This is a genomic window from Corynebacterium sp. c7Ub_26 (assembly GCF_053760365.1).
Map to the genome: position 1 here is coordinate 230,685 of NZ_JBSNBL010000002.1, position 57,671 is coordinate 288,355.

48 protein-coding genes (2 of these 48 cut by a window edge) are annotated in these 57,671 nt (G+C 58.3%); 23 read left to right on the top strand and 25 right to left on the bottom strand.

What is annotated here, in order from left to right; genetic code table 11:
• From ACWORE_RS04370 to ACWORE_RS04380, 3 genes are all read left to right on the top strand, one after another.
• On the top strand, nucleotides 1-324 hold the end of the coding sequence (locus ACWORE_RS04370) for a hypothetical protein (protein ID WP_455302827.1). The gene continues 567 nt to the left of window position 1, outside the view; only the last 324 of its 891 coding nucleotides appear in the window; its start codon lies beyond the left edge, outside the window; it ends in the stop codon at nucleotides 322-324.
• Between the two features lie 143 nt (nucleotides 325-467).
• Nucleotides 468-4,373 (top strand): ABC transporter ATP-binding protein, encoded by a 3,906-nt coding sequence (locus ACWORE_RS04375; RefSeq protein WP_455302829.1) that lies wholly within the window; start codon nucleotides 468-470, stop codon nucleotides 4,371-4,373.
• A gap of 132 nt (nucleotides 4,374-4,505) precedes the next feature.
• Nucleotides 4,506-8,408, top strand: coding sequence for a multifunctional oxoglutarate decarboxylase/oxoglutarate dehydrogenase thiamine pyrophosphate-binding subunit/dihydrolipoyllysine-residue succinyltransferase subunit (locus tag ACWORE_RS04380; protein ID WP_455303115.1), 3,903 nt, complete (start codon nucleotides 4,506-4,508; stop codon nucleotides 8,406-8,408).
• A gap of 130 nt (nucleotides 8,409-8,538) precedes the next feature.
• Here ACWORE_RS04380 and ACWORE_RS04385 read toward each other — a convergent pair whose 3' ends face one another.
• A complete protein-coding gene (locus ACWORE_RS04385) occupies nucleotides 8,539-9,318 on the bottom strand; it encodes a hypothetical protein (RefSeq protein ID WP_455302831.1) in 780 nt (259 codons plus the stop codon).
• 19 nt (nucleotides 9,319-9,337) lie between these two features.
• Entirely contained in the window at nucleotides 9,338-9,667 is a 330-nt protein-coding gene (locus ACWORE_RS04390; protein ID WP_012731301.1) for a hypothetical protein, read from the bottom strand.
• 133 nt (nucleotides 9,668-9,800) lie between these two features.
• Here ACWORE_RS04390 and corA point away from each other — a divergent pair, with 133 nt between their 5' ends.
• Nucleotides 9,801-10,973: a magnesium/cobalt transporter CorA gene (gene corA, locus ACWORE_RS04395; protein WP_455302833.1), complete on the top strand. Its 1,173-nt coding sequence runs from the start codon at nucleotides 9,801-9,803 to the stop codon at nucleotides 10,971-10,973.
• 7 nt (nucleotides 10,974-10,980) lie between these two features.
• On the opposite strand, the gene ACWORE_RS04400 is transcribed toward corA, so the two are convergent.
• A complete protein-coding gene (locus ACWORE_RS04400) occupies nucleotides 10,981-11,502 on the bottom strand; it encodes a general stress protein (protein ID WP_455302835.1) in 522 nt (173 codons plus the stop codon).
• 55 nt (nucleotides 11,503-11,557) lie between these two features.
• Here ACWORE_RS04400 and ACWORE_RS04405 point away from each other — a divergent pair, with 55 nt between their 5' ends.
• The 3 genes from ACWORE_RS04405 to ACWORE_RS04415 are packed head-to-tail and all read left to right on the top strand — an operon-like array spanning nucleotide 11,558 to nucleotide 14,776.
• Nucleotides 11,558-13,018, top strand: coding sequence for a magnesium transporter MgtE N-terminal domain-containing protein (locus tag ACWORE_RS04405; RefSeq protein ID WP_455302837.1), 1,461 nt, complete (start codon nucleotides 11,558-11,560; stop codon nucleotides 13,016-13,018).
• Nucleotides 13,019-13,039: 21 nt separating this feature from the next.
• Nucleotides 13,040-13,627, top strand: coding sequence for a DUF1003 domain-containing protein (locus ACWORE_RS04410; protein ID WP_012731297.1), 588 nt, complete (start codon nucleotides 13,040-13,042; stop codon nucleotides 13,625-13,627).
• A 12-nt stretch (nucleotides 13,628-13,639) separates the two neighbouring features.
• Entirely contained in the window at nucleotides 13,640-14,776 is a 1,137-nt protein-coding gene (locus ACWORE_RS04415) for an Mrp/NBP35 family ATP-binding protein (RefSeq protein WP_455302838.1), read from the top strand.
• Between the two features lie 19 nt (nucleotides 14,777-14,795).
• On the opposite strand, the gene ACWORE_RS04420 is transcribed toward ACWORE_RS04415, so the two are convergent.
• The 3 genes from ACWORE_RS04420 to sigE all read right to left on the bottom strand — a co-directional run bounded on the left by ACWORE_RS04420 (nucleotide 14,796) and on the right by sigE (nucleotide 16,859).
• A complete protein-coding gene (locus ACWORE_RS04420) occupies nucleotides 14,796-15,440 on the bottom strand; it encodes a twin-arginine translocase TatA/TatE family subunit (protein WP_455302840.1) in 645 nt (214 codons plus the stop codon).
• A 60-nt stretch (nucleotides 15,441-15,500) separates the two neighbouring features.
• A complete protein-coding gene (locus tag ACWORE_RS04425; RefSeq protein WP_455302842.1) occupies nucleotides 15,501-16,058 on the bottom strand; it encodes an anti-sigma factor family protein in 558 nt (185 codons plus the stop codon).
• A 117-nt stretch (nucleotides 16,059-16,175) separates the two neighbouring features.
• Nucleotides 16,176-16,859: an RNA polymerase sigma factor SigE gene (gene sigE, locus ACWORE_RS04430; protein WP_455302844.1), complete on the bottom strand. Its 684-nt coding sequence runs from the start codon at nucleotides 16,857-16,859 to the stop codon at nucleotides 16,176-16,178.
• A 216-nt stretch (nucleotides 16,860-17,075) separates the two neighbouring features.
• On the opposite strand from sigE, the gene ACWORE_RS04435 reads away from it, so the two are divergent.
• Nucleotides 17,076-17,732, top strand: coding sequence for an O-methyltransferase (locus tag ACWORE_RS04435; protein WP_455302845.1), 657 nt, complete (start codon nucleotides 17,076-17,078; stop codon nucleotides 17,730-17,732).
• A gap of 9 nt (nucleotides 17,733-17,741) precedes the next feature.
• On the opposite strand, the gene glgC is transcribed toward ACWORE_RS04435, so the two are convergent.
• Entirely contained in the window at nucleotides 17,742-18,977 is a 1,236-nt protein-coding gene (gene glgC, locus ACWORE_RS04440; protein WP_455302847.1) for a glucose-1-phosphate adenylyltransferase, read from the bottom strand.
• Nucleotides 18,978-19,088: 111 nt separating this feature from the next.
• Here glgC and glgA point away from each other — a divergent pair, with 111 nt between their 5' ends.
• Nucleotides 19,089-20,270, top strand: a complete 1,182-nt coding sequence (glgA, locus tag ACWORE_RS04445; protein WP_455302848.1) for a glycogen synthase — start codon at nucleotides 19,089-19,091, stop codon at nucleotides 20,268-20,270.
• 106 nt (nucleotides 20,271-20,376) lie between these two features.
• Here glgA and ACWORE_RS04450 read toward each other — a convergent pair whose 3' ends face one another.
• From ACWORE_RS04450 to dapE, 7 genes are all read right to left on the bottom strand, one after another.
• On the bottom strand, nucleotides 20,377-21,255 hold the full coding sequence (locus ACWORE_RS04450; protein ID WP_455302850.1) for a MarR family winged helix-turn-helix transcriptional regulator: 879 nt from the start codon (nucleotides 21,253-21,255) through the stop codon (nucleotides 20,377-20,379).
• 360 nt (nucleotides 21,256-21,615) lie between these two features.
• Nucleotides 21,616-22,488 carry a methyltransferase domain-containing protein gene (locus ACWORE_RS04455; protein WP_455302851.1) on the bottom strand — a complete coding sequence of 291 codons (873 nt, stop codon included), beginning with the start codon at nucleotides 22,486-22,488 and terminating at the stop codon, nucleotides 21,616-21,618.
• A 76-nt stretch (nucleotides 22,489-22,564) separates the two neighbouring features.
• A complete protein-coding gene (locus tag ACWORE_RS04460; protein WP_012731287.1) occupies nucleotides 22,565-22,732 on the bottom strand; it encodes a DUF3117 domain-containing protein in 168 nt (55 codons plus the stop codon).
• A 160-nt stretch (nucleotides 22,733-22,892) separates the two neighbouring features.
• Entirely contained in the window at nucleotides 22,893-23,462 is a 570-nt protein-coding gene (locus tag ACWORE_RS04465) for a DivIVA domain-containing protein (protein ID WP_455302853.1), read from the bottom strand.
• A 38-nt stretch (nucleotides 23,463-23,500) separates the two neighbouring features.
• Nucleotides 23,501-24,313, bottom strand: a complete 813-nt coding sequence (gene folP / locus ACWORE_RS04470; protein ID WP_455303116.1) for a dihydropteroate synthase — start codon at nucleotides 24,311-24,313, stop codon at nucleotides 23,501-23,503.
• A 124-nt stretch (nucleotides 24,314-24,437) separates the two neighbouring features.
• Complete coding sequence (locus ACWORE_RS04475; RefSeq protein WP_455303117.1) at nucleotides 24,438-25,385, bottom strand: LOG family protein; 948 nt, start codon at nucleotides 25,383-25,385, stop codon at nucleotides 24,438-24,440.
• Nucleotides 25,386-25,422: 37 nt separating this feature from the next.
• Nucleotides 25,423-26,556 (bottom strand): succinyl-diaminopimelate desuccinylase, encoded by a 1,134-nt coding sequence (gene dapE / locus ACWORE_RS04480; protein WP_455302855.1) that lies wholly within the window; start codon nucleotides 26,554-26,556, stop codon nucleotides 25,423-25,425.
• Between the two features lie 179 nt (nucleotides 26,557-26,735).
• On the opposite strand from dapE, the gene ACWORE_RS04485 reads away from it, so the two are divergent.
• The 3 genes from ACWORE_RS04485 to ACWORE_RS04495 all read left to right on the top strand — a co-directional run bounded on the left by ACWORE_RS04485 (nucleotide 26,736) and on the right by ACWORE_RS04495 (nucleotide 29,420).
• On the top strand, nucleotides 26,736-28,139 hold the full coding sequence (locus ACWORE_RS04485) for an amino acid permease (protein WP_455302857.1): 1,404 nt from the start codon (nucleotides 26,736-26,738) through the stop codon (nucleotides 28,137-28,139).
• 66 nt (nucleotides 28,140-28,205) lie between these two features.
• Nucleotides 28,206-29,195 (top strand): 2,3,4,5-tetrahydropyridine-2,6-dicarboxylate N-succinyltransferase, encoded by a 990-nt coding sequence (dapD, locus tag ACWORE_RS04490; RefSeq protein ID WP_455302859.1) that lies wholly within the window; start codon nucleotides 28,206-28,208, stop codon nucleotides 29,193-29,195.
• 24 nt (nucleotides 29,196-29,219) lie between these two features.
• On the top strand, nucleotides 29,220-29,420 hold the full coding sequence (locus tag ACWORE_RS04495) for a hypothetical protein (protein ID WP_296138359.1): 201 nt from the start codon (nucleotides 29,220-29,222) through the stop codon (nucleotides 29,418-29,420).
• 9 nt (nucleotides 29,421-29,429) lie between these two features.
• Here ACWORE_RS04495 and dapC read toward each other — a convergent pair whose 3' ends face one another.
• From dapC to typA, 6 genes are all read right to left on the bottom strand, one after another.
• The gene (dapC, locus tag ACWORE_RS04500) at nucleotides 29,430-30,578 is read right to left on the bottom strand and encodes a succinyldiaminopimelate transaminase (RefSeq protein ID WP_448235036.1); all 1,149 of its coding nucleotides are present in this window, start codon (nucleotides 30,576-30,578) and stop codon (nucleotides 29,430-29,432) included.
• Between the two features lie 120 nt (nucleotides 30,579-30,698).
• Nucleotides 30,699-31,016 carry a ferredoxin gene (gene fdxA, locus ACWORE_RS04505; protein ID WP_455302861.1) on the bottom strand — a complete coding sequence of 106 codons (318 nt, stop codon included), beginning with the start codon at nucleotides 31,014-31,016 and terminating at the stop codon, nucleotides 30,699-30,701.
• Nucleotides 31,017-31,260: 244 nt separating this feature from the next.
• On the bottom strand, nucleotides 31,261-31,773 hold the full coding sequence (locus ACWORE_RS04510) for a hypothetical protein (protein ID WP_455302863.1): 513 nt from the start codon (nucleotides 31,771-31,773) through the stop codon (nucleotides 31,261-31,263).
• A gap of 13 nt (nucleotides 31,774-31,786) precedes the next feature.
• Nucleotides 31,787-32,992, bottom strand: a complete 1,206-nt coding sequence (locus ACWORE_RS04515; RefSeq protein WP_455302864.1) for a PIG-L family deacetylase — start codon at nucleotides 32,990-32,992, stop codon at nucleotides 31,787-31,789.
• The gene (locus tag ACWORE_RS04520) at nucleotides 32,985-34,979 is read right to left on the bottom strand and encodes an ABC transporter family substrate-binding protein (RefSeq protein ID WP_455302866.1); all 1,995 of its coding nucleotides are present in this window, start codon (nucleotides 34,977-34,979) and stop codon (nucleotides 32,985-32,987) included. The genes ACWORE_RS04515 and ACWORE_RS04520 overlap by 8 nt, the downstream gene beginning before the upstream one ends.
• A gap of 69 nt (nucleotides 34,980-35,048) precedes the next feature.
• Nucleotides 35,049-36,971 carry a translational GTPase TypA gene (typA, locus tag ACWORE_RS04525; protein WP_455302868.1) on the bottom strand — a complete coding sequence of 641 codons (1,923 nt, stop codon included), beginning with the start codon at nucleotides 36,969-36,971 and terminating at the stop codon, nucleotides 35,049-35,051.
• A 223-nt stretch (nucleotides 36,972-37,194) separates the two neighbouring features.
• Between typA and bchH the strand changes: the two genes are divergently transcribed.
• The 4 genes from bchH to ACWORE_RS04545 are packed head-to-tail and all read left to right on the top strand — an operon-like array spanning nucleotide 37,195 to nucleotide 44,448.
• The gene (gene bchH / locus ACWORE_RS04530) at nucleotides 37,195-40,875 is read left to right on the top strand and encodes a magnesium chelatase subunit H (protein WP_455302870.1); all 3,681 of its coding nucleotides are present in this window, start codon (nucleotides 37,195-37,197) and stop codon (nucleotides 40,873-40,875) included.
• A gap of 20 nt (nucleotides 40,876-40,895) precedes the next feature.
• Nucleotides 40,896-41,831 carry an ATP-binding protein gene (locus ACWORE_RS04535; protein ID WP_406605795.1) on the top strand — a complete coding sequence of 312 codons (936 nt, stop codon included), beginning with the start codon at nucleotides 40,896-40,898 and terminating at the stop codon, nucleotides 41,829-41,831.
• Nucleotides 41,832-41,878: 47 nt separating this feature from the next.
• Complete coding sequence (locus tag ACWORE_RS04540; protein WP_455302872.1) at nucleotides 41,879-43,801, top strand: VWA domain-containing protein; 1,923 nt, start codon at nucleotides 41,879-41,881, stop codon at nucleotides 43,799-43,801.
• Nucleotides 43,802-43,839: 38 nt separating this feature from the next.
• The gene (locus tag ACWORE_RS04545) at nucleotides 43,840-44,448 is read left to right on the top strand and encodes a DUF402 domain-containing protein (protein ID WP_455302874.1); all 609 of its coding nucleotides are present in this window, start codon (nucleotides 43,840-43,842) and stop codon (nucleotides 44,446-44,448) included.
• Nucleotides 44,449-44,466: 18 nt separating this feature from the next.
• On the opposite strand, the gene phnE is transcribed toward ACWORE_RS04545, so the two are convergent.
• The 4 genes from phnE to ACWORE_RS04565 form a co-directional block, all read right to left on the bottom strand.
• Entirely contained in the window at nucleotides 44,467-45,396 is a 930-nt protein-coding gene (gene phnE, locus ACWORE_RS04550; protein ID WP_455302876.1) for a phosphonate ABC transporter, permease protein PhnE, read from the bottom strand.
• Nucleotides 45,393-46,337, bottom strand: coding sequence for a phosphonate ABC transporter ATP-binding protein (locus tag ACWORE_RS04555; protein WP_455302878.1), 945 nt, complete (start codon nucleotides 46,335-46,337; stop codon nucleotides 45,393-45,395). Before ACWORE_RS04555 ends, phnE begins: the two co-directional genes overlap by 4 nt.
• Nucleotides 46,338-46,406: 69 nt before the next feature.
• Nucleotides 46,407-47,384 carry a phosphate/phosphite/phosphonate ABC transporter substrate-binding protein gene (locus ACWORE_RS04560; protein ID WP_455302880.1) on the bottom strand — a complete coding sequence of 326 codons (978 nt, stop codon included), beginning with the start codon at nucleotides 47,382-47,384 and terminating at the stop codon, nucleotides 46,407-46,409.
• A gap of 71 nt (nucleotides 47,385-47,455) precedes the next feature.
• Nucleotides 47,456-48,676, bottom strand: coding sequence for a TIGR03364 family FAD-dependent oxidoreductase (locus ACWORE_RS04565; RefSeq protein WP_455302881.1), 1,221 nt, complete (start codon nucleotides 48,674-48,676; stop codon nucleotides 47,456-47,458).
• A 216-nt stretch (nucleotides 48,677-48,892) separates the two neighbouring features.
• On the opposite strand from ACWORE_RS04565, the gene ACWORE_RS04570 reads away from it, so the two are divergent.
• The gene (locus tag ACWORE_RS04570) at nucleotides 48,893-49,672 is read left to right on the top strand and encodes an HAD hydrolase-like protein (RefSeq protein WP_406605788.1); all 780 of its coding nucleotides are present in this window, start codon (nucleotides 48,893-48,895) and stop codon (nucleotides 49,670-49,672) included.
• Between the two features lie 73 nt (nucleotides 49,673-49,745).
• Here ACWORE_RS04570 and ACWORE_RS04575 read toward each other — a convergent pair whose 3' ends face one another.
• A complete protein-coding gene (locus ACWORE_RS04575; protein ID WP_455302883.1) occupies nucleotides 49,746-51,518 on the bottom strand; it encodes a formate--tetrahydrofolate ligase in 1,773 nt (590 codons plus the stop codon).
• A 44-nt stretch (nucleotides 51,519-51,562) separates the two neighbouring features.
• On the opposite strand from ACWORE_RS04575, the gene ACWORE_RS04580 reads away from it, so the two are divergent.
• From ACWORE_RS04580 to ACWORE_RS04605, 6 genes are all read left to right on the top strand, one after another.
• Entirely contained in the window at nucleotides 51,563-51,877 is a 315-nt protein-coding gene (locus ACWORE_RS04580; protein WP_455302885.1) for a DMT family transporter, read from the top strand.
• Between the two features lie 397 nt (nucleotides 51,878-52,274).
• Nucleotides 52,275-52,739, top strand: a complete 465-nt coding sequence (locus ACWORE_RS04585) for a phage terminase small subunit (protein WP_455302886.1) — start codon at nucleotides 52,275-52,277, stop codon at nucleotides 52,737-52,739.
• Nucleotides 52,740-52,742: 3 nt separating this feature from the next.
• Nucleotides 52,743-54,035, top strand: a complete 1,293-nt coding sequence (locus ACWORE_RS04590) for a hypothetical protein (protein ID WP_455302888.1) — start codon at nucleotides 52,743-52,745, stop codon at nucleotides 54,033-54,035.
• A 319-nt stretch (nucleotides 54,036-54,354) separates the two neighbouring features.
• Entirely contained in the window at nucleotides 54,355-55,800 is a 1,446-nt protein-coding gene (locus tag ACWORE_RS04595) for a phage portal protein (RefSeq protein ID WP_455302889.1), read from the top strand.
• Nucleotides 55,801-55,834: 34 nt separating this feature from the next.
• Nucleotides 55,835-56,203 carry a hypothetical protein gene (locus ACWORE_RS04600; protein ID WP_455302890.1) on the top strand — a complete coding sequence of 123 codons (369 nt, stop codon included), beginning with the start codon at nucleotides 55,835-55,837 and terminating at the stop codon, nucleotides 56,201-56,203.
• Nucleotides 56,181-57,671, top strand: partial view of a Gp37-like protein gene (locus ACWORE_RS04605; protein WP_455302892.1) — the 5' portion only. 48 nt of this gene lie beyond the right edge of the window; only the first 1,491 of its 1,539 coding nucleotides appear in the window; it begins with the start codon at nucleotides 56,181-56,183; its stop codon lies off the right edge, out of view. The genes ACWORE_RS04600 and ACWORE_RS04605 overlap by 23 nt, the downstream gene beginning before the upstream one ends.

Consider the following 57,671-nt stretch of genomic DNA (forward strand, 5'->3'; position numbering starts at 1 on the left):
GTTGGGCAGGTCAATAACCAGCTGGCCTCGATGGCGCTCAAGAGAATCCGCAGACGGGCTGCCACCAGCATGGTAGCCAAGTCTCTTCCGTTGGGTATCGGCGCGCTTATGGGCGGCACCCTCAACAGAAAAATCACATCGAAAGCCATCGAGCACGTCAGCGCAACGCTAGGCGACCCGCCGCTCGTGTGGCCCGACACTACCCGTGCCCTGGAGCAAGGTAACGCCGGAACATCCGACGCCGCCACGGCGTTAGAAAACGCATGGGAAAAGATGGCCCAGAGCGGCGACGACAAGAACAGCGACAAGAACAGCAGCGACTAACGAACAAACGCTAACAATCATTAGAAGCAAGGAAAACGACAACGACGAACACCAAGGACACCTCCACTGGCGACGTCGCCAGTGAGAAGACTGATGCCGAAGCCCCACGGAAGCATGATCTACGTGGACTTTTCCACGTATGCATGATTCACCCGTACTACACGTGGGGAGCGATGGCGGCCACATTGGCCGTCACCATCGCAGAAATCTTGATTCCGCTTGTCACCGCACGGGCCGTCGACACAGCGACGGAGCAAGCGCGCCCGACCGCCTTGTGGTCGTGGATAACCTCGTCGACCGGGTGGACGCCGCTCACCGCCGTGATTGTTGTCATGGTGGTCATCGCGCTCTTGAGATATGCGTTCCAGTTTTCCCGACGATACCTAGCTGGGCAGATGAGCCAGTGGGCACAGCACGAGCTCAGGATTCGTGTCCTTGGCAGCCTTGTTCGACTCGGCGGTAAGGATCAGGACGACATCCGCACAGGGCAAGTTGTCTCCCGTTCAATTTCCGACCTCAATATGGTCCAGGGGCTCCTCGCGATGTTTCCGCTCGCCGCAGGAAGCGTCGTCAAGTTCGCCATCATTCTCGTGGTCATGTTCACGCTGTCGTGGCAGATGTCGCTGGCCGCGGTGATTGTGACGCCAATCCTGGTCATCGTCGGTTTATGGAGTAAGCGCTCGATTTTCGCGTCGACCTGGACGGCCCAGCAGCAGGCCGCGAATGTCGCTACGCATGTTGAGCAAACCGTGACGGGCGTGCGGGTGGTTAAGGGATTCGCGCAAGAGGAGCGCGAGATCACCACTCTGGACAAACTTGGTCGGACGTTGTACGCGCTGCAAATGCGCGCTGCTCATCAACAGGCGAAATTCTTGCCGACGCTTGCTGAGCTGCCCAACCTCGCGTTGGTGGCCAATGTGGCAATCGGTGGTTGGCTGGCGTTGAACGGTCACATCACCATTGGTATTTTCCTTGCGTTTTCCACGTATTTAACGACGCTGACCGGCATTTGCCGCATGTTGTCCAATATGGCGATTTCGATGCAGATGGCCTTGTCGTCCGTGTCCCGCGTCTTCGATGTAGTCGACTTGGAGGCAGATTCTGATCCCGCTTCTCCCTCGCGTATTCCCGACGGGCCGCTGGGGATCTCCTTCGATAACGTGTCCTTCTCCCACCCGCAGACGGACGCTGAGATTCAGACGGGCATTGATAGTGAGCCGTCGGACAGTAACCCGGCGAACTCGTCGGACACGTCAAAGCCTGCGGGCGGCCGTATTCTCAACCACTTCTCCCTGGACATTGCCCCTGGCGAAACCACGGTGTTGGTCGGCCCGCCCGGCGCGGGTAAAAGCATGCTCGTCCAGCTAGTCGAGGGGTTTTATCCGGCCTCAGAGGGGACAATTCGATTAACAACCTCGGGGCGTCCCTCCCCTACTCACGACGACACTCGCGAGGATGGTGACGTCGGCACGCACGAATCCCGCGTCGGCCGATCTGGATCCGACCATGAGTCTGTTGATATCACGGATATCCGGAAATGCGATCTACGGCACTCGGTCTCCGCTGTCTTCGATGAGCCATTCCTGTATTCCCGGTCTGTGCGCGAGAACATTGCGCTGGCGAACCCGCGCGCGACGGATGAGGACATCATTTCCGCAGCTAAAGATGCCAGTGCCCATGACTTCATCATGGAGCTGGAGGACGGCTATGACACGGTCGCTGGAGAACGCGGACTGACGTTATCGGGTGGTCAACGGCAACGTATCGCGCTCGCACGTGCCCTGGTCTCTGGTGCGCGCGTGCTGATCTTGGACGACGCGACCTCGGCTATCGACGCCACGACCGAGGCCGCCATTATCGCGGCGTTGAAGGCGCGGAAAGGGTCCGTCACTCTCCTCCTTATCGCGCACCGCCATTCCACGCTCGCCCTGGCCGATCACATCGCCCTCGTCGAGGCCGGCACCGTCACCGCGTACGGGACTCTGGACGAACTCCAGGAATCAAGCCCGCACTTCTCCGAGCTCATGGCCTTGCCGCGCCACGACGCCGACGCATCTGTCCCCTTCGATGACGGCGATGAACCAGACTTGGCGACGCTGTGGTCCGCGGATCAAGACATGGATGAGCCCGGCGCGGCAGCCACCGCGGGGGACGACCTGTCTGCGGCGGGGGCCGCACTGGCAGGCAGTGGCCTAGGCGCTGGCTTGGGCCAAGGAAGCTCCACCGCCGGAATGCCCGCTACGCCAGAAGTACTGGCGATGGTGGAGAAGCTCTCCCCCGCTACCGAACAGCCCAAGATTGACGCGGAATCGTTCCGCAATGACTCAACGCCGTTCAGTTTGCGCGGACTACTCGGCACGGTGAAGTGGCTACTCGTAGCGGTCATTGCCACGTTATGCATCTTGGTCACGGCCGACGTGGTCTTCCCCACCCTCGTGCGTCATGCCATTGACTCCGGCGTCGGCAATAAAGATACGGGCGCTCTGGTCACCGCAACCGTGTTGGGGCTGATCATCGTGGTTGCGGCATGGATTGCCAGCACGATTAACACCATTTTGACGTCGCGGGCGGGTGAACGGCTGCTCTATGGGCTCCGTTTACGGTCCTTTGCTCATGTTCAGCGGCTTGGGCTCGATTACTTCGAGACGACTCAGTCCGGGCGGATCATGACCCGCATGACCACCGATATCGACTCTTTGTCAAAGTTCCTCCAGGAGGGTTTGGCCCAGGCCATCGTGTCGGGAGCTACCTTGATCGGTGTCAGCATCATGTTGCTGGTGACCGCCCCTCGCCTGGCGTTGGTGGCGCTGACGTCGTTGCCGGTTGTCATTGTGGCCACGGTGATCTTCCGACGGATTTCGTCGCGCTTGTATTCGGAGGCTCGCGGCCAAATTTCAACGGTGAATGCGGATTTTCAGGAGCTGGTTAATGGCATCCGCACCTCGCAGGTGTACAACCAGCAGGATTCCGATGTCGAGCGTTTTACACATAGTGCGCTGGAGTATCGGCGGTTGCGTATGCAGGCGCAAACAGTGGTCTCCATTTATTTCCCTGGCATTAATGCGCTTTCCGAATTGGCCTCCGCTGCCGTCGTGGGAGTAGGCGCGGTCATGGTGCTCAATGGCACGGTGACGGCCGGTGTGCTTGTGGCGTTCATGATCTACATGAACCTCCTTTTCGCCCCCATCCAGCAGTTATCTCAGGTTTTCGACATGTATCAGCAGGCCGAGGTCGGGTTGCGACGCATTAGTGAATTGTTGTCGCAGTCGACGTCGGTCCCCGACTCTGGGCGCGACACACATGTTCCGGAGGGCTCCTTGTCATTAGACGACGTCACCTTCGCATATTCGAACGGTGTGGACGTCCTTCACGAGGTGTCAGAGACTATCGACGAGGGCTCCACGGTGGCCGTCGTCGGGGCGACGGGTGCGGGTAAATCAACGATTGTGAAGCTCTTGGCCCGTTTTTATGATCCGACGGCTGGCGCGGTGCGGGCGGTGGATACCGATATCCGTGACGTCACCCTGGCGGCGTGGCGCGGGTCACTCGGATTCGTCCCGCAGGAATCACACCTTTTTGCGGGGACTATCGCGTCGAATATCGCCTATGGCAAACCTGAAGCAACGCCGAATGAGGTCATCCATGCAGCGCGATGCATCGGCGCCCTCCGCGCTATCGCCGCCATCCCCGGGGGCTTCCTCGCGCCGGTGGGTGAAGATGGGCGCGGGCTATCCTCCGGCCAGCGTCAGCTCATCGCACTCGCCCGCGCAGAACTGGTAAAACCGCAGCTCATGCTCCTTGACGAGGCGACGTCGACACTTGATCCGGCCACGGAAAAAACGATTCTTTCCGCCAGCACGCGGTTGATGTCGAATCGAACGAGCGTGATTGTGGCCCACCGTTTGGCTACCGCCGCACAGGCGGATCGCATTCTCGTGATGGATGGCGGCCGGATCGTCGAGACGGGGAATCACGATGAGCTTCTCGCCCGTGAGGGAATCTACGCTGACCTGTGGAAACATTCGGTCTCCGGAGAAAGCGACATCTAGTTGACACCAACGGGGGCACCCTCTTGTGCGGAAAAGGCCTCCAAAAGGGCCCCGTTTTGAGCGACAAAAGGCATAAGCGGTTACTCTGTAGAGAAGTGAGTCACAATCGACGAAATGAGGCGAGCACCCGCTGTGAACAGCGATAATTCCTTCGGCCAGAACCAGTGGCTGGTCGACGACATGTACCAGCAGTTCACGAAGGACCCGGAGTCAGTGGATAAGGAATGGCGCGAGTTCTTTGAGAAAAATGGCGCCCCCGAATCGTCGGCTGGCACCGAACCCTCCGGAGCTCACAAAGCTACCAATAGCAATACTGCTGCAAAGAAATCTGATACAGCTTCTTCCGCATCTGGCGAAGCAAAAACTATTAAGGGCAAGCGCGCTGAACACCAGGCCGCAGAGAAGAAGCCCTCTCAACAAAACGTGGCAGAGAAGACGGCTGACCGAACAAAGTCACACATTGAAGAGCCTTCTGCCCACGCCCGAAACACGAACCAAGCATCGGCACCTGCCGCGGCGAAGCCCGCCCGTCACGACGAACCGAAGGTTCATAAGCACGCACAAGTTCAGCGCGAATTACGGACCAAGAAAGAGGCACCTTCTCAGAAGCGTGACAACGTAGATATCCCTTCATCCTTGCCTGAGGCTGGGACGAAGAAGATTCGCGGCCCGCAGAAGGCCATTGCGAGGAATATGGACATCTCGCTGGAGATTCCGACGGCAACGTCGGTGCGCGATATGCCCGCGCGGCTCATGTTCGAAAACCGCGCCATGATTAATGAGCAGCTCAAGCGTACGCGTGGTGGGAAGATTTCCTTCACACACATTATTGGGTACGCGCTGGTCAAGGCTGTTTTAGCTCATCCGTCGATGAACAATCGCTACGAGGTTGTCGACGGCAAACCCACCATCGTCACGCCAGAGCACATCAACTTGGGCCTGGCCATCGACATGACAAATAAGGATGGCAGCCGCAACTTGGTTGTTGCCTCCATCCCGGCTGCGGAGACGCTCTCATTCTCCGAGTTTGTCGACGCCTACCAAGACATTGTCGTCCGTGCCCGCAACGGCAAGCTGACGATGAAAGATTTCCAAGGCGTCACCATTTCGCTGACGAACCCGGGTGGTATCGGTACCCGCCACTCGATTCCCCGGTTGACAAAGGGACAGGGAACGATCGTCGGCGTCGGATCCATGGATTACCCCGCGGAGTTCCAAGGTGCGTCAGAAGACCGCCTCGCGGAATTAGGCGTCGGCAAGCTAGTTACTATCACCTCGACTTATGACCACCGGATTATTCAGGGTGCGGAGTCCGGAGAATTCCTCCGTGAGCTGGGCCGTCTCCTGATTAACGACGAATTCTGGGATGACATCTTCAAGTCCCTGAAGATCCCGTATGTCCCTTTCCGGTGGGAGCAGGATCTGCCCAACATTGGGGTGGATAAAAATACCCGCGTGATGCAGCTGATTGAGGCGTACCGGTCGCGCGGTCACTTGATCGCGGACACCGACCCGTTGCAGTGGCACCAGCCGGGGCTTCCCATCCCCGACCACCGCGATCTTGATTTCGCCACGCATGGGCTGACCTTGTGGGATCTGGACCGACGCTTCCATGTCGGTGGCTTCGCTGGACAAGAGGTCATGACGCTTCGCGAAGTGCTCAGCACCCTGCGGTCTGCCTACACTCTGAAAGTCGGATACGAATACAACCACATTTTGGACCGCGACGAGCGCCTCTGGTTAGAAGAGCGCATTGAGGCCGGCCAACCCAAGCCGTCACGAGCTGAGCAAAAGTACATTTTGCAGAAGCTCAACGCTGCTGAGGCCTTTGAAAACTTCCTCCAGACGAAGTACGTCGGGCAGAAACGGTTCTCCCTCGAAGGTGCGGAGTCTCTCATTCCGCTCATGGATGCCGCCATTGATACGGCCGCTGCTCAGGGGCTCGACGAAGTTGTCATCGGTATGGCTCACCGCGGACGATTAAACGTCTTGGCGAATGTCGTCGGCAAGCCGTTCTCACAAATCTTCACCGAGTTCGAGGGCAATATCGACCCCGCCTCACCCGGTGGTTCCGGTGACGTGAAGTACCACTTGGGTGAAACCGGCCACTTCATCTCCATGTTTAATGACGGTGAAGTCGATGTCACCCTCACGGCGAACCCGTCTCACCTGGAGGCCGTAAACCCCGTCGCAGAAGGCATTGCACGGGCCAAACAGGACATCCTGGATCGGGGCAATGAAGGCTTCTCTGTGATGCCCATCCTGGTACACGGAGACGCCGCTATGACGGGTCTGGGCATCATGCAAGAAACCGTCAACCTCTCACAACTCCGTGGCTACACCGTCGGAGGCACTGTCCATATCGCGGTGAATAACCAGATCGGGTTCACAACGACCCCGGATTCCGGCCGCTCCAGCCAATATGCGACGGACTTGGCTAAAGCATTCGGGTGCCCTGTGTTCCATGTGAACGGGAATGATCCCGAAGCTGTGGTCTGGGTTGCCAAGTTGGCTGTCGAATATCGACGCCAGTTCGGTAAAGATGTGTTCATTGACCTCATCTGCTACCGACGCCGTGGCCACAATGAGGCTGACGATCCGTCAATGACGCAGCCCGAGATGTACCAGATCATCGATAACAAGCCGACCGTCCGTGACCTTTACACCCGCAGCCTGGTAGGCCGTGGTGATCTCTCTGAGGATGAGGTCGAGATCGTTAAGCGCGACTTCCGCGAGCAGCTGGAAACCGTGTTTAACGACGTCCGCGCTGCAGAAAAGGGCGGCAAACCTGCCGAACAATCGGGTATTACCTCAGCGCAAGAGCTGCCTCGCGGGCTGGATACCTCAATTACCGAGGAAGAAGTTGCCGCTATCGGCGATGTCTTCACCAACCTGCCCGAGGGATTCCACCTCCACCCACGCGTCGCTCCGCTGGCGAAGAAACGTGGCGAGATGTCGCGTAACGGCAAGATCGACTGGGGCTTCGGCGAACTTCTCGCGCTCGGTTCGTTAGCGCGTGAGGGCAAACTCGTTCGTCTGGCCGGTGAGGACACCCGCCGCGGTACGTTCACCCAGCGCCACGCGGTCTACATCGACGCGGAAAACTCTGACGAATACAACCCGCTGCAGAAGTTGGCGCAGGACGGCGACAACGGTGGCCGCTTCCTGGTCTACAACTCCGCGCTCACCGAGTTCGCGGGCATGGGATTTGAATACGGCTATTCCGTCGGCAATCCCCATGCCGTCGTCGCGTGGGAAGCACAGTTCGGCGACTTCGCCAACGGTGCGCAAACCATTATCGACGAGTATGTGTCGTCGGGTGAGGCCAAGTGGGGCCAGCAATCGAGCTTGATCCTCCTGCTGCCGCACGGCTATGAGGGCATGGGCCCGGACCACTCCTCCATGCGTATCGAGCGCTACCTGCAGCTGTGCGCTGAGGGGTCGATGACTGTGGCTCAGCCGTCCACACCGGCGAACTACTTCCACCTTCTCCGGCGTCATGCCCTGGGTGATCTTCGCCGTCCGCTGATTGTGGCGACGCCGAAGTCGATGTTGCGCAACAAGATGGCGACCTCCTCGGTAGAGGACTTCACCGAAGTCAAGCGCTTCCACTCAGTGATTAATGACCCGAACTTGGTCGATGCCGAGGGCAATGCGATTGGTGATACCTCGAAGGTTAAGAAGATCCTTCTGGTGTCCGGCAAACTGTACTGGGATTTGGAGAAGCGGCGTCAGAAAGATGGCCGAGATGATCTGGCCATTATCCGTCTGGAAATGCTGCACCCGGTACCGTTCCGACGCCTGAAGGAAGCGTTCGACATGTACCCGAACGCCACCGAGATTCGGTTCTGCCAGGATGAGCCCGCCAACCAGGGACCGTGGCCATTCCTCGCGCTGCATCTGCCTGAGCTTGTGCCCGACATGCTCCCCATGAGGCGTGTGTCCCGACGGGCTCAGTCCTCGACGGCAACCGGTGTATCGAAGGTGCACCAGATCGAGGAGAAGCAGCTGATCGAAGAAGCTTTCGCGGACTAGGGCACAAACCTCTACTCCACGAAAGCGGTGCCCGTCACGTACTCACGTGGCGGGCCCTTCGTTTGTTTCGATGCGGGATGCGCACTCCCCTACCAGCTGCGCGTGATGCGCCTACTGGCTGCGGAAGCGCCTAGTCTTCTTTGGAAAATGCCAACCCTTGTGATTGCAAATAGTTCTTCGCCACACGGTCAGCTGGCGCAGATTCCGCTTTCTTGTAGAGCTTATCCAGGTCACGCGTCGAACCAAGGTTGCCTGACACCCACGTGAGAGAACGGCGATCCTCGGTGCTCATCGTGGGCTTGAGATACACCGGCACGATGTTCTGCGGAAGCGTGACCTCGTCCTCCGGGGTATCACTACTGGCGTTCCGGGTCTCCGTTTCCGTGGAGCACTGCGCATTCGACGCGTCCGTCACGCTGATATCAGAAGGCAGGGATTGCGCAATTTTCTCCCACACTTTGCCTATCGTATTGCCCGGGGCTTTACCCTGCCGGACATTCTTCTTCATCTGGTCGAGGATAGTGTTGGCCGCATTCTTGTCCAGATAGTTCAGCAAATCACCCGCGCACACCAGGACAAGCGTATTTTTCCCGGCGCGCAAAGACTCAATCGCGTCCTGCACATTATCTTCCGACGCCTGCGTTTTGGCTTTTCGCGGCGTTGGGCGCCCAGCGTTGGTTGTGTCGAACACCTGGTCATAAAGCGCCGCGGTAATGTCGTCGTATTTCCCGACGGCTGCTGAGATCAGCACGGGGTCGGTGTCGGTGTAGGGCAGCTTCTGCACGGTGGACACCGCGGTCGACGAACTCCCTGAGTGACCGTCGTCGCCAAAATCTGCTGTGACATGGCATGATGTCAGTCCGCTAAGGGCAAGGGCGGCCACCACACTGGCGGTAACGCTCTTTGTCATTTTGGTGACTTTTTTCATGCTATGACCACCACATCCACCACAGAACAATTGCAATAATGACCAGCGCCCCCACCGACCAGAGAGCCGCCCCGAGGCTCCGCGAGCGGTCCGCGCGGTGAACCATGAGAACGGACACGACCGCGCTCACAGCATGGGCAACGACCATTTGTCCCCCATGGGTTGTCCAATCAGTGCTCGGCACCAGCTGGACCACAATTAAGACCACCGTAGCCAGCACCATTCCCGACGCCAACCCCGCGGCTATGCCGCGAATCAACGACACGAGAGGGGTGACCCGAGTTTTCTGATACCACTGCCGCGTTTCCGCAACGTCATACTGTCCGACCATCGTCTCGAGTTTAGCCAACCCGGCCGCTAAACCAACCTACGGCTCGTCATGGGCCCGCGCGACCCGCAAAACACGACCCGCACGCGACGAGGTGGTGAGGTTTTCTCACCGGCGCTCGGTAGCATAAGTAACTATGCCTCGGAATGATAACTACCCCGACACCGGTGAGCTAGTTCGGGCTGTGGAACATGAAGCGGTCATGAACGCGCCGGATTGGATTATCAACACCACCGACGCCACCCATTCTCCCGAGCCTTCGCACCATCCCGTGGCGCGGTGCGCGGTTTTCGTTGAGGGGCGCAAAGTCGATGGCCCCTTCACCATCGCGTCGGCCCTGGACCGTGTTCACCAGGAAAACCAGCACGATTCGTCCGACCCCCACACCTCACACTCCGAGGAGGACTCCACCCCGCGGGCGTTTGTCTGGGTGTCGCTGGTCTCTCCCACCATGGAGCACATGGAGCCCATTGCGCGACTGTTCCATCTCCATTCCTTGACGGTGGAGGACATCGTCAAGGCCCGCCAGCGCCCGAAGCTCGAGATCTTGGGTGATTATGTTTTCATCGTCGCGCGCACGGTTCATTACGACCCGTCCCCCGTCGATAGTACGAATGAGTTCATTGAGACTAATGAGCTCCATATCATCCGGGGCAAGGATTTCGTCCTCACTATCCGACACGGCGACGTGCCTATTCCCGACAATGTTCGGCAACGGCTTGAGCGTTCGCCTCAGCTGACGTCGGTCGGGCCGGCGTCGGTGGCATATGCCCATTTGGACTGGCTTGTCGACGATTACCTCCACATTGCCGAGGAACTCGAAGAAAAGGTTGACACCATGGAGGACCAGGTGTTTATCCCGGATTCGCCCGTGCATATTGAGCCGATTTATATGCTCAAGCGGGAGAACCTTGAGATGCGGCACGCCCTTGACCCCATGACGGCGGTTCTTAAAACGCTGACCGTGACCAAAGGAACCGCGGGTAAGAGTGTTCGGTCGTTGTATGGGGACATCCTGGATCACCACACCATTGCGGCTGATCGGATTATTAGTTACGACGAACGCCTGTCGACGCTGCTCGATTCCGCCGTCGCCAAGGTGTCGCTGCAGCAGAATACGGATATGAGAAAGATATCGGCGTGGGCTGCGATGGCGGCGGTGCCGACGCTGATCGCCGGTATTTACGGCATGAACTTTGACAATATGCCAGAGACGCATTGGGCCGCCGGGTACTTCATTGTGCTCATTGTCATGTTGTCCGCGTGTGTCGGGTTGTGGCTCATTTTCCGACGAAACAAGTGGCTGTGAGGGCTACTTACTTCCTGCTTGACCAGTTTTTGCGCGACAAAATCTCGCGGCCACGTTGTGCTGACCGGGGTTTACTCAGAACGTCGTATCGGCCCGCAACGATCTGCGTCGTCGACGCAAAATCACGGCGTCCCTTCATCGCACCATACGGAATAGCGACGGAAATCAGGCCGAAAAGAGCACCCATCGCAGCGCCCAATGCGAGAGGGCCGAGGAACTCGTTAGTAAATAATCCGACGAGGAGGCCGAAGAAAACACCCATCCACGGGCCTGAGATCGCGCCGCCAGAGAGCACCTTGCCCCATGACAAGCGTGATGTGACACGTTCAACCTGCATCAAGTTCACACCGACGATGGTGATGTCGTCCACCGGGAAATCTTCCTCGTCAGAGAGAGAATCCACCGCGTGTTGTGCAGATTCGTAATCCTCGAAGCTACCGATGGGCCATCCTTCGGGGCGTTGGGGTAGCCCTTGGGAACCTTGTGCGCCCAAGGTGGCACCGAAACCTGAGGCAGAGGGTGTAGTCATGCCCTTAGCCTACTGAAATACGGCTATGAGGTAAACACCCACTACACTGTCGGACGTGAGTGCCGTGAATCGAGTTTTTGCTGGTCGCCTAGCGGGAATGGTTGTCCTTGGCCCCGATGGTGAATCGATTGGTCGCGTCCGCGATATCGTCGTCACCATCCGGCCCCGTGGCATGGCTTCCCGCACGATTGGCCTAGTTGTTCAAGTTGCTGCGCAAAACAGGCAGATCTTCGTCCCTATGCTTCGCGTCGCGTCGATCGATCCGCGGGAAATCACCCTTGTTTCAGGTTCTGTCAACCTTCGGCCGTACCAATCTCGCGCCGGTGAATTGCGCGTCATGTCCGAGTTAGTGGGCTCCAAGATCCACATTGACGATCCTGAGCATGAGGATTTGCATGGTCGCCCGGTGGATATCGCAGACGTGGAGATTGAAAAGTCACGTACCCGTGATTGGATCATCAGCCGCGTGGCGGTGTCTAAGGAGCGCAACCGGTTCGGCCGTCGGCCACCTCTGTCGGTGGTGGAGTGGAACCATGTTCATGGTTTATCCGTCTCCGGTGCGGGTCCTGCCGATGCAACGGCGGAAATCCTCGCGGAATTCGACGACATGCGCCCGGCCGACATTGCTCAAATTCTGCATGACCTTCCCAGCACCACACGAAATAATGTGGCCTCAGAGCTGGAAGATGCCCGTCTGGCCGATATCCTCCAGGAGCTCCCTGAGGACGAGCAAATGGGCGTCCTGGAAACGTTCGACATAGAGCGTGCCGCCGACGTGTTGGAAGAGATGGATCCCGATGATGCCGCGGACCTCCTGGGCGAGATGCCTGATGATAAGGCCGACGTCCTCCTTGAGTTGATGGATCCGGAGGAATCGGAGCCGGTCCGCCGTCTGATGAGTTTCTCCCCAGAGACCGTGGGTGGCTTGATGACATCGGAGCCGATCATTTTGACTCCGCAGGCCACGGTGGCTGAAGCTCTTGCTCATGCTCGTAACCCTGATTTGTCGACGTCGTTGAGCTCGATGGTGTACGTGGTGCGCCCGCCGAAGGCAACGCCGACGGGTAAGTATTTGGGCACGGTTCACATCCAGAAGTTGCTGCGTGAAGCACCATCAACCTTGGTCTCCAGCATTCTGGATCCGGATCTTCCCCCACTTTTTGCCGACGACACCCACGAGACGGCTGCTCGTTACTTCGCAACCTATAACCTAGTGTGTGGTCCGGTCCTTGATGAGGACAATCACCTGCTCGGTGCCGTCGCAGTGGACGATTTGCTGGATCACCTCCTCCCCGAGGGGTGGCGTGAGCAGGAAATCCGCCCTGAGGCGGGATCATCGGGCCACCAGGCTGGCACGTTGGGGCGCGCTGCTGGAGCGCACGGTGCCCCCGGCCGCAGTTCTCGTGCCCAGAAGGCGGGGTCGGTCATCGTGAAGAAAGCTGGTGAGCGACGACGCGACCGCCAACAGGGATCCACTCCGCAGGGTCCGTCGGCAGGGAATTCTCACTCAAGCTAACCCACGAGAGGGGCTTATTATATGGCTGATTCGTTTGCTCGAACTGACCTGGACACTCCGGTCCGCGCTAAGCGCCGCTCGTTACTGTCGATGGATGGTGATGCGGTCGGCGTTGCTGCGGAAAAGGTTGCTCGTTTCCTCGGAACCGGTAAGTATTTAGGCTGGCAGACCATCATCGTGACGGCCTGGATCCTCCTGAATATCGGCGGAATGTGGTGGAACTGGGACCCGTACCCATTCATCCTGCTCAACCTCGCCTTTTCCACGCAGGCGGCCTATGCAGCTCCCCTGATTTTGTTGGCACAGAACCGCCAGGATGACCGCGACCGCGTCACGCTGAACGAAGACCGCCGCCGTGCGGCCCAAACAAAGGCGGATACGGAATTCTTGGCACGCGAGCTCGCCGGGGTTCGTATCGCCCTGGGAGAAACCGTGACCCGCGACTACCTGCGGCACGAGCTCGAGGACCTCACCACAGTCCTTCAGCGCATTGAGGGCCGTCTGGATGACGCTGCCGCGGATGCGCCGGTGGACCTGGAATACATGGGCGATGATGAGCGTCGCGCGGGATTGGACAGCCCTAGCGGCCAACACAATGAGTCGTCGTAGGATGGTGGCGTTATGGCATCTGAATCTACTATCACCGAATCCACTGTTCGCGACGCATTAGCCCAGGTCAAAGACCCCGATATCGGCATGCCGCTCACCGATTTAGGCATGGTGAAATCGGTCGCCGTCGACGGCGCTGATGTTTCGGCGGAGATTTATCTCACCATCGCCGGTTGCCCCATGAAAAATAAGCTTGTCGACGATTCTCGCGCGGCGATCGAGGGCATTGAGGGTGTTGGGAACGTCACCGTCACCACGGATGTCATGAACGACGAGCAGCGCCGCGAGTTGCGGAAGAAGGCCCGCGGTGGCGTCGATGAGCCGGAGATTCCGTTTAGTAAGCCTGATTGTCACACGCGCGTGTATGCCGTGGCCTCCGGCAAGGGTGGCGTCGGTAAGTCGTCGATGACCGTCAACATTGCCACTGCGCTGGCCGCGAAGGGGCTGAATGTCGGGGTGCTTGATGCCGATATTTACGGCCACTCGATCCCCGGAATGTTAGGGTCGGACGACCGCCCGTACCAGGTGGATGACATGATCATGCCGCCGCAGGCACACGGCATCAAGATGATCTCCATCGGCCACTTTATTGAGGGCAACTCCCCTATCGTGTGGCGCGGTCCGATGCTGCACCGCGCTATCCAGCAGTTCCTTGCCGACGTTTTTTGGGGTGATCTCGATGTTCTGCTTCTCGACCTGCCCCCCGGCACCGGTGACATTGCGATTACCGTCGCCCAGCTCATACCGAATGCTGAACTCCTCATTGTGACGACGCCACAGATGGCCGCGGCTGAAGTCGCTGAGCGGGCAGGGTCCATCTCGCAGCAGACTCAGCAGCGCATCGCTGGTGTTATTGAGAATATGAGCTACTTCGTCATGCCCGATGGCTCACACAACGAGATCTTCGGCGAGGGCGGCGGCGAGATTGTCGCCGATCGGCTGTCCCGGATTACGGGGACTAAGGTGCCGCTGATGGGGCAGGTTCCTCTTGATCCCGCGTTGCGCGAGGGTGGCGACGGTGGCGAACCGATCACCATTTCTTCCCCGGAATCTGAAACGGGTGCGGCGCTGAATGCCATCGCGGACCAGCTCACTCACCGTCGGACGTCTTTGGCGGGTAAGTCGCTGGGCCTTGGAGTGACGCCGTAGCGGGGTGCAACGGGCACTTTTAGAGGACTTCGTCGAACCCGCTCCAGGAGCCGTACACCGGCTTCTTAGCGTCGGTGGATTGTTCCTTTCCTGGCTCCCCTGTTGCCGTTCCCCGTCCACTATCACGGCCCTGTGAATCCGAGTGGTAACTCACCGCGTCACTACCTTCGCTCCCCTGGTTGTGTTTTTCCACTGAGGGGACCGATGCGCTTGATCCCGCGGCAGACTTCGTCGTCGACGAAGCGTCGTCGGCATTTTTCGTCGAAGAAGGTTTGTCAGCGGCGAAACAGTCTTGAATGGCCCGCTGCGGGGTTGTTGTCCTCATCGTCTGCAGGGGCTTGTCGATGGCGTCTTTCGTCGCATCAAGATCGGTAGTGTCGTCGTCGAAGAGAGCTTTGGCGATGAATCCCTTCGCCCCCATTGATCGGTACGAATTGAATTGTCGGAGGGGCTCGCTAAATTCTTTGATCGGTTCGCTGAATTCTCGGAGATCCTCGCCTAGTTCACCGTCGATTTGTTTCCGCGCATCTGCGACGGCGTTTTTAATGGCCAGCCGGACCGCGCGGATTTCCTTCATAACGCCTGGTAAACGGTCGGGGCCGATGATGAGGAAGCCCACCACCACAATGATGATGACTTCCATCCAACCGATACTTGAGAACACGCCAGATATTGTACAGAGCTTGGCAAATGGGACGACGGAGTGACGGCGAGACTTCTAATGTCAGCGTTTTGGTGAGTTACTGCGGTCTTTCCATGCGCATCGCAGCTGGTCGGCGTATTCACCGACCGTGTCCATGGCGCTCATTGCCCCGTTCTCGACGGTGCGCATCACACCAAAGGCAGCACTTTTCGCGGCGCTCAACGCGTTGTCGTGCCGTAGGTCGCTCAGTTCGTCGCCCGCGCCATAGCCATCGGAACGGTGGGAATCGGCATTGTCATGACTGCCACCAGTGGCCCGAGCTTTCTTTCCCTGGCCATGGTGTTCGGTCTTCGCCGGTGATCCGCTCGGATTTTGTGGGTCACAGTTGGTCGGGATTGCAGCCAATTTGTGCAGGAGTTCCGTCGACATGTGGACGGGTTCGTTAGCTGCTTCCCTCATGCGCTGTGCTGCATCGCGCTGGGCTTTGACATCGCGTCGACATTCCTCGCAATGCACAAGGTGGCGGAGAACTCGACGTTGGGCTCGCGGGGGCATTTCGCCGTCGACAAATGCGGCCACAGCTTCTTCTGAAAGATGCTCAATCGAAGAGAATTGTCGTGGCTTTGACGAACGGCCCATTGGACATCACCCCTTGCACACTACAATTCGCCCGGCCAGGCTCAGCACGCGAATTATCGACGATGCAGCTCCACCATCAGGTTATGTTCCGACAATGGGCGCGTCGATGATCTCTTTCTACCCAACGTAGTGCAAAATGCCCTCGGATGACTGCAAACTCTTCCTCAACTGGGCACGACCACGGTGAATGCGGCTACGCACTGTCCCCATTTTGATCCCTAAGGTGTCTGCAATTTCGTCGTAGCTCATGCCGACAACATCACACAGCACGACGGCTACGCGGTAATCGGTCGGCAACGAGTCCAAGGCTTTTTGCAGTTCCGGATCAATATTGGCGTCGATATAGGACTGCTCGGGATCGTTCCGGGTCCCCGGCACTGTGTCATAATTCTCAGGCAGCGCTTCCATTCGGATGGTCTGACGTCGACGCACCATGTCCAGGAACAAATTAGTCGTGATCCGGTGGAGCCAGCCCTCAAAAGTTCCGGGCTTGTACCGTTTAAGTGACCGGAAAACCCTCATAAACGTTTCCTGGGTCAGATCTTCCGCGTCGTGCGTATTACCACTCAGGCGAAGAGCGAGGCGGTACACACCATCCGCGTGCTCCGAAACAAGCTCACTCCAGCTCGGCATTACCCCCGATCCAGCATCGAATGCTGCGGTACCAGTGCGAGGTTCGCTCCCCGCAGGGTGGTTAGCCATTACATCATCGCCTTTATGTGGGTCGATTGTGGAAGCTGAGGTCGCGCGAGTAGGTGTATTCCGTTCGGAACGGTGAAAAGCGCCTGACGCCAGTGTCATGATTTAACTGTCACATGCATTCGTTTCCGAAGCATGAATTCCGCCTGGGAAATTCCTGTGAAGGTGAAATCACTGAAATCACGAACCCGCGAGGGGCATGTCACGAGGGGAATTGTAAATCATTTCCGCAGTAAAAGCCACGAATGTCTGCTTCATTGTCGCAGTTATGGGCGAGCCACACCCTTTACTCCGTCTCTATCACTAGCATGAATAACCGTGACCGATTCTGCTCTTGACCTGATGACTGACTTTATTAACGCCACCACCGACGAATCCGACGCGATGGGTTTTGCGCGGGATGCCGCCGACGAGCTCGGCCTCACCGCTCCCGACGAACTCACGGCGTCGTTTTTAACGACGATTAGTTCCTCATACTGCAGGGATAAATCGGCAGTTGTTGTCTCCCCCTCCGCGTGCGTCTCAGGCTTGGCCATCCTCGCGGGAATGGGCCCGAACGGTCATGTGACCTGCATCGACACGGAAGCGATCCACCAGCGCGTTGCCCGCCAGGCATTCACCGCGGCCAACATTCGCTCCAACCAATACCGTTTCCTCCCCTCGCGCCCGCTCGAGGTCATGACCCGGCTGGCAGCGCGCTCATACAGCCTGATCTACGCCGAAATTGCTCCCGCCGACGCATCAACACTCGTCGACGAGGCCCTCGAGCTGCTCGAACCGGGCGGGCTGATTATCCTCGCGGATATTCTTCTCGACGGCACCATCGCGAATCCGGCGCGAAAGGACCGCGATACCGCCGCGGCCCGTCGCCTCGACGAGGCGCTCCGCGACCGCGAGGACATCTACCTCTCCCGGCTACCGCTGGGCGCGGGGATGGTCCTGATCTCGCGGAACGAAGACGCACCGGCGAGCTAGCGTCGGCTATTAATCCTCGTCAGCGCCGTGGAGTTCATAATTCTTCGGGACACACACGACGCCGCCCTGGGACAGTGTGAACCGTTCAGAATCGCGCGCCCGATCCACGCCAGTGAGCGCGTTATCTCCGACGCGGACATTCTTATCCAAAATGGCGTGGCGAACCACAGCGCCTTTTCCGATGCGCACGCCATCCATCAGGACACAGCCCTCGACGCTGGCGCCTTCTTCCACAACGACGCCCGGGCCAAGAACTGAGTTACGCACGGTGCCAGCGGAAATAATGCACCCTGCAGCCACAATGGAGGACTGAGCAATTCCGCCTTTGACGAACTTCGCCGGAGGCAAGTTGCTGTCGTCGGACGTGTGGATAGGCCACTTGCGGTTGTACAGGTTGAAGACGGGGTACACGCTGATGAGGTCCATATGGGCTTCATAGAAAGCGTCGACAGTACCGACGTCGCGCCAATAACCGTGGTCACGGTCCGTTTCCCCGGGCACAACGTTGCGGGAGAAGTCGTGAACGTGCGCCTCGCCCCGGTTCACGAAATACGGGATGATGTTGCCGCCCATGTCATGCGCCGAGTTTTCGTCTTCCGAATCCTCTTTCAGCGCATCGATTAGCGCCTGGGTCGTAAAGACGTAGTTACCCATGGAGGCGAAGGTCACGTCGGGGTCATCTGGGGTAGCGGGCGGATCGGCTGGCTTCTCCAGGAACTCGGTAATCGTGCCGTCGTCGTCGGCTTGAATGCAGCCGAATGCGGTTGCTTCTTTGCGTGGCACCCGGATTCCGGCGACGGAACACGCTGCTCCCGACTCGATGTGCTCCTTCACCATCTGTTCGGGATCCATGCGGTACACGTGGTCCGCGCCGAACACGATGATGTATTCAGGATCTTCGTCGTAAATGAGGTTGAGCGATTGCAAAATGGCATCTGCTGAACCTGTGAACCACCGTTTCCCGAGCCGCTGCTGGGCGGGCACTGGGGTGATGTATTCACCTGCTAATCCGGAGAGTTGCCACGATTGCGAAATGTGCCGGTCAAGTGAGTGGGATTTGTATTGGGTTAAGACGCAAACCTTCATGTACCCGGCGTTGACCAAGTTCGATAAGACAAAGTCAATTAAACGATATGAACCCCCAAAAGGAACAGCTGGCTTGGCACGGTCGGCCGTGAAGGGGAAGAGTCGCTTCCCTTCGCCGCCCGCGAGGACAATGGATAGGACGTGTGGTTGGCTCCTCATGGGTACTAATTTATTCAGTCCTCGCTATTTATGCTGGACAAGTACCCCTGCTCTCCCCCGTTGCCTTTGCCGGCGGGCAGTGTGTCACCCCGACCGACTAGGCTCACAGTCATGCGCGTAGCGATGATGACTCGAGAATATCCCCCGGAAATCTACGGTGGCGCCGGTGTCCACGTGGCTGAGCTCACCCGGCATTTGCGCGAGCTGTGCGATGTCGACGTTCACTGCATGGGCGGCCCACGTGACGAAGCCAATGTGTACGTGTCCAATTCTGACGATGCTCTTGCCGACGCTAACCCTGCCCTCAAAACCTTGTCGACGGGGCTACGGATGGCGAACCTGGCGTCGGCATCAGATATTGATGTTGTTGTCCATTCACACACGTGGTACGCGGGGCTTGGTGGGCATCTGACCGGGCTGCTCAAGGGTATTCCCCACGTAGCGACGGCACACTCCCTTGAGCCGCACCGGCCGTGGAAGCGTGAGCAGCTGAGCGGCGGCTATGACGTGTCATCGTGGTCGGAGAAGAACGCGATGGAAAACGCCGATGGGCTGATCGCTGTTTCGCGGAAAATGAAGGACGCCATCCTGGATGCGTATCCGCGTATCGACCCGGACCGTATTCACGTCGTTCTCAACGGCATTGACACGAAGCTGTGGCGCCCGCGCCCGACGTTCGCTGAAGCTGAGCACTCGATATTGGCTGAACTGGGTGTTGCCGAAGATAAACCGATTGTCGCCTTCGTGGGGCGAATCACACGGCAAAAGGGTGTGGCCCACCTGGTGAAGGCCGCGCACAACTTCGACGAGGACATTCAGCTGGTGTTGTGCGCAGGTGCACCGGATACTCCGGAAATTGAAGCTGAGATCGCCAACTTGGTCGAGGAGCTGAAGTCCACTCGCGACGATGTGTTCTGGGTGCGCGATATGCTCCCTCATGACTCACTGCAGGAGATCCTCAGCGCCGCGTCAGTTTTTGTGTGCCCGTCCATTTATGAGCCTCTGGGAATCGTGAACCTGGAGGCCATGGCGTGCGACACCGCCGTCGTCGCGTCTGATGTGGGAGGTATCCCCGAGGTTGTCAATGACGGTGAGACGGGTGAACTGGTCCACTACGATGCTGACGATATCGGCGCATTCGAAGAAGGGCTGGCCAATGCTGTCAATCGCATTGCCGGCGACCCTGACCTTGCGGGCCGAATGGCGAAGGCAGGGCGTGAGAGGGCAGTCACGACATTTAGTTGGTCGACGATCGCACAGCAGACCCTCGATGTGTATCGGTCATTGATGTAGGCTCCCCCGAGCTACACGACGTACAAACTGCGCCACGTGTGCTCGGTTACCTGAGGGCGGGGCTCCCTATCTGACGATAGGGGCACCCGGGCCACTCACGCTTCGATTAGCGCTCACCTTCGCTGACGAGCTTGCGCATCACTGGGAGCGCTTCAGCCAAAACCGTCAACTCGTCAAGGGACAGTGACGCGAAATCTTCCGCCACAGCTTCGCCCAAGCGATCCTGCCACTCATTGCACAAGCTGCGCCCCTTAGGCGTCACCGTCAGAAGCGACTGGCGTGCGTCGGAAGTATCTTTTTCCTTATTGACCAGACCCTGCTTGACCAGGCGATTAACCAGTGTGGACACTGTCGCCATCGTCGACCGCTCGCGGCGGGCAACGTCGGAGATTCTGACCGGCCCGCTGTTCTGAATGAAACGAACCACTCTCCACGTAGCAGACGAGGGGGCCATTCCCGCCCGGTACAGTGCGGTCCGAATGACACGCGAACACATCATCGCAACTTCTGCCGCAAAGGCAGGAGTTTCCAAAGCGTCGGACGGAACAGCCGAACCTGGTTCGTAGATGCTCGATCCAACTGATAAGTTCACCGTGCCGTGGCCGATGGGTCCGTCGAAGCCGTCAGAAGCTGTGTCACGGCGCCGATCTGCGCGTCCGTTGACTCCTGCGACCAACGTCTCATGAGAATTACTATTGTCAGGATTCATCGTTAGGGTTGTACTCTCCGCGATAGTGCTCAAAACGCTACTGTTCAACGCGGCACTTCCGGCGGCTGCGCCAAAGGACGCATCGCACCCGGTCGTACCACGCGCTAGTGCCGTACTGATCGCTTCTTTGCTGAGAGACTTCCCGTCATCCGCACCACGTGGGTCCTTCAATGGGTACCCCACACCTGCAGTTTCTGCTGCATCGACTGAGGGGTCATCGGACATCTGATGTCGAGGACCATTAAATTGTGGCGCAGTAACGGTGACAGACTTCATGTCAGTAAGTTCCTCCATGATTCGATATGGTCAGTGAGTTCAGCGAGACTCCCAGCGGGCCATGATGACGCGATCAAGCGACCACCTAGCAACCACATGAATCAGTGAAGATGCGATAGTACGTGTTCCTTGGTTAGAGGAACCTCACTTATTAATTCGCTTTTGCAGCTTTTTTGTTAACACCTGCAACCAATTTTTTGTGGTTAAGAACGGACTCCCCCAACATATTCTTACGAACCCGTGCGTGAGTCCTGTTGTAAAGCCAGGAACTCCACGAGTACGTGTCAGCTACAGGCAGTACTTTCGGAGTATCCCCCCTGAATGAAATTAACCATAGCACACAAAGACCGTTAAGGGGACCTACCTATGGTTCTTTTTTAACCTCGTCACCGTGGCACGCGCAGTCACCGTCATCGAGTCCGGCAAGGTCACAATTCTCTCCTTTAAATCCTCCGGGCGAATGTGCCGAGCAGACGGGCTCATCCCCACCTGAGCTTCAATAGCATCACGGCCCAGATTCATCTCGAATTCAACCTCTTCAGGCTCTCCATCAGGGGTAAGGTGCCCCGACGCCTGCTGAATCATTCGGTGAACTTTGTTCTTTTCGACGTCAATAATTCCAAGGGGCTCGCGAAGCTCAGCTAAATGACCGGGCGCGGCTGTCAAAACGACAACTTGTCCTTCGTCGGTAAGAACTCGCGCGAATTCTTCCGCGTTACGCGGCGCGAAAACGACGGTAATCGTGTCGATGGACTTATCTTTGACAGGAAGCCTGGACCACGCATCAGCAATAACAGCTCCCGCACGAGGGTGGCAGCCAGCGATACGCTTAGCAGCAGGAACAGAAACGTCAATGCCGATTCCGCGCGAACCCGAAACGGCGTCGAGTGTGTGGGCTAAGTAATAGCCGGTCCCCGCACCCACTTCCATGACGAAAGGATGCTCATGATCGCCTACCCCCGCATCATCGAGAACATCCTGCACATTCCCCGTCACGGCCTCAACAAATGGGCCAAAATGACCACTGGCAAGAAACTTTTCGCGGGCCTGAATCATCGAGGCATCGTCGCCCTTATATCTCAGGCCACGCCCGCCCACAAGGGACACATACCCCTGGCGGGCAACGTCGTAACTATGGCCTGTATCAGAGACAAGGGTGGCTAAATTACCGCCATCGTGGAGCGAAGAGCCGTCGATGGGGTCAGATAAAACATCAAGAACGTCGGAGAGCAAGGTCTACCTCATCTTCAATCGATAACGTGTGGCCTCTACTCTAGCCAGCGCACCCGGCATCGGGCGATTATTGTGCCTAACCAGCAGCTTCTGATAATACCGAGGCAAGCTCACCGGCTTCCTCATGGTTAAGTTCGACGACCAAACGGCCACCACCGTCAGTTGGAATACGCATCACAATCTTGCGTCCTTCTTCAACTGCTTCCATCGGGCCATCACCGGTCCGGGGCTTCATTGCTGCCATGGGCGAAATCCCTTCACTATAAAAAGCTTGATAACTCCAGAGTAGCCCTGTTTTCCCGAAAGCGTTGTGACAACCGCCAATCCGGGCCTTTGCAGCCGTGCTCCTACCTCCCCCGATGCCACTTCCGACGCCGTTCCCGACGTTGTTAACGACGTTTCGATTACTTGCGCTTTTTCTTCCGCTTCCCCTGAGCACGGTTCGTCTTCGCGGAGTGCTGGTGCGCGGCGGAGTTCCGGCGGTAATCGTCGACGTGTGTGTCTCCGGAGTGTGAGACCTCTCCATGATCTGCAGCTGCGGCTGAACCATGCGTGGACTGAGCCCCGTCCAATTGGAATCCCACAGGTGCACTTCCTGTGTTCACTGCGCCCTCGGCAGAGCCCGCGTGGTTGCTGGACGCCGTGCCAGCACCCGAGGCCTTCAGCTGTTCTTCTGCGTCATCAGCGCGACGTCGATAGCGATCGCGGTCGTGCTCCAGCTCGATCATGTGCTCCCTGGCGCGTTGCAGCGCCATATCAACTTCGCGCGGGGAATAACCGCGGAAGGACAAGGAAAAGCGCATCGTCGACAATTCATCGGGACCAACGGTGGCGCCGGGTTCTAAGTCTTTCCGCTCATCAGGGCGTTCGGCGGGGCCTAATTCTTCTCCCCGGTCGAACAAGGAGGAGAACACCCACCACAAACCGGCAGAGACAACGATGAGGACAATGAGGGTCACGATCCAATACAGCACGTGCATAGTCTACTGATTGCCGGGCGCTCGATAGGTTCTCACTCCACACCGCGAGTCGTCGCATACGGCGGAATAACGCCCTGCACGGCCAATGCCATGCGGCACGCATCCAGGTTTTCGGCCATTTCGTGAACACGAAATACGGACACGCCCTGTGCCGCTGCCAGCGCAGTTGCCGCCAGGGTGCCTGCCAATCGCTGATCCACCGGACGCCCGACAGTTTCTCCCACGAAGTCTTTATTCGATAAAGCCATGAGCACCGGCCACCCCGTCGACACGAGATCGCGAGCATGACGCACCAACGCCAAACTATGAAAAGTGTTCTTTCCGAAATCGTGGGTTGGGTCGATGAGGACTTTATCCTCGGGAACGCCGCAGTTCACCGCGTGTTCTGCGCGCTGTGTCGTGGAACGGATAACGTCCCCGACTAGGTCGTCATAATGAACGCGACGTGGCAACGTGCGCGGCTCCATTCCTCCCGTGTGCGAACACACATAGCCCCGGTGATAATGGCCAGCGACTTCGACGAGCTCGGGGTCTGCGCCTGCCCACGTATCATTAATCAGGTCCGCACCAGCGGTAATTGCAGCCTCCCCGACGGGGGCACGATAGGTATCCACACTGATGTGGACCGAGGGGAATTCCTCACGCACAGCAGAAACGAAGGGCACCACCCTATCGATCTCCTCAGCGATCGAGACAGGATCACCCCGTCCCGCTTTGACACCACCGATGTCAATGATCGCCGCGCCGGCGTCGACGCAGCTTCTCACCCGCGCCAGGGCTGCGTCGTCGGTAAACGTTGCTCCCTTGTCATAAAAAGAGTCCGGAGTGCGGTTAACGATCGCCATCATCGCTGGTAAGGCGCTGGATTGATAAAAACTGCGGGGGCGGTTTCCAGGACCAGACGCGTTACTTTCCCCTCGGGTGGTGGCGGAATCCGACTCCCCGTGATCGGATTCGGCACCATGGTGGTTATGCATCACGAGAGGAGCCACCATCGGAGGGGTCTTGGTCAGGCGCATCGCCGGTAGACGGCTCAGAGCTGGACGCATCACCGTCCTCAGCGAGCTTGCCTACACTGCGCAAAATTCCAGCCCGCTGCGAATGGGAAAGACTGTTTTCCTCTAGTTGACGCCCCAATTTTTCCACAAAGCCTTCGTGCTTCGTCGTAATGTAGCCGACAGCCTCCTCGACGTCGTCCGTCACGAGGAAGAGATCTGGGTCTTCGGGCGACACCATCTTTTCACTAATCAGGCGGTCCCGAATCCAGTCCACCAAGCCGGACCAGAATTCGGTACCGATCAGCACAATGGGGTATCGAGTCACCTTCCCGGTTTGGACCAGAACCAGAGCTTCGAAGAGCTCGTCCATCGTCCCAAAACCACCCGGGAGGCACACGAATGCCTGGGAATATTTCAAGAACATTGTCTTGCGGACGAAGAAGTAGCGGAAATTCAAACCAAGATTGACCCAGGCATTTAAGTTCTGCTCATGAGGTAGCTCAATGCCCAACCCGATGGACAATCCGCCAGCCTCCGCGCAACCGCGGTTCGCCGCTTCCATCAGCCCCGGGCCACCGCCGGTGATGACGCCGTATCCGGCTTCATGCAGCGCGCGACCGACCTCAACGCCTTTCTTGTAGTATGGCGAATCGACTTCAGCGCGGGCCGAACCGAATACGGTGACCGCACGGGGAATCTCAGCAAGAGCACCAAAACCTTCGACGAACTCACTTTGGATATGCAGGACCCGCCATGGATCGGTGTGCAGCCAGTCCGCATCCTTCTGAACGTCCAAAAGGCGCTGGTCGGTGGTGGATCGTGCGTGAGTGTGGTCGTGCGCTTTACCACCGCGATCGCGAAACACCACCGGGCCGCGGAACCGCAGATGGCCTCGATCATCGTCCTTCCCGCCCATCATGCGAGATGTCTTCCGCCCCATCGTGCTGTCCTTCCCGTCACTTACTCGTCAGATAAGCCATGATCTGGTCTGATACGTCGGTAATCATTTCCACTGGGCACTGCTCATCTTTTTTATGAGCAAAGGCCGGATCACCCGGGCCAAAATTCACTGCAGGAATCCCCATCGCAGCAAAGCGAGCAACATCCGTCCACCCATACTTCGCGCGCACATTCCCACCGGTCACCTCAATGAGCTCGACAGCGGCGGCATGGTGCAAGCCCGGCAGCGCACCGGGGGATTCGTCATCGATATCAAGGCTGAAACCAGGCTCCGGATTATCGGGAGTGCCGACGCCGATAATCGTGAAGGTCTCATCCAAAGCTTGCTGTATCGACTTTCCCGGCGCGAAACGGTAGTTGACGAACATCCACGCCTCGTCGGGGATCGTGTTCGTCGCCACTCCCGATTCGCACATCACGATGTTGAAGCCCTCGTGGTACTCCAAGCCGTCGATCTCGACGATTTTGTCCCCGTCGTGGGCGGCAGCACGCGCGATGACCGGGGCTAGTTTGTGCATGGCATTGTCCCCCAACCATGATCGGGCCGAGTGGGCGCGTTCACCCAGGGCAGTTACTTTCACGCGGACACTGCCCTGGCACCCCGCCTCGATCACGGCACCCGAGGGCTCGCCCAAGATGGCAATATCGCCCTGCAACCACTCCGGGGAATGTTCAGCTAATTTCCTCAGCCCATTTTCTGTGGCCGCGATCTCCTCCGCCTCATACATGATGATCGTCATGTCGCGGGCCAGGTCTGGTGACTCGGCTAATTGGGCAAAGGCGTGGAGGAACACCGCATTCCCCGACTTCATGTCGACGGTTCCGCAGCCGAAGAGTGTGTCGCGGCCGTCCTTGTCCGTGCCCCGCGTGGAGGGAACGTTGTCGGCAATCGGCACAGTGTCCAGGTGGCCTGCCAACACCACACGCGACGGCAAACCGCGGTCGGTTTTGGCCATCACGGTGTTATTAAAACGCTCAACCGTTATGCCATTCGCTTCGTCGGAGGACGCAGCGACGGCTCGGAGCGCTGCCTCGACGGCGTCGGCAATATTTTTTTCATTCTTAGAGACACTCTCAATGTCAACGAGTGCCCTGGTGAGATCAATAGGGTGCTGAGTCAGGTTAATCACGCCACCAGACTAACCGCCGGGGCGGACACGCGCATGCGCGATGTTTTCGTGCGGGATTCCCGTGCTTGACCGACGCCGTGGTCACCCCTGAGTAGCGAACCGGCTATTCTGAACAGATCGAATAGATGTATCAGCATGGGCGCGTAGCTCACTGCTCCCCCAATACCAAAGGGCACTTCATGACGAACAATGCTTCACAGGGCGATGAATCTTCCGATTCCACCTCGCAACTGGGACATGGGTTAAAAGTTCGGCACCTCACGATGATGGGGTTGGGATCTGCCATCGGCGCAGGGCTCTTCCTTGGAACAGGCGTCGGCATTAAAGCCGCGGGACCGGCAGTCTTGATTTCCTATATTGTTGCTGGATTCCTTGTTGTTCTGGTGATGCGGATGCTGGGTGAACTCGGTGCCGCCCGCCCCAATACAGGAACGTTCTCTGCCTATTCCCGACAAGCTTTCGGTCAATGGGCTGGCTTCTCTACAGGCTGGTTGTACTGGTTCATGCTGGTCATGGTCATGGGTGCCGAAATCACCGGTGCCGGTGCGTTTATTGGTAATTGGTTCGGTGTCGACGGCTGGATTCCAGCGCTTGTCTGCGTCATCATCTTCACCTTCATCAATATGGCTAAAGTCCGTGGTTTCGGTGAATTCGAATACTGGTTCGCGTTTATCAAAGTCGCGGTCATTATCTTCTTCCTGGTCGTCGGCGTTCTTCTGATCTTCGGGCTTCTTCCCGGGCATGCCATGGTCGGGTTTGAGCATGTGAGGGAATCCGGTTTCGCCCCGAACGGAGTGGGCGGAATCGCCGCTGGTTTGCTCGCCGTCGCCTTCGCTTTCGGCGGCATTGAGATTGTGACCATCGCGGCCGCTGAGTCTGAGAACCCCAGCGGTGCCATCGCGACCGCTGTGCGCTCGGTTATTTTGCGTATCTCGGTGTTCTACCTGGGATCCGTGCTGGTCATTATCTTCCTGCTTCCCTATTCGACATTGGGCCAGGCTGAAGGCGCTGCCGATTCCCCCTTCACTCGTGTCCTCGCCCAAGCCGACATTCCCGGTGTCGTTGGGTTCATGGAAATAATCATCACGTTGGCGCTGCTCTCGGCATTTAACGCGCAGATTTACGCTACCTCCCGCGTGATTTATGCCATGTCCAAAGAAGGCGACGGCCTGAAATTCTTCACCAAGACGAACCACGAGGGCGTCCCCACACGCGCGGTGTGTCTCTCCATGGCGCTGGCTTACTTGTCCGTGGCGCTTCAGATCTGGGGGCCGGCGAACCTCATCGAGTTGTTCTTCAACATCGTCGGCGGTTCGCTCTTGGTGCTCTGGTTCATGATCGCCGCCTCAGAGATCAAGCTGCGGCCCGAAATGGAAGCAGAAGGCACACTCCCCGTGAAAATGTGGGGATATCCGTACATGAGTTATGTCGCGCTGATTGGTCTGCTGGCGTTGACCGTTCTCATGCTTTTCGACAACTCAGCGCGCCCCCAAGTCATTGCCGTTGGTGTGTTCTTCGCCGCACTGGTTGCTTTGTCGGCCGTCGCCCGGCGTCGGAATGCGTCGGCGGTTCCCGCGAAGTAGACACTTCACCGGTGCCACTGTGCACCTGGGCGTCGTGTGTCGCAACGCTTGGGTATTGTGGCCCCTATGACTTCATTTTTAACTACAGGTGCCATTGCCGATGGTCTTGCCACCATCACCGACGACGGAATCGTGTTGGATTCGTGGTTCCCATCCCCGTCTCTCAGCGACGACATCAGCGAAACCACCACCACTGAGCTCGGTTCCGACGCCCCCGAGGACCTCGCTGCAGCGGCACACAGCGACGAAGATCGCCACGTGCGCCGTGTCGCGATCCGCACTCAGATTAAAGACCTCTCAACCCCGCCCACCAATGCGTACGACGCCTACCTGCGCCTTCACCTTTTATCTCACCGCATCGCACGCCCCCACACCGTGAACGTGGAGGGAATCTTCGGCAAACTGACCAACGTCGTGTGGACGAATTACGGCCCCTGCTCCACCGAAAACTTCGAATCGACGCGCGCGCGGCTCTCAACCCGCGGCCCCGTCACCGTGTTCTCCGTGGATAAATTCCCGCGCATGGTGGATTACGTCATGCCCAGCGGTGTCCGAATTGGCGACGCCGACCGTGTCCGCCTGGGGGCACACTTAGCGCCCGGCACCACAGTCATGCACGAGGGCTTCGTCAACTTCAACGCCGGCACGCTCGGGCACTCCATGGTGGAGGGACGCATTTCCGGCGGCGTCGTCGTTGATGACGGCACCGATATCGGCGGCGGAGCTTCCATCATGGGGACGCTGTCCGGCGGCGGCAAAGAGGTCATCTCTATTGGGCAGCGCTGCCTCCTGGGCGCCAACTCCGGTGTCGGGATTTCCCTCGGCAATGACTGTGTTGTCGAAGCCGGGCTGTACATCACGTACGGTACCAAGGTTGTTGCGCGCGGGCCTGTTGCGGACGCGATGGGGCTGAAGGACAGCTCACCGATTAAGGCCGCACAGCTCTCCGGTGCGAACAACATCTTGTTCCGCCGCAATTCGCTGTCCGGATCCGTCGAAGCCGTTGCATGGCAGTCCTCCACGGTGACGCTGAATGACGACCTTCACGCGAATTAAGCCATAAAGAGTTTTTGCGAAGACATGGCGAAGCAAACCAAGCCCCCACGCCCCACTGAATTAGACCGAGCACAAACAACCAGTCTGATTGTTGTGCTGGTGGTGTGTGTGGCGTGCGCATTCGTCCCCTACACCGCGGTAAAAATTATCGCTGCGCTCGTAATGATCAGCTTGGTCGTGGGGCTCGGCCTGCGGGTGTGGAGGGACAGGTCAGGACGCTGGTGAACTCTACCTCTACCCCGCGATCTGCTGGGCTGCAGCGGTGATCTGATCATCAGTGCCCGTCAGCGCAACGCGGACGTGCTTAACACCTTTCGGGCCGTAGAACTCGCCCGGGGCGACAAGGATTCCGCGCTCTGCAAACCAATCGACGGTGTCTCGGCACGGCTCGTCGCGAGTGGACCACAGGTACAGGCCAGCTTCGGAATTGTCGATAGTAAACCCTGCCTCGCGGAGAGCCGCGGCAAGAATCTCACGACGGTTCCGGTAAATCTCCCGCTGGAGCTGCTCAAAGCCGTCATCCTTCAACGCGGCGACAGTGGCGGCCTGAATCGGCTGGGGAACCATGAATCCAGCGTGCTTGCGGACGGCCAGCAGCTCGTGGATGAGTTTCTCGTCGCCCGCTAACCAACCAGAGCGATACGACGCCATGTTCGACGTCTTCGAGAGCGAATGAACCGAGATCAGGTTGGTGGTATCCCCATCGCACACATCGGGATGCAAAAGAGACACCGGTTGCGTGGGCCGTTCACCGCGAACACCGTTGGCATTCGTCGTCCAGCCCAGGCCGAGGTAACACTCATCAGAGACGACGATGACGTCACGTTCCCGAGCCCAGGAGACAACTTTCCGTAGGTGCTCAAGACCCAAGACCTTGCCCGTCGGGTTTGATGGCGAATTGATGTACATCAGCGTCGGCGCCTGCGGGCCAAGCTGGAATGTGGAATCCGCGCGGACAATCGACGCCCCCGCCAACAACGCACCGACCTCGTACGTCGGGTAGGCGAGCTCCGGGATCACGACGGTGTGCCCTTCGCCCAAGCCCAAAAGATACGGCAGCCACGCAATCGCTTCCTTCGTCCCGATCACCGGCAAAACCTGCCGCTCAGGATCAAGCGGGATGACGCCGTAGCGACGAGTCATCGCGTCGACAATAGTCTGCCTCAACTCTTGCGTGCCGACAGTTTGCGGATAGCCGGGAGCCCCAGAATTTTCTGCCAGGCCCAGCTGAGCAGCAGGAGAAACCGGATCGACGGGTGTTCCCATCGACAAGTTGATGAACCCATCCGGGTGAGATTCGGCCTTCGCGCGAGCATCCGCGAGGGAATCCCACGGGAAATCCGGAAGAAAAGACGAACGAACAATACGGGGCGGGTGCGCCATACAAAGCCTCACAGCAGAAACGGACGCGACACAGGGACGCGAGTGGACAGGAAGAAAAATACGATCATCGGACAGCCCGATACTATCCCAACAATAGCGTTAGGGAACCCGAGTGAAATCCTAGGCTTGCGGCGGAAGCTCTGCGACGAGGAGCGCGTCGAAATCCTGTGGCCCCAGCCGGGCAGCACCACCCGGCGATCCGAGATCGTCGAAGAACGCGGCGTTCGCGTCGTTGTAGTCGATCCACTCATCGGGGACGTCGTCCTCGTAGAAGATCGCTTCCACGGGGCACACCGGTTCACACGCCCCGCAATCGACACATTCGTCGGGGTGGATGTACAGACTGCGAACGCCCTCGTAGATGCAGTCAACCGGGCATTCTTCAACACATGCCTTATCCTTCACGTCAACGCAGGGTTCCGCGATGGTGTAAGCCATAGTCTCCTCCTCTTTCGCCTTTTCTTCCCGTTGTCTTCCTGTTGTGCAGCGTTGCGACGTCGTCACCGTCGGATCGCTGCGCCGTGGCTGGTCTTGCCATGTCTGTGGCCATTGACCGAACTGGGGTCAGGGTGCGCCCAATGTCGTCAAGCGGTTCCATGATGCCACGCGTCAAACAAAAAATGAACCTATCTGTCTACTTTTCGCCTGCGGGGGCAGCGTTTTATGGCCACTACCAGGCTATTTACTTCTTCTTTGTGGGGTTATTTTTCTCCTTGGAACGTTTGCCACCCGTCGTCGTGGTGAGCGGCGGTGGGTTGACCTGATCCATCGACGAGACAACCGACCTCATCAGTGGCCAGGCCGCTCCCGCAACACCGGCGATCATGAACAGGACTCCGATGAGGTTGGGCACGATCCACGTTGTTCCCCGCGTTCCCGGTAGCGATGGCCACGTGACAACGATGAAATAGAGCACGATCCAGGTCACACCGGGAATGCTGGCCCACGCCAACTTTTTCGTCCACAGCAGCGCCGTCGTCCCGAGGACATAGTTGAAGCCGGCTGCAATGAGAATCATGTAGGGGAACGGATAGGTGTGGCCACCGATGGTGATCCGGCTGCCCAGGTACACCATTTCTAAAAAGAAGGACAGCACGGACCCGACGGTTAACCAAGCGATGCCTGCAATGCGTTCACCCTTGCTCACGTCTTCACGCGGCTGAGAATGGTTGGGGTCTCCCCAATGTTTTTCCATAGTTCTTCCCCGCTTATCGACGCCGACCAGACTGCTCGGATGTATCGTGCTCTGCTCCCTCATCTGTCTGATCTAATGAAAACGCGCTCCGCCCTCGTGCGCGCACAGCTGAGGAATCATACGCGTAGCGGGCCGGTGTGGTTTTCGCCCATGGGCCGCTTCCACCGTACGCCACCACATAGTGTTCTTCTCTCATCAGCGGCTGAGCAATACGGTTGGAGAGTGCAAATACCTTCGGCGCCACAGTGGGATCGCTGACCGCCCATGCGGATTCGGGGTTCGTCCAGCTCTGGCGGCCATCGGCGATCCACAATTGCGTGGCGTGAGCAGCCATCGCGTTCGCTTGCGCCTCAATATCCGCATCACTTAGCTGGACGGCGACGTCCACCAGATCGTCGGGAACGAAGGCAAGATCTGGCTCAGTGATCTTGTCCGGGGTTTTCTCCGGGGACGCAGAGTCGACGGCCCCCGCGGCGTCATCGGCAAAACTGAAATCCATCCCGCTGGGCGCGAGCCATCCATCAGGAATACCGGAGATCGCGCGGCCCGCCTGTTTGAGAGCTGTTTCGCCACGGACTGCCCAGAGAACAACAGGATCCGGAACACCGTGGTCCGCAGAAGTTTCACGGCCACCGTGACGGCGCGCTAACACGGCAGAAAACAGATCCGTATCGTTACTGGACGGTTCATCAGAAAACTCAGGCGCGGACGTATGGGGCAGCTCTGCAACAGCCGCATGAATGATCTCATGAGCACGGATATGATCGGGATGCCCATAGCCACCGTCAGGCCCATAGGTGACCACGATGTCGGGGCAGAACTCCCTCATCAGGGCCTTGAGCGCATCAACAGCCTGCTGCCCCGACTTCACGAATGCGCGCGGGTGATCCGCCGACGGCGTTCCCGCCATCCCAGAGTCCCGCCAGCGGCCCACACCGCCCAAGACACAGGGGCGATGGTGAACACCATTCACGCCCAGGATCCGGAGCGAGTCCTCGAGCTCCCGATAACGAAAACCACCCAACATGTCGGCTTCGTCAGCAATGAGGCCCTGCATCGGCTCCCCAATGACCTCACCTTGCTCCCCCAACGTGCACGTGACCACACGAACATCAGCGCCGCGCCGGGACAGGTGCGCTAATAAACCACCGGTCCACAGGGCTTCGTCGTCGGGGTGGGCATGAACGGCCATCACTCGGAGGCCACGCAAATCACTCATTACTGGAGGCATCCTCCTTGTCGTCCTTATTCTCGTCTGTTTCGTCGTTCTTGTCGCCGTCCGTATCGCCTTTGTTGTCGGTAGTCGACCTGCTGCCGGGCTGGAGCACCGAGTAGTCCTCGTTCCGCGTCCACAGAGGCGCAGTGACAAAGATTCCGCCGCGTTCCGTCGTCGGCAACTCGCCCGACTTCAGTGGCAAACGAGGAGCTTCCAGAGCCGGCGTCGTCGCGAATACTTCGGTGTCTTGGAGGAGAGCAAGGCTGACGGCTTGGGAGTTCACCTTCTCAATAACCTTCTGCTTCGTGTCATTGACATAGGCGAACCCCTCGGCAGCTTCCCTCACCTGGGTATCGATCTCCGGATCGCACAACCCCGACATATTGGCTGCTCGGGCGTACTTTTTCTCCATGGACTTGCGCGCATCCCCGTTATCCGCAGCACTAGGCACAGCACTGTCCGACGTCGGGACTGGTTCAGACGACGGCGATGACGGGGGTGAACTCTCCGGCTCCATCAATTCCGAACTCTTATCGGAGTCCATCTCTTTCGACGGACGATCAGCCGACGTGCAGCCGTAGTGGCTGGCTAACGCGGATGCGGTGGTATCACCCGATTGCCACGCCACGGTCGCGTCGGCAAGACCGAGGGGGAGGACAGATTCGACGATGTCCAGCACCGGCATAACAAGCGCCTTCGCAGGAAAACCGGCCTGGGTGAGCTGGTCCGCCACCGTGCGTGCCGCAGTGACTGCCGCATCATCCGACTGATCAACGGCGATCCGGAAAGGCCTGGATAACGATGGAAATGCGGACTCCGACCCGGGAACAGAGGTGCCCGAAATCGTGGCCTCATCATGCGGCGCGCTCACTTCCATCCGTTCCCCGGCAATGCGGGCAACAGTATCCCTATCCACACTGTTGAGTATCCGCGCGCGCTCCCCCACATCATCCATATGCGGGACAGCGGTGTTCAGCGACAACATGAGGTACCGGTTTTTCGGCGACAGCTGCACCACGGAGTGCGGCACCGAATCCAACGACAGCTGTGTGGTTGCTCTCGGGCGCAACGCAGCCCCCTGGACCTGACCATTGCGCAGCATTTCCGCAGCCTCTGCAGCATTATCCTGGGCCTGCAGAACGATCTTGTCTGTCTTCGCCAGGTTGCTTCCCCAATAGCGGTCATTGCGTACCAATGTCACAACGCCACGGCCACTATCAATCGACTCCACCGAAAACCGGTTGCCCGAGACGGGGACCGAGTCCCTCAACATCGTTTGGAAGTTACTAGATGAGCGATACAGGTGGCTGGGCAGCAGATTGGTGAACAGCGACCGCCATGCCACGTACGGACGATCAAAGTGGACATCGACCTGGTGGCCCCTCTCCGTCGAGGTCACGCTGCTGATGGCTTCATACCCCGCCGGGTCTTCCACCCCAGGCTGCGAGATCATTTGCTTCCACAAATACTCAAAATCGGCCCCCGTGATCGGAGTGCCATCCGACCACTGCGCATCCGACGCGATCGTATAGCGCACCGTAAACGGCTGAGGCGACGCTGCCTCGGAAGGCGTCGTCGACTCTGATGATGACGCCGATGCTGAGGATGCTGTCTCACTGCCTTCCACCACGTCGGCAAAATCAAGCAGGTCCTGGTTCAGCTCCAGTTCACCGTCATCCTTTTCGACGAAGGGGCTGGGCAGCACCAGTGAGGCCATGTGGTCAACCAACGGGGTGTCGTCGGAAACCAGATGCGGATTAAACCCCGGGCTGACATCACTGACCGCAAACGTAATTTTTTCCGACTGCTGGGACACGGTGTCGGCATTGTTTTTATTCCCGTCACCGGAATTGACGACGGGTGCCGACCCGGGGCGCGCGCTACACCCAGCCAGTAATGATGTGGACGCAACCCCCACAGCAACGCCCGTGGCCACGACCGCCCTCACGGCAGTGGACGTCACACCACGCGGGTGAGCATGGGAGCGCACCCGCGTGGTGGGTCGATGTCGTTTACGCGTTGTGTTCATTGTCCATCGCGGCCATCAAGGCCACCGTCGTTATTTCTTGCCCTGCTTCGCTTTCTGCTTAGCGTGCGCAGCAGCGCGTCCTCGTTCTTTGGCGTCCAAGATCACTTTACGCACGCGGATGTTCTTCGGTGTGACCTCGACGCATTCGTCGCCACCACAGAACTCCATGGCTTCATCCAAGGTGAGGGTATGCGCTTTGGCCAGTGTGACCGTCGTTTCCGCCGTCGCGGAGCGCATGTTGGTCAGCTTCTTTTCCTTGGTGATGTTGACGTCCATGTCTTCTTCGCGGTTATTCGCGCCAACAACCATGCCTTCATAGGCCTCAACACCAGGTTCGACGAAGAACTGCCCCCGGTCCGCCAGCTGCTGCAAGGCGTAGGCGGTGATCTGCCCCGCGCGATCAGCAACCAAGGATCCCGACGCCCGGTCTTTAATGTCGCCGGCCCACGGTTTGTACCCGTCACTATAGGAGTTCGCGATACCAGTACCCCGGGTTTCCGTCATGAACGTAGTCCGGAATCCAATGAGCCCACGAGCAGGCACGGAGTATTCCATGCGGATCCACCCGCCGGCACCGTTGTCCATGGACAGCATCGTGCCCTTACGCGAGGCCATGAGCTGCGTGACGGCACCTTGGTGCTCCGACGGGACGTCGATAACGAGGTGTTCGAAGGGCTCATGCAGTGTGCCGTCGATAGTCCGGGTCACCACTTGTGGCTTGCCCACGGTCAGCTCGAAGCCTTCGCGACGCATGGTTTCTACCAGCACGGATAGTGCCATTTCGCCGCGGCCCTGAACCTCCCACGCATCTGGGCGCTCGGTCGGCAAGACTTTCAACGAGACGTTACCGATGAGTTCTTGCTCCAGACGGGACTTCACCAGCCGAGCGGTGAGTTTATCGCCGCCACCGCGACCGGCCAAGGGGGAGGTGTTCACACCGATGGTCATCGAGATCGCTGGCTCGTCGACGGTGATCGGCGGCATTGCCTCAGGGTGCTCTGGATCCGCGAGGGTGTCGCCGATCATGATTTCGTCGATACCGGCAACGGCTCCGATGTCGCCGGCGATGACCTGGTCGGTGGGGACGCGCTTCACGCCATCCTGGCGCAGCAGTTCCGAAATTTTCGCGGTCTTGGTGTGCGGGTTTCCGTCGCTATCGTAGTGAATCCAGGCGACGTGCTGGCCCTTCTTCAGGATGCCGCGGAACACGCGGACGAGGCCGATACGCCCCAGGAACGAGGAGGAGTCCAAGTTGGTGACGTGCGCCTGCAGGGGCGCGTCGATCTCAGCAGAGGGCTCCGGCAACACGTCGTACAGCACGTTGAAAAGGTCCTGGAGGTCCTCAGCCTCCGGGACCTTTCCGTTGCCGGGGTTCTCCGTGGACGCCTTCCCGGCGCGACCAGACGCATACAGAACGGGCAGCTCCAGGTTCTTTTCGGCAGCTTCCTGCGCCTCCGGATCGTCCAAGGACGCAGCCAGTTCGAGCAAAAGGTCCTGGGCTTCGTCGACAACCTCGTCGATACGAGCGTCGGGACGGTCAGTTTTATTGACGACGATGATGACGGGCATCTTCGCTTCCAGGGCCTTGCCCAACACAAAACGCGTCTGAGGAAGGGGCCCCTCGGAAGCGTCGATAAGGAGGACAACACCGTCAACCATGGACAGTCCGCGCTCAACCTCACCGCCGAAGTCGGCGTGGCCGGGGGTGTCGATGACGTTGATGATCAAATCGGTGCCATGTTTGCCCATCCCCTTGCGATGGATAGCCGTATTCTTGGCGAGGATGGTAATACCCTTTTCCTTCTCCAAATCCCCCGAGTCCATGACCCGGTCGACGACCTCGTCATGATCGCCGAACACGCCTGACTGCTGAAGCATGGCATCAACAAGTGTGGTTTTGCCATGGTCAACGTGGGCGACAATGGCAACATTGCGAAACTCTGGATGGCTCACTGAGCAAAATCTCCTGGGGTAGAAAAACTCACCGTAGGTCAAGGGCGGTGAGCGAGCGTGACGCGGCATCTCCACCGGTCACACAATGGGGCACCCGAACGTGCGAATCGTGCTCAGGCTACCACCTCCCCCCATCCCTTTCATCTTTCCTATGCTGTGTGGTGGTACAGCCTTGGTTCGTTCCCGGTTCGTTGTCACGCCAACTTCTTGTTAGGACACTGTCATGCGCATTCTTTTTCTCGGATTCGGTGGGTCCATTGCGCTCACTATGCACTCCGCATGGGACGAACTCCGCGAAAAGTATGCCATAGGCACCACGGCTCTCGACGACGAGACCGCTGGGGCTGGTGCTGGCGATGCCGTGTTTGTACAAGGTCCGATGACACCTGAGGACATCGACGCTCTTGGCGCAGCTCTTGATGCAGCCATCGAAGAGGCAAACCGCTCCGGGCGCGCATTCGTAGTCTCCGCATCGGCGCCCTGTGCCGACCCCATCGTTGACCGAGCAACCTCACCACGGCCAGGAATCACAGCACGTCTGAGGGAAGCGCTCCGGCAACTCACGCCTGATGGGATGTGCCACGCCATCCGTCTGGTGCGCACCGTCTTAGCCGGGGTTCCCGATCCTGGTTCTCTCGCACAGTCGCGCCCACACGGCATCATTTCTCTTGACGACGATGACCTCTTGCGCGCCTGCGGGTATTCCGTGAGGGCGGCTGATGGGGAAACTCCGACGGGTGGGGAAACTTCGGCCGATGGGGATGACCGCCCCCAGATCGTTCACGCTCCGGCAGGCGTACGCATTGGAATTGCCGCCAGCCCGTTTCAAGTTGCCAGCCACGACACCCTCGCGGTCTCGTATATCGCGAAACTCGTTGAGGCCAGTGGCGCTACAGCCATCGTGTGGGCAGGAGATCCCACCGACGTGCCCGATGGCATCGAACCTCCACCGACCGTGGACGCGTGGATGAACCTCACCGGTTTCACGCTGGCAGGAACACACGCGAATCCTCGCGTCGATAATGGCGTCGAATTCCTCACAAACACGGGCGTTCCCATGATCACCCCGGTCCCTCTCCTGCGAATGGCCTTGGATCGGTGGCAAACGTCTGATCTTCCTGGTCTGACAGCGGGCCAGGTATCAATGAATATCGCTATTCCTGAATTCGAATCAGGGCTAGCTCCATGGGTGATCGGCGGGCGCGGCATCCCGGCCGTTGAGACCGACGACCCCGATCGCCCAGGTGACCCGCGCCTCGCCGTCGAGCGGATGCTCCCCGACCCCTACATGTGCGCACTCGTGGTGAACCGCACCATAAGAACCGTGGCACTCCGCCGCCTGCCCGCAAAACAGCGAAAACTCTCCATCACCATTTTTGGCCACGACGCCGACGGGACAATCGGTACCGCCGCACACCTCGATGTATTCCGCTCGCTGTGGAACTTCCTCCACCACCTCCGCGCCGAGGGCTATACCGTCGACATCCCCGAAACTCCGGAGGCCCTCGTCGATAGCCTTTTTGATTCCGACGCGGGTAACCGCAGCACGTGTCATGTCGCAGCAACATGGCCCGCGACGGAGTACAACGAGGCGTTGACGTCGTCGCAGGTCAGCCGGATCGACCGACTATGGACGCGAACCCCGGGAATGATCGACACAGACGGCCGCGAGCTTTTCATCCGCGGAGTTCGCCTTGGCAATGTGTTCATCGGCGTCCAACCGGACTTTGGCGACGTTGCCGACCCCCTCAACGTCCTCATGGCACCCGAGGTTTCCCCCTCCCACTCTTTCGCCGCCTATTACCTCTGGCTCGAACACGAATTCAGCCACGACGTCATGCTCCATTGGGGTACCCACGGGGCGCTGGAATTCATGCCGGGGCGCTCCACCGGGCTGATCAGGGACGACTGGCCGCTGCTCCTCACCGACAGCGTCCCGCACTCGTACCTGTACGCCATGAGCAACCCCGCTGAGGGCACGATCGCGAAACGTCGATCCTTCGCCGGTTTGATTAGCTACCTCACTCCTCAACTTATCGACGCTGGCCTCCACGGTGCCCTGGCCGCTGCCGCCGAGGAAGCGTTCCGGCTGTTGACGTCGGCCAAGGACGGCTCTGTGGAGCTGAATGCTGACACCTGTTCTGAATTGGTGACGCTCGCCGCCGAAGCCGATCTGACTGACTGTCCACCGCCCAACAGCGGTGATGCTGACGAAGGCGATGCAGGGAATGCGCAACACGACGAGGCCGACGGTTCACGCAACCCCTGGCACGAATGGGTCAGTAGCGTTTCCGCTACTTCAGAGCGAATCCGCCGTACCCCTATTCCAGAAGGCCTCCACACACTCGGCGAACCTCTCAGCCAGGACAAAGCCGCGCGGATCCTGAACCTCGCCTGCACATACCCGTTGGCGACATCCGATCCCCTTGCTGATCACCTGACAGAAGACCAGATCACGGAGGCCGTCGACGCCGTCGTCCACGACGATTTCGCGCGATTCAGCTCCCTCGTGGCGGGCGCATTCGATAATGATGCGGAGACCACAACTGCAACCCCGACGTCGTGGTTCCGCCACCTCCGTCGGCTCCACTCCCAACTAACGTCGTCGAAGGAAACCGACGGACTCCTCGCTGCGCTATCCGGGGCTTATGTTCCGCCCGCGCCCGGCGGAGAACCCGCATCACGCCCCGAATCGCTCCCCACCGGCCGGAACACACACGGGGCCGACCCGGCCACCATGCCCACCCCCACCACGGCCCGGCGCGGCGCCGCCACTGCCGACGCACTCGTCGAGCAATTACGGCACGAAGAAGGCCACTACCCCGAATCCATCGCCATGGTGATCTGGGGAATGGACAACGTCAAAACCAATGGTGAAGGTATCGCACAAGCATTTCACCTAATCGGCGCAGAACCTCTCACCGACGAGCGGGGACGCGTCAGCCGATTCCGGATCATCCCCCTCGAGGAACTGGGCCGCCCCCGCGTCGACGTCGTCTGCACTATGTCGGGCGTCGGCCGAGATCTTCTCGCCGGCCCCATGGAGCTGCTGGACGATGCCATCCACGCGATCGCGTCGCTACCCGAAGAACCAGAGGACAATCCCGTCCGCGCCCACGCCATGCAACAGGCGGAAGAACTTGGCCTAGACCTCGATTCGGCCGCAACCCGCATTTATGCCACCGCGCCGGGCAATTATGGGACCGGTGTTAATAAGCTCGTGCAGTCCTCGGAGTGGGACGATAATTCCGATTTGGCTGAGGTGTATCTGCACCGGATGGGCCACGCGTGGGGCAAGCACGTTAAAGGCAAGGAAAACCGCGCCCTCTTGGAGTCCAATCTGTCTCGTGTGTCTGCCACATTCCAGAATGTGGATTCAACTGAGATTTCATTGGCCGGCGTCGACCATTATTTCGAGTTCCTGGGCGGTGTGTCCAGCGTCGTTGAGACGGTATGGGGTTCACGGCCATCCGCGAAGGTTTCTCACGCTTGGCAGCATGAGACCAATGTTGAGTCGCTGGATGATGCGATGAGGTTGGAGTCCCGGACTCGTCTACTCAACCCCGCCTGGTATGAGGCCCAGCTCAAGCACGGTTATCAGGGCGTGGCGAACATCCGGTCGCGTTTTGAGAACACGTTCGGTATGCAGGCGACGGCCCGCGTCGTCGATAATTGGGTTTTCGACCGAACTGCTTCCACGTTTATTACTGACGATGACATGCGCGAACGGTTAGCCGAGCACAATCCTGCGGCCGTTCTCTCGATGACGGAGCGTCTGCTTGAGGCCGCGGACCGTGGTCTGTGGGAGGCGGACGATGATGTGCTTGACCAGTTGGAAGATATTTCAGATAGCCTGGATGCGACCGTCGAAGGTGTTACTCCGATGTCTTCCACCCGGCACTAACGCGAATCGTAGGTAACCGAATGAACCGCGTGTATCCCTTTACGCATATCCACGGACAAGATGAGCTCAAAGAAGCACTGATCCTCTGCGCAATCGATCCCGGCATCGGGGGTGTGCTCGCTTTCGGCGACAGGGGAACGGGGAAAACGACGACGGTTCGCGCATTAGGGCAATTGCTGTCACAGCATGGTGAGGGTTCGTCCCCCACCACACCGGTTATCGACGTCCCCCTCGGCGTGACTGAAGACCGCCTGATCGGGTCGCTCGATATCGACGCCGCGTTGACAACTGGCGAGGCGCGGTTCCGCCCGGGATTATTGGCCGACGCCAACAATGGGTTCCTCTATATCGACGAAATTAATCTGCTCGACGACCATTTGGTGGATGTTTTACTCGATGTCGCGGCGTCCGGGGTCAACATTGTGGAGCGCGACGGCATTAGTCACACGCACCCGGCGCGATTTGTGTTGGTGGGCTCGGGCAACCCTGAAGAGGGTGATTTGCGGCCACAATTGCAGGACCGGTTCGGCCTGGCCTTGCGCGTGGATACTCTTACCGACCCGACGGAGCGCATGACTATTGTTCGCGAGCGGCTTGCTTTCGACGCGGCCCCTGAGGCTTTTCTTGAAGGTGCTCAGGAAGAAGAGCAGGAGCTCGCCACGTCTATTGAGCAGGCGCGTGACCGCGTCCGTGATATTGAGCTCAGTGAAGATGCTGTGCTTACTGCCGTTGAGGTCTGTACTGAAACGGGATGCGTGGGGCATCGGGGCGAGCTGGTCATCACCCGTGCTGCACGTGCACGGGCTGCCCTCCACGGTAACAACACTGTGACCAGGGAGGATGTTGGAGCGGTGGCCCTCGCGGCGCTCCGGCATCGCGTGCCGACCGAAGCATTCGAAGCACCAGGCGATGTTGATGCGCGGTTGACGCGCACTATTCACCAGGTATGTGAATAACTATTTTCCAACCGATAATGAGCCCGACCATTAACGAGAGTGACACCATGGCATATCCTGACTCTTTGGCACGCGCCATTGATGCACTACAGGTATGGGTGCAGTCCCGCCCTTCGTGGCTGTTGCTCACGGGCGATTCGGTGCGGATTAACGAATCGTTAGATGCGCTGGGGGAACTTTGGGCGGACACGAAGCATGGATCAGTGATCCGCATGAGCCCGAGTATGACGCCCACTGATATCACGCGGATGAGCACGTCGTTTAATCACGACCGATCCGACGTCGCGAGGGAAGCCGAGGTTGCACCCCGGGGTGATGTACCCGGACGCAATGCACCCCAGCGCGATGGGCTCGTCATCATTCACAACGCTCATCTTCTTGAGGTGGATACGGCCGCAGCCGTCGCCCAGCACTTTTCGGCATGCCATGTCATCTCTGCCGTGCCCGATTCACGGCAAACGTCGACGATCGATGAAGTCCCCGCCGTCATATTCGATCATGTCGGCCCGATTTTGTCGGCTCACTACGCCACTGACCCTGACATGATTGCCACACTCGCGTCGCGCTACATGCCCGCTGGCACTTCCCGCACGACCACAGTCGACGAGGTTCGTGTTACCGACGAACGTGGCGATGCCGACGATACCGCCGTCGGGACTAAAGATTCTGATACCAGGAAGGATGGTGCTCGGGCCGTCGACGGTGATGATGAGCTCAGCCAATGGGTGGCCAGAGCGCTCATGACTCATCTCGGGAGCCAGGCAACGCCGGGACTACTTCTCGACGCCATATATATGGCGCATGCTGCGCGGACCCTCGGGCACGCCACGGAACACGTACACGAAACCGTTGTCGATATGTTTATCCGGCCTCGGCTCCCGGAGGACGTTGACGACTCGGACTTTGACGATCATCCACGGAATAACGACGGCGACTATGAAGACGGTAACGAGAAAGAAAACAGCGCCAATCCGTCTGAGGCACAACCGGAGGATGCCGGCACCCAGAGTTCCCCAAACGACCCAGACACCACCTCCAATGAGGAGCCTGTTTCAGATGAGTCCTCCGAGAATTCACCGTCACGGGAGAACGACTCCGGTGACACATCGCGCGAGGACCGCAACGATCCTCCCCACAATGACAACGCCTCTACGGGCGCGGAAGCGCGAAACACTGACCCCGTCGATAAGCCTGATGGCCAGCCCTTAGCCATCCCCCACATCCCTCACCGGGGGCGGACGTCAACCGCGGTGTGGCCCGGTCGTCATGGGCCACGTGGGATTTCTCACCGCGGACGCGTCCGCCGAGTTATGCCAGCGCGAACACATGACACCGATCTCGCGATTCTTCCTACCCTTGCGGCAGCTGCACCGTGGCAGCGATTCCGGCATCGCCATCAGGACGGTCAGCACGATCAGCGCGACCAGCACGATCAGCGTCGGATCATCCTCACTCGCGATGATCTCCGCACGGCTCAGCGCGAATCTGCCGGCGGCGAACTAGTCATCATCATCGTTGATGCATCCGGATCCATGGGCCGCGGCGCGATCCGCACGGCGAAATCCACCGCCCTGGAAGTGCTGCAATCGAGCTATCGGGACCGCAGCAAGGTCTGCATCATCGTCGCCCGCGGACACGAAGCAGCCATCGGGCTACCCGTCACACGGAGCCTGTCACGCGCTCGACGGTGCCTCACTTCACTGCCGACCGGCGGTGGCACTCCCCTAGCATCGGCGCGGCTCCGAGCAGCCAGTATCGCCCGACGATTCCCGCCCGAATTAGTCCGCGTGATCGAACTATCCGACGGCCGGGCCAACGTCGGCCTTCCCCATTCACACGGCAACCCCGCCGAGGACGCCGAGAAGGCCAAGTATGAACTCGATGCCGTGGTGTCATCGGTGACGTGCATACCGGTCTCGTCCCTGGGCCGGTCTCGACGGCGACGTCACAACCGCGATCGTCGAAACTAAACCGGCACAATTATCGGCATAATTAACACAGGATGGCTATGCAATCACCAACGACTCAGCCCCATCACGGAGCTATTCACGCTCCCAAACACGAAACATTCGATATCGAAAGCAAGACAAATATTGACCCTAAGGGTTTCACACGCACCGTCGATACGTATGTCGAAACATCATTCGGGCTTTATATGGGTAGAGGAGCAGACCATCCACGGTTCGGATATATCGAAGCATGGTTATTGCGTGAACCCGATATCCGAATCACAAAATTCCACTTTCGGTCAGAAACGAAAGCCAGTGAGGCGCTCACCGACAGGCAAGAGTTTTATATCGACATCGCGCACAACATGCGTGATAGCGAGCGCCCCATCTGGACGACCACCGACTACTACGCGGACATCGTTCTCTACCGCAACGATTCCGCCGCGCACGACCGCTATTCCATGGAAGTCCTTGATCTCGATGAGCTCGAAGACGCCTACACCCAGGGCTTTATCACTGCCGCCGAATTGGCGCACGCTCGCTCCGTGACAGCCACCGTCGTCGACGGACTGACAACCTACGGGGATATCGACTCCTGGTTAGAACAGTTCAATATCGCTTTGACCTGGAAAAACGCCGACGATATCTCATTGACACCTGCGCCCTAATGTCGACAGCACCGTGAACTATAAGTGCCGACGAAGCCACGCGCTTAATTGGTCCACCACGATCACAAGAACGAGAACCATGATGATGTAGGTAAGCATTTCATCAAATTGAAATGTCTTAATTGACCTATTAATTAATAATCCGATTCCGCCGGCGCCCACTAATCCTAAGACCAGCGAACTACACACATTAACGTCAAAACGGTATAAAAGCAGACCAACAAGGTTTGCCATCGACATAGGAAGAATGGCGTGGCATACCTGCTGCACACGATTCGCCCCCGCTGTGCGCAGAGCTATTTGAGGCCCGTCATCGATTTCCTCGACGGCTTCCGCCCAGAGTTTTCCCATCACGCCCGTGTTATGCAGGATCAGCGCCATGACGCCGGCAAACGGACCGAGCCCCACCGCGGTCACAAAAATGAGGGCAAAAACAATGTCGGGCACCGCCCTGAGGAATGACAGCACTGAACGGCATGCGTGGTACACCGCACGATGAGGGGTAACTGTTTCCGCAGCTCCAAGGGATAAAACGAAGGCGAGCGGAACGGAAAAGGTCGTGCCTAAGAGTCCAATCCACAGCGTTGTCAGAAGTCCCTCGAAACCAGGCTTGACGACGCCGTCCATGTTGAGGTTCGGCGGGAACGCATCCTTGAAGAACGCCACCATGTTGGACCAGCCGTCAATCAGTTTCTCGACATAAAACTCGGTACTATTGACGGCTATTGCGTGAACGAGCACAGTTACGGCAATGGCGGTGATCCAGCCGATCCACAGCCGCGCTTTCAGCCTTTTCGGTATCGCTATGGGTTGGACCAGGATGCGTGGGACGGCCGCGACTTGTGAGTCTGCGGAGCCTGCCCCGGGAGTTCCCCGATCGATCGACGAACCGTCGATACGCTCGCGATGTCTGGTGGACGAAGATTGCGGTTGGGCTAATTTACTCACTGTCGTCCTTCCAACTGGCCGAATGCGGTACGGTTTCGCTCTAATTCGTCGCGGGCGGATACCTCGGCGTCCTTATCAAAGGGAATCGGTGCATCCATGGCACGGGACTTCTGACTGCCGACGGTATAAAGCGTGCTGATGGTGTCGAGGTCACATGCGTGACGGGGCAGGTCGAACGCCACCAACCCTTCCTTAATGCCGATAATGGTGTCGCAATACTCCAAGGCCAGCTCTGGCTGATGGACGACGGCGATGCACGCAATGTTCGCCTCTATCGAAATGTCACGGAGCAGCCCCATGACCTGGTGCGCAGCCGTCGGGTCGAGAGCCGATGTGGGCTCATCAGCAAGGATCACGCGGGCTCTCTGGCACAGGGCCCTCGCCACCGCCACCCGTTGCTGCTGCCCACCGGATAGCGATCCGCATCGGTCGAAGGCGCGATCTGCTAACCCAACACGTTCCAGGCACCCCATGGCCTCTTCGCGGAGAAACTGCGGGAAGGTCCACGTCGTCAGAGACCGCCAGAAAGGAATGTGGGCGAGCCCACCGACGCACACGTTGTCGAGTACGCTCCGCCTGGCCACGAGGTGGATCTTCTGGAAGATCATTGCCGTTCCCACAGACGTATCGATCTCGACGTCACCTTGGTCAGGCTCATGGAGCCCGGCGACGATGCGCAATGCCGTTGACTTCCCCGAGCCATTGGCGCCAAGGAGAGCCACCATCTCCCCCTCGGATGCCGAGAAACTGATATTGCGGAGGACATGGTTATCCCTGAACGCTTTAGCAATATCTCTTACCTGGACTAATGTCCGCCCAGAGGAATGGTTGCCACCGGTATCGCTGTGTAATCCGGCGGATTCTTCCTTCGTCAGAAGCACCGGGCTAGCTATGCTTTCCGCAGGATTCGGCCGTCGGCGTTCGTTATTTTTATTTCGCATGGTGTCTCCCTGTGTAGCCACTAGCCGGTTCTGAGGCTGGGTGTTCAGCTCCGCATCCACAGCCCCACATCATTCGACGTCATCCGTGGTCAGTCCCAGCGCCGCACTGAGTTCAAACAGAGCCGAATAGTCCTGCTTTGTCACGCGAACCAACGGGCCGGGTTGGTCAACGTCGAGGTATCCAGCCACCTTCTTCACAGTGCTGGGATCCAACTGAGTCAGCGCTGTTCGCAGCTTGCGCTTGAGCTCCGGATTAGCTTTCTTCGACACCGTGATGGGGTCATTCGGAATAGGGTCCGATTTCCATATTTGGACGTAATCATCGGTGTTAAAACGCCCCTCACTGATAGCCGTGGCCAGTGTTTGGGAGTTGATCTCTGCTGCATCGACGGCACCATTCGTCAGCGACATCAATGCTTCGGGGTGCCCGCCGGCATAATCCATGGTCAGGTCTCTATCGGAGAGACCTGCGTCTTTCACAGCTTTGCGCGGAAGTGCGTCACCTGATATTGACCCCACCCCGCCCAAGGCCAGTTGCTTTCCGCGTAGCGACGCCACGTCGTGAATTCCCGACGACTTCTTCGCCCAGATACCCGCGGTATAGCTCGACAGCTTGCCCTGCGCGTCACCAAACGACACGAGGGGCTCCGCACCTGCTTTTTCGTCGGCAAAAACGTAGCCCAGCGGGCCAAACTGCCCCAGCACGAGCGAGCCGTTCCGCATGGCCAACACCTCTGCCGAGTAGTCCTCCACAATTTGAACTTTGACGGAGCAGTCCATCTTCCTGGTGAGGTCGTCGGCAATAGTGCTGTAAGCAGCTTCCAGGGCTTTCGGGTTTTCGTATGGTTCGACGCCGAAGGCGATCTTTCCGTACGGGCACGTCGGGCTCCCTGATGCACCGCCGGGAGCGCATGACACTAAGCACGCGGCGGAAAGTCCGATCAGCGAAGCACAGGCCAAAGTGGTGATGCAGTGTCTCACTGGCACCCTTTCTGGAGTGGAATGGGAGGAAGAATGGGCGCCGGCAACAGAGAGTGACAATGCCACAACCCCATGAGGAGAGTCTTTGTTGCTGTAACGCCGGTCAGGACAGACCGACGAACCAACGGTGAAAACGGTTAGAAGTCAGGCGCATCGCGGTGTTCAGTAATCAGGGTTGCGATCCCGAACGACAAGGTCATCCCAATTCCAGAAGCGACGACGGCCACCGTGGTGCGGTCATCCGGCCGCTCGAGCACAAGGTTGGTGTCCGGGCTGTCCGCGTATCGGCCCTGCCAGCGCTGGCGCACCACCGGCTGCTCGATCCCGAGATATGCGGACGCATTGTCCATGAGCAGGTCCGCGATGCTCTGCTGAATAAATGGTTCTGGCGACTGCGCATAATCGTGGGAATCGCCGATAAATATTCCGCTACCACTGGAGTTGAGACCAGGAATGGCGCCGTCCGGCAAAGCAGTAGCCATAAGGTTGGCAATACATCCCACTAATTCGGGCTTCGTGTCTAATAATTCTTCACGCAGATCCGGCACACCGGGCATGGCAGCGACGCCGTCATAACGGGCGAGCGACGTCCCCGTCAGCATCGCGAAATCGTCGGGAATATGGTCGGGGCGATCAATCAATGCCATGGTCAGAATGCAGGTTCTCAGCCCGTTGCGTTCCGCGATCTCCGGGAATACTTCTCCGACATGATGCCCCGGGCATACGACGACTTCGTCGGCGGACAACGTTCCACGCGAGGTATCAACCTGCCCATCCCTCACATGATGGACGGCCGTGTTCCAGCTAAATTCGACGCCATTCGCGGCTAGCCATTCTGCGAGACGCGGCGCAGCTTCCCGAGGATTTACCCTCATGTCGAGTGGTAAGAGTGCCCCGCCAATGATGTCCCCCTTGCCACTACTGCCGGAGCTTGTGAGGCCCAGCCGTTCACGCGTATCGTCCGCGCTCAAGAGTGTGACTTGCTCGGAACCGCGGTGGTCGTGGAACTGCCGGAGCACGGTCATCTCGGTGTCGCTCACGGCGGGCACGACGGTGCCTGGTTGCGCTGCCCACAAGCCAGTTTCAGCGGCTGCTGCTTTCCACCCATTACGGGAGTCTGCCGCGACATCCTGAATAGCGTCAGCTTGGGCAGTGAAGCAGGCATGGCCGAAGTTTTGGATAGAGGCGCCGACCGGACGGTTAGCACGATCAATAACGTGAACTCGCCGTCCCTGGTGATGAGCGCGCCACGCAGTAGCAAGGCCTACGATGCCTGCGCCCACGATAATAAGATCGGTTTTATTCCCCACTCCGTTCTCGTGAGACTGTGTTTCCTCGGCTGACCTAAACACATCCATAGTCTCTATGGTGGTCGGCTTAAGTTCGATATGTCGAGTTTTTATCAATAAATTCACGCAGGTTTCATCTGTACTTTCCCTAAGCAGTCAGATCATGTAAGCGAGTATTTACATCACGTCATTTTCACTTTGTGAACCGTGAAAAGAACCCCTGTGACCCGCAGTTTGTGTCCCTAAACCGTGTACTCAGTCCAGCGAACCTGTTAGGGTTCAGGCATGCCCCTCCTTGTATGCGATATTGCTGGCACCACCATCGACGAAGGCGGAGTCGTGTACCGCCAATTGCGCGAAAGTGTGGAGAAACAAGGCATCACTGTCACGCCTGATCAGGTTAACCAGGTCAAAGGAACGGAAAAGCGCAGCGCGATTATCACGCTGCTGAGCTCCGGCGGTTTCACCCCATCGGAAGAGACCGTCAACACTGCATACAATGATTTCCTCGAAGGGCTGCAGACCGAATACACCAATAACCCGCCGACGCCTATCCCCGGAGTGGAAAAGCTTTTACGGGAGTTCCAGCGCAAGGGCGGAAAAGTTGCGCTGACCACCGGATTTCAGCGTTCGATTGCCGAGATTGTCCTCTCCGCGGCTGGGTGGGGTGCCCGTGCTCTGTCTATGGCTCCGGATGAAACGACCGTATCGTCCCGACTTATCGACGACGCAGACAACGCTCCATTCTCCGTCGACACACTGGTAACAAGCGACACTGTGCGGGCGGGACGCCCCGCGCCGTACCTCATTCATCACGCCATGGAGCTCACCGGCGTGACGAACGTCGCTGAGGTGATTTCTGCGGGCGACACCACCGCTGATCTTGACGCCGCCACGAATGCAGGCGTGCGCGGAGTCGGCGTTCTCACGGGGTCGCTATCACGTGATGTTTTAGAGGCCCGCCCACACACCATTGTGTTGGACTCGTTGGCTGACCTGGGCTCATCGGAGTCGGTGTCAGCTCTCAACGCTGCGGGCGAAGCCGTTACCGAACTCAATGGTTAAACCGAAACGCTAAACGCGGGAACCTCGCTTCACTCCGCCGCACAGCCCGGGCCCTCGACCATACCCAACGCCTCTAAAACAGCCCGGTAATGGCTCCGTCGTCGGTGACATCGATCTCCATGGCGGCCGGGTGCTTCGGCAGCCCCGGCATCGTGAAAACTGTTCCGGTGAGGGCCACGACGAATCCGGGGCCAAGCTTGGGTATCAGCCGTTGGACATGCAGCGTGTGATTCTTCGGCGCGCCGAGCAGCGACGGATCGTCAGAAAACGAATACGGAGTCTTGGAGATACACACCGGCAACGTATTCCACCCGTGGCGCTTCAGCTGAGCCAGGTCTTTACCGGCTTGCTGAGAGTATTCGACCTGCTCAGTGCCATAAATGTCGTATGCAATGGTCGCGATGCTCGCCTCAACACCCTCTTGCGGATCATAAATACGCGTCCGCGCTGCACCTGATTGGCTCGTGTCGGTGCGCACCGGATCGTCCGCCAAAGCCTCACGAACCTGGGTCACCAAGTCAGCGGCCCCGGCGCCACCTTCACCCCACACATTCGCTACGGCCACGCGAAGTCCATGGTCGTCCGCCCACTCCTTGATAGCCGCGAGTTCCGCGTCGGTATCAGTCACGAACTTATTGACGGCCACGATCGGCTGCATTCCCAGCCGCCGCAATGAGGCACAATGGCGTTCCACGTTGGCCAGACCGGAACGCACGGCCTCCACGTTCTCGTCATTGAGGTCACCGCGTGCCACACCGCCGTTGTATTTCAGCGACCGAGCAGTCACCACAATGACAGCCACGTCAGCAGCAAAATCGCCGGCCACCGACGCAATATCCGTGAATTTTTCCGCACCCAAATCCGCGCCGAAACCGGCCTCCGTCACCACAACATCAGCCAGTTCACGTGCTGCGTTAGTCGCGATAACGCTATTGCAACCATGCGCAATATTCGCGAACGGTCCCCCGTGGATCAGCGCCGGTGCCCCACCCAGAGTCTGGACAAGGTTCGGCGACATCGCGTCACGCAAGAGCGCAACAAGGGACCCCTCCACACCCAAGTCATGCACGAACACCGGATCGTTATCCCGCGTGTAGCCGATGAGCATACGGCCAAGCCGCTCCCTCAAATCGGCGAGATCCCGCGCTAAGCACAGAACCGCCATCACTTCACTGGCCGCCGTGATATCAAAACCGGCTTCGCGTGGCACGCCGCCACCTTTGCCGCCCAAACCAGTGATGATGTTTCGCAGGACACGATCGTTCACGTCCAGGCACCGTCGCCACACAATCTTTCGTGGGTCAAGATTCAGCGAGTTCCCCTGCTGGACGTGATTATCGATCAGCGCGGCCAACGCATTATTAGCCGACGTGATCGCGTGCAGATCCCCCGTGAAATGCAGGTTGATGTCCTCCATGGGGACGACCTGCGAGTATCCCCCACCCGCAGCGCCACCTTTCATACCCAGCACTGGCCCCAACGACGGCTCCCGCAAAGCAGCCATCGCTTTCACACCGGCCGACGCCAACCCGTCGACCAGACCGATGAGGACAGTTGATTTGCCCTCCCCCGCGGGCGTCGGAGACATGCCCGTCACCAGGACAACCTTCCCCTTCGTTGCACTCTGTGCTAACTTTCCGACGGTCACCTTGGCCTTTGTCGTTCCATAGGGCACCGTAGCTTCTTCGGGGATGCCGGCACGCCGAGCGACGTCGGCAATAGGTTCTAAGTGATGAGCTTGAGCGATGGACACGTCGGAAGGCTGGCTTTTTTCATGACCAGACGAGGACGGATTCGAGGGTTTTTGTTCAGGTGCAGACACGGTTCCCAGAATACCTACGGCCATGCCTACCCGAGTGCGGATGAAGAAAAAGAGAGGTAACGGACACCATGGCGTGGATCATCCTGATTGTCTCTGGCCTATTCGAGACCACCTGGGCCGTAGCGCTCCACGAGTCGCAGGGGTTTTCTCGGCTCGTGCCCTCCGTCATTTTTGTCATTGCCGCCGCGCTGAGCATGGTGGGACTATCACTGGCGATGCGCGATGTCCCCGTCAGCACAGCCTACGCGGTATGGGTATCCATTGGGGCCGTTGGCACCGTCGTATGGGGAATGTCGACGGGGCAAGAGACGGTCTCCGTGCTCAAGATCGTGTTCCTGTGCATGATCATCGGCGGTGTGGCAGGACTTAAAGCAACAAGTTAGCACCTATTTCAGTATCTGTCGCCCCATCACCATGCGGCAAATCTGGTTCGTTCCCCCATAGATCTGCGTAATTTTTTTCATATTCTCAATTAACCTTCTACTTTATTGTTTTTGCTGGTCAGAGGATTATATCAATTCTGATTATTTTCATTAAAACGGTGGCTACGGGACCTCGTGCGGACTTTTTGCGGACTTTTCACACCTCACCACAGCCCTAAAAACACAAAACAGAACCGGTACGCACAGCCACCCCGACGCAAACCCCTATATGTAAAGAAATGGCCTCGGGCTGAAAAGCCCGAGGCCACTCTCCCCCCTAGCGCAGCTGCAATACCAACATAGCACACTGTAATCGAACGCGCATACGAATAAAATAACCCACAATGGAGGTAAACCTATGCCAGGCCGAGGACCAGCACCCAAAAACCCGAAAACACGTGCGAGAAGAAACGAACAAAACATCCCACAACGAGAAATCGTCGTCTCCTTCGTCCCCCAACCCGCACCCGAAGACATCTACGGAGACACCAACCCAGCGACCCAGCAACCCTGGACAGACCAAACACTCCAATTCTGGTCCACCCTCGCCACCTTCCCACCGCTAAAAACGCAAGGCCTCCAACAAACACAATGGCTCGATCTCGCCCGGACCATGGTTATCGATGATGCCTTCAACCGAGGTGACACCCGACTAGGCCCAGAACGACGGCTACAGCTCGCTCAATACGGCATCACCCCCGACAGCCTCGCACGCCACCGCATCACCATGGCCACCGCCGACGAAGCAGAAGACAAACGCCGCGCCTCACGCGCCGCCGCCGACGTCCGAGGCCGCTACCACAGCCTGAAAGCAGTTGACTAACCGATGCCATTTAAACCCAACGAAGCCGGGGAATTCCCCTCTCTCGGCTGGGAATGCCTAGCCTGGATAGAAGAAAACCTCGCACAGCCAGATTCTGCCGAATACCGGCCACTCATCCTGACCCCAGACCAAGCCAACTTTCTCATCCACTACTACAGACTGGCCCCAGAATCAGGACAACGGCTCTACACCCGAGGAATCTTTTCTCGATCCAAAGGTTCCGGAAAGTCCCCGCTGATGGGAGCAATTGGAGCGCTCGAAGCCCTCGGCCCCGTCTGCTTCGGTGGATGGGACGCAGCCGGACAACCAGTCGGAATCCCCTGGTCTGAACGTGTCACACCGCGTGTCCAATTCGCAGCCGTCAACGAAGACCAGTCAAAAAACGCCTACTGCCCCCTACTAGAAATGCTCCGCGACGGCCCAGCCATTAATAACTATGACATTGATCCTATGGAGAGCTTCATAGCGCTACCTCGTGGACGCATTGAATTCATCACCTCTGGCGCCCTATCAAAAGAAGGCGGTAGGCCAGTATGGGCAGCACTCGATCAGACGGAATCATGGACACGCTCAAATGGTGGTGTGGCACTAGCTAACACCCTGCGACGCAACCTCGGAAAAGTTGGGGGCCACTCTATTGAAACACCGAATGCCTTCCGCCCTGGGGCAGGATCGGTAGCAGAAAAAACGTTTCAAGCTGTTGAACTTGAAAAACAAGGAAGACTCAAGCGAGAAACCATCCTGGTTGACCACCGTGAAGCACCAGCCGATACTGATCTTGCCGACCACGACTCACTATATGAGGGACTGCTCTACGCCTACGGAGACTCAGCACGTGACAACGGCGGCTGGGTAGACATCGAACGGATTATTACTGAGATTTGGGACCCATCGACCGACCCGTCCGATGCCCGCCAGTTCTACCTCAATCAGATAGTGTCAGCTTCCGACTCGTATCTGTCTCACCTCGAGGTAGACGCCATCGAAGACCGTGACAAGGCTATCCAGCCAGGCGATAAGATCGTGCTCGGTTTCGACGGCTCACGAGGCCGCATGCGAGGGAATGCTGACGCCACTGCTGTGGTAGGGATGCGCGTCTCAGACGGACACCTTTTCGAAGTTGCAGTCTGGCAATCGCCCACACCTCGAGACCCAACTTGGCAACCAGACGCAAAACAGGTCGATGCCGTAATCCGAGGATGCTTCTCCCGCTACCGAGTGGTGGGAATGTATTGTGACCCGTCCGGGTGGGCTGAGCATGTCTCAAGCTGGGAAGCTGATTTCCCCAAAAATTAAAAGTTCGAGCAACATCTGAGCACCCCATGATGGCGTGGCCACGTGGGAAAACCGCTTCAGTGTATCAATCACTGACTCAATTCCGACAAGCCGTTGTCCACCGCGAAATCAGCTACGACGGAGGCCCCTATCTAAGAGCCCACTTGCTTAATGCCCGCCGTCGAGAAACGCGAACTGGATATTTGCTCTACAAATCATCGCCAGAATCGGCTGATAAAATCGATGCAGCATACGCAGCGGTCATGGCCTATAAATGCTATCTCGACGCTGTATCACGGGGGATAACGAAACATAAAAAGAAGAGGGGGTCATTTGTCCTATGATCGAGGGACTAACGCACACTGAAGACGACATTCTAAGCCTACTGAGCAGTCAGGTCGGAGCACACCGAGCCACCAACGAGCGACTTGCTGCCTACTATGACGGTACACACCGAGTCCGGCGAATCGGTGTGGCTGTGCCACGAACCCTCGGAGATATTGGGGTGGTGTCAGGCTGGCCAGCAACAATTGTCGATACCTACGGCGACCTGTTACGCATGGACGGTTTTATCTCCCCCGACTATACCGACCAGATGCGCGCCATCACCCGACGATTCAATGTTCCGCTGCGCGTCTCGGAAGCCATCTTGGACATGCTGATCTTTGGGCTGGGCCTGCTTGCCGTCGAACCAGATACCACAGGCCAATTCCGACTACGCTCAGTCTCCCCTCTGTCCGGGTCACTGCTGTGGGATGACGCTACCAACAACCCGGTGGCTGGCTACCGCCGCTCCGGGATTGATTCACAAGGTCGATACCGCGAAGTTCTTTACCTGCGCGGGCAAATCATTATCGTTTTACGCGATACAGCTCGAGTTCAATCCGTCCAACGATACCCCATACCCAATAACCGTTTCCCCATGGTCAGGTTGCGCAACCGACTCCGCACTTCTCACTGGTCAGGGCAATCAGAAATCACACCAGCCGTGCAATACCTCACCGACGCAGCCGCCCGCACCCTGGAAAACATGGAATACAATTCCGAGTTCTATGCCTCACCTCAAAGGTGGGCTACGGGGGCCTCACCCGAAGACTTCGGCTACGACCCCGACGGCATGTCTGAATTTGACCGCGTAGAGATGGGATGGCGCACTTCCATCGGCAAAATGCTCGTTGTCAATGGCGACGAGGACGACCAAAAACAGCCCAGTGTCGGACAATTTGCCTCCTCACCCCCGACCCCATTCATCGAGCAGGTTAGGGCCTATTCCCAGCTCATCGCCTCGGAATCGAAAATCCCGGCCCAGTATTTCGGATTCATGACCCAAAACTCGCCATCGGGTGATTCCATCCGTGTGTGGAAAGAGCAGCTTATTCGCGCCTCAGAGATTAAAACCGAGCTGATGAACCCAGATTTAATCGCGCTGGCGCAAGTGCTTACTTCACTGACTGAGTTTGATGATCAGGTAGAGATAGATCGGTTAGCTGATGGCCTCGAAGTGGATTGGCGAGACCCGGCTACCGCGTCGAAAGCCGCAGATGCTGACTGGGCGCTTAAACTTCTCTCTGCTGGTGTCCTCTCCCCTGATTCTCAGGTCTTGCTCGAAAACCTGCATTTCTCTGCTGCTGATCGTCTGCGAATTGAGCAGGAAAACCGGGGGAAGCGTCTCTCTGCTCTAGCTAAGGTCATGGCTGCATCCAAAAAGGACAGCGACCAATCCAGCTCCCCCAACAACACTGAAGACGAAGAGGCTGACACGGAACACAACCCCCTCTCCCGATGAGAACGCCAACCAAGACGCGAAAGAGGGAAGATAAATGGCCACCGTGGATGTTGAACACCCGTGGACATCGATTACCCCAGTGGTTGATCAGATTACGACGCTGGCCATTCGTGAACTCAACATGGAGGCCGCTACCATCCCTGAGATCACTGACAACCAGGGCTACCCGAGCCACACAGCCTGGGCCACTATGCGGGGCGTAGCCTGGACGCGGCCAATCATGCCGGGGGATGCAACCGCAGTGGAGTGCCGCCATTGCCAAGTGCTGTGGCGGAACCGTTACTTTTCACCATGGGCACAATCAGGGGGCATAATTTCTAATGCAGGAACATCAAGTAACGCAAATGGCCGCGATTGGTCAGAGGCGACGGGACGACCGTATGCCGTTCGTCTATTTGACTGACAAATATTTGACCCCACAGGTCGTCATCAGCGGCTACATCTCGCTGAAGGCCTCGGATAAAGTCAACGATGCGGGCACTGTCACTCTCGAAGTCCCAGCAGACCACCCTATGGTGGATGTACTTATCCCACCGCTAGCCTTCGATGGTGACCCCAACTCGGCTCTACGGAAGCTCACCGACATACAACAATTTCTCGTTGTTGAATATGGGCATACACGCTACACGTATTTCGTCGACACGATCGTCGACCACAGTCAGCGCACCAACCCGACTGTCGAGATCAGTGGGTCCTCCATCTATGAAATGACCGACTATCTTGTCATGGAATCCAACCCCATGTCGGTTAAGGCACTCCAACCTAAATATATGGATGTGCGGGCCGGGGACTCACTTCGGGTAATAAAAACGTTCATCCTCATGAATTTGCGCAGGCTCTACCAGTTTGACCTTCTCCCTGATCCTGACCCCTGGTCCCCGATCGCATGGAGGGATTATGCAGATTGGCCGATTATGGTCAATCCTCTACATCAATCAGTTGATACTCCCTGGACAGTACTTGCCGCACGCTTCGACTCACTAGCCGACCTGACAAAAGAAACCTTGGAGGCCGCTGGCCTCAGGCTGACCATTACTCTGTGGATGCCGTGGGATCGGCAGCCCTTCCCCACTCACACACGCCTGTGGAAACCCACTTTTATTGTCGATGTCCTCCCCGTTACAGCCGATTCATCCGTCGCTGGCCATATCCGCGAGGGGGTCAAGAATATCGAGCGCAAGTGGGACCCTGAAGACAACATATCCACTGTCGGCATGTCTTCACGTTCCAACCCGGATGGCTATAAGCCTTGGGTCATACTACGCCCGGCCCACATCGCCTATGCCACTGCGGATGTGACCATCAGCCGCGCAAAATACGCTGATGTCACCGTTGGTGGGAAAAGTCCAGGTGCGATTAACCAACTCCTAAAGCGAACAGCAGCTTCATTTGTCGGCGGCGCCATCGCCGGGGCGAAAACAGCATGGCCTGGACATGATAAACAGTTAGATGATCTCCAGTCCAGGCTAGAGAAGGCTGGGGAAAAGCTCACAGAGGATAAGCTGCTGGCCTTTACCCACCACCAGGCAACACGGCGGGCGCGCTATCTTGGCCCCTACCGGCGTCGTGAACTCGTCGCATCTGGTGAGGGCTTCACGGTCGAGGGCGAACAGCAAGCGTTTGAGGCCCTCGCTAAGGGAAAAGGTGGACTCTCGGCGGCGTTTAAGATCACCAATGAATGCCCCTACTCTCTCGGCTACGAGGTGAATGTGGGGGATCAAATTGGTGTTGAGTGGCGAGAAATGGTGCTGTCCACATGGATAGATGAAGCCACAATTACGTGTAAGGATGGTCACCCACCTGAGGTAGAACTGGCCGTTGGTGAAGCAAAAGCTCGCCGTCCTGCCCTACAACAGCTCAATGACAACCAA

Coding starts and splice junctions, on each gene's coding strand:
- ACWORE_RS04375 (WP_455302829.1), top strand. CDS start 468: ATGATTCACCCGTACTACACGTGGGGAGCGATGGCGGCCACATTGGCC.
- ACWORE_RS04385 (WP_455302831.1), bottom strand. CDS start 9,318: ATGACAAAGAGCGTTACCGCCAGTGTGGTGGCCGCCCTTGCCCTTAGC.
- ACWORE_RS04390 (WP_012731301.1), bottom strand. CDS start 9,667: ATGGTCGGACAGTATGACGTTGCGGAAACGCGGCAGTGGTATCAGAAA.
- corA (WP_455302833.1), top strand. CDS start 9,801: ATGCCTCGGAATGATAACTACCCCGACACCGGTGAGCTAGTTCGGGCT.
- ACWORE_RS04400 (WP_455302835.1), bottom strand. CDS start 11,502: ATGACTACACCCTCTGCCTCAGGTTTCGGTGCCACCTTGGGCGCACAA.
- ACWORE_RS04410 (WP_012731297.1), top strand. CDS start 13,040: ATGGCTGATTCGTTTGCTCGAACTGACCTGGACACTCCGGTCCGCGCT.
- ACWORE_RS04415 (WP_455302838.1), top strand. CDS start 13,640: ATGGCATCTGAATCTACTATCACCGAATCCACTGTTCGCGACGCATTA.
- ACWORE_RS04425 (WP_455302842.1), bottom strand. CDS start 16,058: ATGGGCCGTTCGTCAAAGCCACGACAATTCTCTTCGATTGAGCATCTT.
- sigE (WP_455302844.1), bottom strand. CDS start 16,859: ATGACACTGGCGTCAGGCGCTTTTCACCGTTCCGAACGGAATACACCT.
- glgC (WP_455302847.1), bottom strand. CDS start 18,977: ATGAGGAGCCAACCACACGTCCTATCCATTGTCCTCGCGGGCGGCGAA.
- glgA (WP_455302848.1), top strand. CDS start 19,089: ATGCGCGTAGCGATGATGACTCGAGAATATCCCCCGGAAATCTACGGT.
- ACWORE_RS04450 (WP_455302850.1), bottom strand. CDS start 21,255: ATGAAGTCTGTCACCGTTACTGCGCCACAATTTAATGGTCCTCGACAT.
- ACWORE_RS04460 (WP_012731287.1), bottom strand. CDS start 22,732: ATGGCAGCAATGAAGCCCCGGACCGGTGATGGCCCGATGGAAGCAGTT.
- folP (WP_455303116.1), bottom strand. CDS start 24,313: ATGGCGATCGTTAACCGCACTCCGGACTCTTTTTATGACAAGGGAGCA.
- ACWORE_RS04475 (WP_455303117.1), bottom strand. CDS start 25,385: ATGATGGGCGGGAAGGACGATGATCGAGGCCATCTGCGGTTCCGCGGC.
- ACWORE_RS04485 (WP_455302857.1), top strand. CDS start 26,736: ATGACGAACAATGCTTCACAGGGCGATGAATCTTCCGATTCCACCTCG.
- dapD (WP_455302859.1), top strand. CDS start 28,206: ATGACTTCATTTTTAACTACAGGTGCCATTGCCGATGGTCTTGCCACC.
- ACWORE_RS04495 (WP_296138359.1), top strand. CDS start 29,220: ATGGCGAAGCAAACCAAGCCCCCACGCCCCACTGAATTAGACCGAGCA.
- dapC (WP_448235036.1), bottom strand. CDS start 30,578: ATGGCGCACCCGCCCCGTATTGTTCGTTCGTCTTTTCTTCCGGATTTC.
- fdxA (WP_455302861.1), bottom strand. CDS start 31,016: ATGGCTTACACCATCGCGGAACCCTGCGTTGACGTGAAGGATAAGGCA.
- ACWORE_RS04510 (WP_455302863.1), bottom strand. CDS start 31,773: ATGGAAAAACATTGGGGAGACCCCAACCATTCTCAGCCGCGTGAAGAC.
- ACWORE_RS04515 (WP_455302864.1), bottom strand. CDS start 32,992: ATGAGTGATTTGCGTGGCCTCCGAGTGATGGCCGTTCATGCCCACCCC.
- bchH (WP_455302870.1), top strand. CDS start 37,195: ATGCGCATTCTTTTTCTCGGATTCGGTGGGTCCATTGCGCTCACTATG.
- ACWORE_RS04535 (WP_406605795.1), top strand. CDS start 40,896: ATGAACCGCGTGTATCCCTTTACGCATATCCACGGACAAGATGAGCTC.
- ACWORE_RS04540 (WP_455302872.1), top strand. CDS start 41,879: ATGGCATATCCTGACTCTTTGGCACGCGCCATTGATGCACTACAGGTA.
- ACWORE_RS04545 (WP_455302874.1), top strand. CDS start 43,840: ATGCAATCACCAACGACTCAGCCCCATCACGGAGCTATTCACGCTCCC.
- ACWORE_RS04555 (WP_455302878.1), bottom strand. CDS start 46,337: ATGCGAAATAAAAATAACGAACGCCGACGGCCGAATCCTGCGGAAAGC.
- ACWORE_RS04565 (WP_455302881.1), bottom strand. CDS start 48,676: ATGGATGTGTTTAGGTCAGCCGAGGAAACACAGTCTCACGAGAACGGA.
- ACWORE_RS04570 (WP_406605788.1), top strand. CDS start 48,893: ATGCCCCTCCTTGTATGCGATATTGCTGGCACCACCATCGACGAAGGC.
- ACWORE_RS04575 (WP_455302883.1), bottom strand. CDS start 51,518: ATGGCCGTAGGTATTCTGGGAACCGTGTCTGCACCTGAACAAAAACCC.
- ACWORE_RS04580 (WP_455302885.1), top strand. CDS start 51,563: ATGGCGTGGATCATCCTGATTGTCTCTGGCCTATTCGAGACCACCTGG.
- ACWORE_RS04585 (WP_455302886.1), top strand. CDS start 52,275: ATGCCAGGCCGAGGACCAGCACCCAAAAACCCGAAAACACGTGCGAGA.
- ACWORE_RS04590 (WP_455302888.1), top strand. CDS start 52,743: ATGCCATTTAAACCCAACGAAGCCGGGGAATTCCCCTCTCTCGGCTGG.
- ACWORE_RS04595 (WP_455302889.1), top strand. CDS start 54,355: ATGATCGAGGGACTAACGCACACTGAAGACGACATTCTAAGCCTACTG.
- ACWORE_RS04600 (WP_455302890.1), top strand. CDS start 55,835: ATGGCCACCGTGGATGTTGAACACCCGTGGACATCGATTACCCCAGTG.